The sequence below is a fragment of the Mesorhizobium sp. L103C119B0 genome (assembly GCF_000502235.1).
Lineage (GTDB): Bacteria > Pseudomonadota > Alphaproteobacteria > Rhizobiales > Rhizobiaceae > Mesorhizobium.
Window position 1 is genome coordinate 169903 of the sequence record NZ_AYXE01000002.1, and the last position, 56745, is coordinate 226647.

A 56745-nucleotide genomic window follows, 5' to 3' on the forward strand; every position below is an offset into this window, starting at 1 on the left:
TGCCGTTCGGCTTGGCGCTCGAGGGCTACGAAATCCATCTCGGCCGCACCACCGGGCCGGACATGGCGCGGCCGTCGGCTGTGATCAACGGCATCGACGACGGTGCCATTTCCGCCGATGGCAAGGTTTTTGGCAGCTATCTGCACGGCCTGTTTTCCGCCGACGCTTTCCGGGCGAGATTCCTGGAAAGCCTCGGCGTGAAAGGCGGCGGCGTCGACTATCGGGCGGACGTGGAAAACGCTCTGGACGAGATCGCAGCCGAACTGGAGCGCCATCTCGATTGCGATGCGATTTTTGGGTTAGCGAGGTAGGGCCGCCCATCGTTTCGTCATCCTCGGGTCTGCGCGTCCGCTTTGCTTCATGGTCATCCTTCCGCGCGGAAGAGCCTAACAGACCATGCATCCAAAGCAAAAGCGCCCGGCTTTGACCGGGCGCTTCGAATGCAGAAGTCGCGGGTGCCTAGGCGCCGCGCATCAGGCAGGCGGCGGCAAGCACGATGTATGCGATGAGGACAATCCACACCGCAGCCAGAGGAATGAACGCAAGAACGCCAAGCGCGGCGAGCACGCCGATGATGGCGATAACTAGGGATATGATGAAAACAAGCTGAGTGGGTGCACTAAGATTCATGTGTGGTCCCTCCAACATGATTCGTACAACGGCACTCTATCAGGCGTGAGGCTTATACACCAATCAGCTGGCGCAATGGGTTCGCCGGGTCGGCCAGCAGCTTCACCGCCAGCGACAGGCAGATGATCACCAGCAGCGGCTTGATCAGCCGGGCGCCGATGCGGATGGCAAGGCTGGCGCCGAGCCGGGCGCCGAGGAACTGGGCGACGCCCATCATCAGCCCGATCTTCCAGTAGACGACGCCGGCGACGGCAAAGACGATGAAGCCGCCAATGTTGGAGGCGAAATTGAGCAGCTTGGTGTGTGCCGTCGCCTTGAGCACGCCGAAGCCGGCAAGGCTGACGAAGGCCAGCATATAGAAGGAGCCGGCTCCCGGCCCGAACAGCCCGTCATAGAAGCCGACCAAAGGGGCGATGACCAGCCCGAACAGGAAGTGCGACAGGCGCTCGGCGCGGTCGACATCGTTCATGTTGGGTTTCACGGCGAAGTAGATCGCGATGGCGATCAAAAGCAGCGGCAGCAGCGCTCGCAGGAGATCACCCGGCACGAATGCCGCCAGCAAGGCGCCGACGGCACTGCCGGCAAGGGCCAGAAGCGCCGATGGCAGCTGTCGGCGCAGATCGACATGGCCATTCATGGCGTAGTGGATGGTCGCCGAAGCGGTGCCGAAAATGCCCTGCAGCTTGTTGGTTCCAAGTGCTGCGACCGGCGGGAAGCCGGCAAGCAGCAGGGCCGGGATGGTGATCAGCCCGCCGCCGCCGGCTATCGAATCGACAATGCCGGCTGCAAAAGCGGCCAAGGCAAGCATGATGACGGTCTGGGTGGCGAGGTCGAGCATCGGGATTTTCTGAACATTCCGGCGGGAAAGGTGGTGCCGCGCCTTCTCATGGCCATCCGGTTTGCGCAAGGCCGATTCCGCGCTACGTCCATCCAAGCGCGTTGCGCTTGGATTTCCTGTGGTGCATGTCATTATCTCAGTACCGCTGCGCAGTTTTGGGTCATGTGCGCTGGGCGGGCTCGGGAAAGGGACACTGTTGGCGATGGCATTGCTCGACCAGATACGCTCGATCTTCGATGGTGACCCCGGCGTGCGCAAGGTTGCCGACGACCCTGTGCTGTCGGCGGAGCTCTTGATGCTGTTTCGCATGATCCTGGCCGACGGCTCGGTTTCGGAGAGCGAGATGGTCGCCTTCCGGCGCATCTGCAAGGACGCCTTCGGCATCCCGGAAACCAGCATCGACGCGGTCATCGAATATCTCAATGATTTCGGCTACGAGACCAACGGTTCGCAAGCCATTGCGCTGTTCCGCGATCTCGATGTCGAACGGCGCAAGTTGCTGGCGCTCCACATGGCGGAGATCGCCAAAGCCGATTCCAAACTGGCCGAGAGCGAAGTGCGGCTGTTGCGCCGCACGCTCGATTTGCTCGACATCAGCCCGGTCGATGTGGTGAAGCCGGAGGAGTGAGGCAGACCAGGGGCAACGGCCGCCCGGCCGGGTCCCCGCTGCTTCGCAGCGTCCCAGCGTTCGTGACCTTTCATCGTGCCACTGGCACGATGAATTCGCTGCGCGAACCGGTCACTCACCCCTGTTCCTGCATACGGTGAGCGATCGCCCGATGCAGATCGGGCGCAGCCGCGACCAGCGCCCTGGCCGCCTCCGACTGCGGATGATCGAGCACGTCGCCGGTCTTGCCGCGCTCGACGATCCTGCCGTCATGCATGACCAGCACCTCATCGGTGATGGCGCGGGCGACGGTCAAATCGTGAGTGATGAAGAGATAGCCGATGCCGAGCTTCTGGTTGAGCTCTGCGAACAGATCGAGGATCTGGGCGCGGATCGACACGTCGAGCGCCGAGACCGGCTCGTCGGCGACGACCAGCTTCGGCCTTGTGATGATGGCGCGGGCGATCGACAGGCGCTGGCGCTGGCCGCCGGAAAACTCATGCGGATATTTGTCCATGTCGCTGACGCCGAGGCCGACCTCGTGCAGCGCATGCGCCACCATCTCGCGTCGCTCGGCCGGTGTCGGCTTCTTTTCCAGTACATGCAGCGGCTCGGCGACCAGTTTCTCGACCTTCTGGCGCGGGTCGAAAGAGCCGTAGGGATCCTGGAACACCACCTGCATGTCGCGCCGCGCGGCTTTGAGCTCCGCCTCGCTTTTGCCGGTGATGGTCTCGCCGCGAAAGCGGATCGTTCCCGATGTCGATTTGTCGAGCGCCAGGATCATGCGGGCAAGCGTTGACTTGCCGCAGCCGGAGCGGCCGACCAGCGCCACCGATTGGCCCGGCGCCAGCGACAAGGACACGTCGTCGACGGCGCGGATTGGAGCCGCTGACTTGAACAGGGAGGTGCGCCGGCCCGGATAGTCCCGTGTCACGCCTTCGACCTCAAGCAGCGGTTTGCCCTGGCCGGTGGCGTGAACCTTGGCGCGCGCGGGCACGTGCATGGAGGCCAGCGCCAGCTGGCGCGTGTAGGGATGCAGCTGTTCCGACAGCGTGCGTGCGGTGTCGCCGGCTTCCATCACCTCGCCATGGCGCAGAATGGTGATGCGGTCGGCCATTTCGGTGACGACAGCGAGGTCGTGCGAGATCAGAAGCAGGCCCATGCGGTTTTCGCTGACAAGGCCGCGCAAGAGGTCGAGGATCTGCGCCTGCAGCACCACGTCGAGCGCCGTGGTCGGTTCGTCGGCGATGAGCAGCTTGGGTTTCAATGCGCAGGCAATGGCGATGACGACGCGCTGGCGCTGGCCGCCCGACAATTCGTGCGGATAGCGCGACAGCGGGAATTTCGCCTCCGGCAGGCCAACCCGGTCGAGCATTTTGCGCGCCCGGTCTTCGGCTTCCGCGCGGCTGGCTTTGGTGTGCCAGCGTATGCCTTCGGCGACTTGTTCGCCGATGGTCTTGACCGGGTTCAGCGCCGTCATGGGCTCCTGGAACACCATGCCGATGTCATCGCCGCGCAACGCGCACATCTGGTCCTCTGTGGCCGCGAGGATGTCGATGCCCTCGAAGGTCACGCAGCCGGTGGCGCGCGCAGCATGCGGCAGAAGCCGCATGATGGTCAGCGCCGTCATCGATTTGCCCGAGCCGGATTCGCCGACCAGCCCCATCACCTCGCCGGGCGCGACGGAGAGGTCGACCCCTTTCAGGATCGACGTGTCGCCGATGGCCAGCGACAGGTTCTCCATCTGCAGCAGGCTCATCGCTGCCGCCGCGATTTCGGGTCGAGTATGTCGGCGATGCCGTCGCCGAGCAGATTGAGCCCAAGCACGGTGACGACAATGGCCATGCCGGGGAAGATGGCCATCCACGGCGCCACCACCATGCGCGTCTGAGCGTCGAACAGCATGCGGCCCCAGCTCGGCATTGGCGGCTGGGCGCCGAGGCCGACATAGGAGAGACCGGCTTCGGCCAAAATGCCGAGCGCGAACTGGATGGTGCCTTGCACCAGAAGCAGCGTGGCGATGTTGGGCAGCACGTGCTCGATTGTAATCTGCGTCTTGCTCTTGCCGGCGGCGAGCGCGGCGAGAATGAACTCGCGTGGCCAGATCGCCAGCGCGCCGGCGCGGGCGACGCGCGCAAACACCGGGATGTTGAAGATGCCGATGGCGATGATGGCGTTGATGGCGCCCGGTCCGAAGATGGCGGTGATCATGATCGCCGACAAAAGCGCCGGGAAGGCGAAGACAAGGTCGTTCAGCCGCATCAGCGCCTCGTCGACAAACCCGCCGCGCGCCGCGGCGAAGGCGCCGAGCGGCACGCCGACGCCCATGCCGATGCTGACCGCGACCAGCGCCACGGCGATCGAGTTGCGGGCGCCGACCATGATCATCGACAGGATGTCGCGGCCGAAATGATCGGTGCCGAACCAGTGCGCCGAAGAAGGCGCCAGCGTCTTGTCCGAGATCACCAGTTTGGTCACGTCGTAGGGCGTCCAGACGTAGGAGATGACCGCGATTGCAGCCACCAGCACCGTGATGGCGAAGCCGATGAGGAAGGAGCGGTTGCGGAAGGCCTTGGCCAGAATGCTGCCCAACGTCTCCTGCGGGATGTCGATGTGCAGCGTCATTGCCGGCCTCGAAGGCGCGGATCGACGATGGCGTAGGAGACGTCGACGACGAGGTTAACGGCAATGACGGCGACGACCAGCAGCATGACGATGCTTTCGACGACGATCAGGTCGCGCTGAGTGATCGCCTGGAACACCAGCCGTCCGAGGCCGGGGAGATAAAAGACGTTCTCGATGATGATGGTGCCGGCGAGCAGGAAGGCGAATTGCAGGCCCAGAATGGTCAGAACCGGGATCATCGCGTTGCGCAGCGCGTGCCGCCATAGTACGGCACGATAGGGCAGGCCCTTGGCGCGGGCGGTGCGGATATAATCCTCGTTCAGCACCTCGAGCAGCGCGGAGCGGGCAACGCGCGCCAGGATCGCCGCCTGCGGCAGCGCAAGGGCGATGGCCGGCAGCAGCAGCGATTTCAGCGCCGGCCAGACACCGGCGCTCCAGCCGGGAAAGCCGCCGGCCGGCACCAGCCGCAGCCAGACGGCAAAGAGGTAGATCAACATCAGCGCGAACCAGAAGTTCGGGATGGCAACGCCAAGCTGGGCGGCGCCCATGGCGATCGTATCGCCGGCCCGGCCGCGCCGGCTGGCGGAAAAGAGCCCGACGGGAATGGCAATGATGGTGGACAGCGCCAGCGCGATCAGCGCCAGCGGCAGGGAAACCGCCATGCGTTCGCGGACAAGGTCGATGACCGGCACCGAATAGGTGTAGGAGCGGCCGAAATCGAGGCTGAGCAGACCGCCGACCCAGTGGAGGTAGCGCAGGAGAAGCGGCGCGTTGAGGCCCATCTGGTTGCGCAGGAGTTCGACCTGCTCGGCGCTGGCGTTGAGGCCAAGCATCAGCCGCGCCGGATCGCCGGGCAGGATTTCGAGCACGGTGAAGACGACCATCGAGGCCAGGATCAAGGTGGCGATGGCAATGGCGAGGCGTTGGAGGAGGTAGGCGGTCATGGTGGAGGGAATGGTGCGTTGCCAAGTGCGATGACTGAGCAAAGGCAGCGTTCTGTCACACCCCCCTCTGTCCTGCCGGACCCGGCCCTTCGCTGTCGCTTCGGGCGTTCCTTGTTCGGAAAGCCAAGCAGTTGGCTTTCCGTCCGCTGCGCGGACCACTCCTCACCCCCCGCAAGGGGGGAGATCAGCAGTTTCCGTGTCGTCGACCAGCGTTCAACGTTCGCGATAGGCGAAAGCGGAGATGAGAGCCCAATCTCCCCCCTTGCGGGGGAGATGCCCGGCAGGGCAGAGGGGGGTGTGAAGGAATGCACACTGTTGCCTGTCGGGCGCCGCCTCAATCCGTCCACTTCACCTTGGTCAGATCATTCGCCTGGATCGGCGCATTCTCCCACAGGCCCTGCAGCTTGGCGTCCCAGACGCCGACCTTCGGCAGTTCATAGAGGAACCCCACCACGGCGTCGTCGGCCAGGATCTTCTGTGCTTCGCCGAGCAGCGTGTTGCGCTTGGCGTCGTCGGAGGTGAGGTTCAGCTCGGCGATGATCTTGTCGAAGGCGGGGTTGTCGTAGTTGAAGTAGTAGTCCTTGCGCGAATAGATATCGATGTCGTTGGGCTCGGTGTGGGAGACGATGGTCAGGTCGTAATCCTTCTTGGTGAACACCTGATCCAGCCACTGCGCCCATTCGACCGGAATGATTTCCAGGTCGATGCCGACATCGCGCAGCTGCGAAGCGATGATCTCGCCGCCAAGCCGCGCATAGGAAGGCGGCGGCAGTTTCAGCATCGCCTTGAAGCCGTTCTCCAGGCCGGCTTGCTTCAGCAGCTCCTTGGCCTTGTCGACATTGTGCGGGTACAGGCCGGTGAGGTCGACATAGGCTTTGCTGGCGGGCGACATGTGCGAGCCGATCGGCACGCCGAGGCCGGCCGAGGCGCCGTCGATGATCGCCTTGCGGTCGAGCGCGAAGGCAATCGCCTGCCGCACCTCGAGCTTGTCGAAAGGCGGCTTCTTGTTGTTGATCGCCAAAATGGTCTCGCCCTCGGTCGAGCCGATCACCACCTTGAAGCGCGGATCGTCCTTGACCTGCGCGACGCTGTCGGGATCGAAGAAAGGGAAAGCCTGGATGTCGCCCGAGAGCAGCGCCGGCACGGCGGCGGCGGCGTCGGGAACGATGCGGAACTCGGCTTTGTCGAGGAACACCGGGGCGCCCCAGTAAGTGTCCGATTTCACCAGCGTGATCGACGAGCCCTTAGCCCAGCTCTGGAATTTGAACGGGCCGGTGCCGATGGGCTTTTCCTTGTTGGTGTCGGCGCTCTCCGGCGCCACGATCACGGCGTCGCCCCAGCCCAGATTGTAAAGGAACGACCCTTGCGGGTTCTTCAGCGTCACCTTGACCGTTGCCGGATCGACGACTTCGACCGTATCGATGGCGGCGAACAGGGCCTTTTGCGCGTTTACGGAATTGTCGGCGCGGGCGCGGTCGAGCGAGAACTTCACGTCGCCGGCGTCGAAGTCGCTGCCGTCATGGAATTTGACGCCGGTGTGCAGCTTGAAGGTGTAGACCTTGCCATCGTCGGAAATGGCCCAGCTCTCGGCAAGGTCGGGCAGCACTTCGCCATTCGGGCCGATGCGGGTCAGGCCCTCGAAGACGTTCGCGTAGAGCACTTCGTCGATCGCCGCGGCAGCACCGGCGGTCGGATCGAGATGCGGCGGCTCGAGCGGAATGCCGATCACCAGGTCGGTGCGTGCGGCAAATGCCTGACTGCCGGCCAGTGCCAGCACCGCGGCGGCAAGAATGGTTTTCCACAATTTCATCGTGCAACTCCCAAATGCTCGAACCCTTGTGCGATAGAAGCGTGATTTCGAGGTGGAGTAAATTGCGTTTCGTGCTCTGCAGCGACCCGGGGAGGAATGTTTTTTCAGCGAAGTCGATGGTTTAGCCCGCGGCCGTGCCCCTGAGCAGCACATTGAGCCCGATCGCCATCACCTTGGCCGACTCCACCATATCAGAGATACCGACCCATTCGTCGGGCCGGTGGGCGAGGTCCAAAATGCCCGGGCCATAGGCGATGCAATCATAGATGTGGCCGATGCGGGCGATGTGCTTCTGGTCGTAAGTGCCTGGTGAAATGACATAATCCGGCTCGCGGGCGAAGATCGCCATGATGCCTTGCGCCACCGCCTTGACCACCGGCGCATCGCGCTCGGTCATCAGCGGCAGCACCTCCATCAGGTCGCGAATCTCGTAATCGAACTTTTTGCGCTCGCGCTTCAGCCGGTCGAGGATATCGGTCACCTCGCTCTTGACCGTGGCAAGGTCCTCCTCGAGCAGGAAGCGGCGGTCGATGGTCAGCCGGCAGGCGTCGGGCACGTTGGGTGAGGGCAGGCCGGGGCGGAAATCCTCGGTCTGGCCGCCATGGATCGAGTTGATGTTCATGGTCGAGCGCTTTGCGCCTTCGGGCACGACAGGCATGCGCGTCACCTTGCGGTCGAGCGCCGGAAACAGTTTGTCCTCGAAGGCCTGCAGCACGGCGCCCATATGGCGCACCGCATTGTCGCCGAGGAACGGCATCGAGCCATGCGCGATCTCGCCCTTGGTCTCGATCTCCGCCCACCAGACGCCGCGATGGCCAAGACAGATGCGGTCCTTGTTCAGCGGCTCGGGGATGATGACGTGGTCGACCTTGGGTTTCGAGAAATAGCCGAGCCTGGCCAAATGGGCGACGCCGCCGAAGCCGCCGGACTCTTCATCGACGGTGCCGGAGATTTCGATGGCGCCGGGAAAGTCGGGGAAAACCTCCATGAAGGCTTCCGCCGCGATGATCGAGGCGGCCATGCCCCCTTTCATGTCGCAGGCGCCGCGGCCGTAGACCTTGCCGTCCTTCACCACCCCGGCAAAGGGATCGACGCTCCAGCCTTCGCCGGCTTCGACCACATCGATGTGCGAGTTGAAATGGACGCAGGCCCCAGGCGAGCGGCCGTCGAAGCGGGCGACGACATTGACGCGGGGATAGCGGTCGGTGTCGCCGGGCGTGCCTTCGGCGCGGATGAATTCGGTTTCGAAGCCAAGCCTGCCTAGGCGCGCACCGATATATTCGGCGCAGGGGCGATAGGCTTCGCCGGGCGGGTTGATGGTCGGGAAGCGGATCAGGTCGGCGGTCAATGCGACCAGGTCATCAACACGGGCGTCTATCGCTTTGAAGAGTCGTTCGCTCATTCCCGGATTTGAGCAGGCAAGGGGGTGGTTTTGCAAGCATCGCGCCACTGGCGCCGAAACTTCGTGTCGCAGCGGCAACTATGGCGGGAAAATCGTTCAAATTCGCTGCTTTAGATTGGCGAATTTATCAAGGAGTGTGTGCTAGGTCACTCACCTGTCGTTAAAAAGATGAAAAACCGCGTGATGACAGGGCAGGCAAGGGGCATCAAAGGGGTTTGATCTCATGACAAAAATCGTTCTCATGGCAGCTGCTTTTGCTGCGATGCTGTTCGGCACGTCCATCGAAAGCAGGGCTGCCTCGCTGGTGGCCAGCATCGACGTCTCGTCGCAGACCATGACCGTCAGCCGATACGGCCAGGTGCTTTATCGCTGGAGCGTGTCGACCGCGCGCAGCGGCTATTTCACGCCGCGTGGCACCTATCGGCCGCAACGCACGGCGCGGATGTGGTATTCGAAGAAATACCACATGTCGCCAATGCCTTACTCGGTGTTCTTCCATGGCGGCTACGCCATCCACGGCACCGGCGCGGTCAGGCAGCTAGGGCGTCCGGCATCGCATGGCTGCGTGCGGCTGCACACCGCCAATGCCGCGATGTTCTATGCGATGGTGCGCGAAGTCGGCTTCGGCAATACGCGGATCGTTGTTACGAACTGAGCCTATCGACGACTTAAGATTGACGCTGCCGCTGGCCGGTGGCGTTGGCCTGTCCACGCCGGCGGCGACGCCGGCCTGAGATTTCCCACCTTTTGTGGAACCACATCCACTGTCCCGGATCCTCGCGCACCCAGCGCTCGACCACGTCGGCGAGCAGTTGGGTGGTGGCCGCGACATCGACGCTGCCGCTTTCATTGCGCGGCAAGGTCAGCTTGTCCTCGATCTCGAGGCGGAAGCGGTTGCCAGGCAGCCGCACACATCGCGCCGGATAGACGTCGCAATCATAGTGACGGGCGAGCATGCCCAGAACCGGATTGCTCTGGCATGGGCGGTTAAAGAAGATCGTCTCCAGCCCGCTGGAGAATTTCTGGTCGACTAAAACGCCGATATTGCCGCCTTTCTCCAGAATCGACGCCAGCGCGAAGGAGGCGCCGGTCGAAGACGGCAGCAAGGCGCCCATGCTCGAACGCCGCGTCGAATGGATATAGTCGGCGAGGTAAGGATTGTTCGGGGGACGAAACAGCGCCGTGATCTTCATGCCGAACGTCGCGGCCGCGACCGGCAGCAATTCAAAATTGCCGAGATGGCCGGTGAACAGGATATGCGGTTTGTCCTCGCCGGCAATCTGATGGAAATGATCGGCGCCGCCAACTTCGACGCGGCCGGGCGTCGCTGCGTTCGGATCATAGTCGAAGAGGGCGTCAAGAAAGATGTATTCGGCGGCGAGCCGGGCCATGTTGCCCCACATGTCGGAGGCGATGGCCTCGATCTCGACATCGCTCTTCTCGGGATAGGCAAGGCGCAGATTGTTGATGGCGACACGGTGGCGCCCGACCCACGGACCGATGCGCCGGGCCGCCCGGTCCGCGAAATTGAGCGCCCTGTCCGCGGGTAAGAGGCGCAGCAGCGAGATGATCGTCATCGCCACGCGCGCCACCAGCCAGTGCTCCATCTGGCGCAGTCTTCGGCCATAGCGGAACATGAAGTCCCGGCGGGCTTTCTTGAACACCTTGCCGACCATAGTCCTAGGAAACGCGCAGGATGATCTTGCCGAACACGTCGCGGCCTTCCATGCGCTTCAACGCGGCGTCGATGCCGTCGAAGCCGACTTCGGTGTCGATGACAGGTGCGACCTGTCCCGCCGCCATCTTCTGCATGGCGTTGGCCATGTTCTCCATGCGGCAGCCGAAGGACCCAAGCAGCTTCAGCTGCTGCTGGAACAGCTGCATCAGATTGATCTGCGTCGACACGCCGGAGGTCGAGCCGCAGGTGACCAGGCGGCCGCCGCGCTTGAGGCACAGCATCGAGGCGGCAAAGGTGTCGGCGCCGACATGTTCGAAGACGACGTCGACGCCCTTCTTCCTGGTGAGCTTGCGCACGACCCCTTCGAAACGATCGTCGCGGTAGTTGATGACATGCTCGGCGCCGAGCGCCTTGGCCTTGTCGATCTTGTCGTTGGAACCGACCGTGGTGATGATGGTGCAACCCATGCGCTTGGCCAGCTGGATCGCCGCCGAGCCGATGCCGGAGCCGCCGGCATGGATGAGGATGGTCTCGCCGGGCTGCAGCTTGGCATTGTCGAACAGCATGTGCTCGACGGTGCCGAAGGTAACGGGTGCGACAGCCGCGCCGACATCGGTCACGCCGGGAGGGGCAGGGACCAGCAGGCGCGCCGGCAGGTTGATCTTCTCCTGGGCAAAGCCATCGAGATGGAAGCCGTGGACGCCCGAGACATGTTCGCAGAGATTGTCGCGGCCTTCGCGGCAGGCGCGGCAAAGGCCGCAGGTGCGCGCGCCATAGATTGATACCAATTGTCCGGGCAGCAGGCTGGAGACGCCGGGGCCGACAGCTTCGACCTCGCCGGAGGCTTCGGCGCCGACGACCAGCGGCAGCTTACGCTTGGCGAAGGCCATGCCACGCCAGCCCCAGACGTCGATATGGTTCAGCGCCACCGCCTTGATGCGCAGCGTGACTTCGCCCAATGCGGGGGGCGGCGGGGGCGGCAGGTCCACCGTTTCAAGACGGCGGTCCTCGATAAGTTGCAGTGCGCGCATGGGGCCTGTCAGTTCAGTCTGGCTGAAAAAGGTCGCTTAGACCGGTTCCCGCGCCATGACAAGGCAAGTGTTCTGGCCGCCGAAGCCGAACGAGTTCGAGAGCACGGTGCCGACTTCGGCATTGCGCTTCTTGTTGGGCACCACGTCGAGCACGATTGCCGGGTCGGGATTGTCGTAGTTGATGGTCGGCGGAATCACGCTTTCGCGCATGGTCATCAGCGAAAACGCCGCTTCGACGGCGCCGGCCGCCGACAGCGTGTGGCCGATCATCGACTTGTTGGACGAGACCGGCATCGAGCCGATGCGATCGCCGAACACGGTCGACAGCGACAGATGCTCCATCTTGTCGTTTTCCGGCGTCGAGGTGCCGTGAGCGTTGACGTAGTCGATCTCGTCCTTGCTCAGGCCGGCATCCGCAAGGGCGGCGCGGACTGCTGCGATCGCCGGCGAACCGTCGGGCTTGGAACGGGTGCGATGGAAATCATCGGCCTTTTCACCGCAGCCGCGCAGGATGCCGAGAACGCTGGCGCCGCGGGCAAGGGCTGCCTCAAGCGATTCCAGCACCAGAGCGCCGGAGCCTTCCGCCAGCACAAAGCCGTCGCGGTCCTTGGAGAAGGGTTTTGACGCCTTTTCAGGGATGTCATTGTGGGTCGACAGCGCCGAGAGCAGCGAAAAGCGGATCAGCGCCTCGGCGGTTGCCGAACCGTCGGCGCCGATCGACAGCGCCCGGTCGCATTCGCCGCGGCGGATCGCTTCGACGCCGAGCTGGATGGCGGTGGCGCCCGAAGCGCAGGCCGTCGACAGCGTGATCGGCAGGCCGCGCGTGCCAAAGCGGTCGGCCAGCCGGTCGGCGATCGCGCCGAACTGCGTGCTTGCGAACGTATCTGTTTCCTTCAGCCCGCGCGCCACCCTGAGCAGCCTTTCGGCGCCGGCGCCTTTGCCGTCGGAATTGTAGAGCGCGAAGCGATCCTGCCAGTCGAGTTCGACCGGCGGCGAGGCGAGGAACAGAGGCCCGCCAAAATCAGAGGAATCGAGGCCGGATTCGGCCACCGCCTCATTCGCGGCGGTTTCGGCCAGTTCGTAGGTCAGCAGGCTGGCGCCTTTCGAGCTTGAGTCGAGGAAATCGACCATGCCGGAGATGCGGGTGTTGAGGTGGTCGACGGGAAAGCGGGTGATCGGGTGGATGCCCGATTTGCCGGAGGTCAGTGCCGCCCAGTTATCGGCCTTGCCGATGCCGAGCGAGGTTACCACGCCGATGCCGGTGACGGCGACGATCGGCCTGCCCATGTGATCTCTGAGATTGGCCATCCGGAACCTCTTAACTTTGCAGCATGATCGCGCAGCGCTGCTTCAAGCAGCGTTGACCAGCGCCATGCCCTCGAATTGGTGATAGCCGATCGCCGTTGCGAGCACGGTTTCGGGAATGCCTTCGAACGGCTTCTCGGCCGCGGCGTCGAAAACGGGGTAGGCGGCCTTCCGGTCGACGGCCAGGGCGGCGAGGGCGACCGCGAATGGAAACTGCGCTTCCTTCATATGCCCGGTCAGCGTCGCGAAGCCGCGCGCCGATATCGCCGGATTGGCATCCAGCGCTGACTTTTCGGCTGACGTTGCGGTATGCGCCCCGGATGCGCCCGACAGGGCAAGCAGCTTGCCGCTGGGGAGAGTTGCCTGTTTGAGCAGTGTCGCGATCTCGGCGTCAAGCTCGCCGCGCGAGCGCCGGGCGCGGCCTGAGACGACCGGTCCGAGCTCGGCATAGATTTTCCGCCCACGCCTTTGCGCGTGTTCGCGCTGCTCCAGCACCAGGAAGGCGCCACCGGAGCCGGAGACCAGGCCGCCGCCCTCGGCGCCCTGTCTCTGCCAGACCGGCTTCCATGGGCCGCGATGCAGATAACCGGCCAGCTCATAACCGAGCAGCATGTCGGAATGTTCGGTCTGGAAGGCGCCGCCGACCAGTATGTGCGTCGACTGTCCGGAGCGGATGCGCGCGGCGGCGGTCTCGACGGCGGCGACGCCGGCACCTTCCTCGCCCATGAAGGTCCTCGACGATCCCGTCACCTTGTGGACGATGGAGATGTTGCCGGCGAGCAAATTGGAGAGCTGGGCCAGGAAAAGGGTCGGCCGCAATTCGGTGGTCAGTTTCTCGTTGAGCAGCACGTCGCGGTCGTTGCGGCTCTCGGACGCTGCGAGGATGGCGGCATCGACCGCCTCGTCCCGCTCGCCGCCGCCGGCGGCTACCACCATGTCCATCGTCGTGCAGAGATCGTCATTGCCCTTGATGCCGGCGTCATCCAGCGCCATGCCGGCGGCATAGGTGCCCAGCCTCTGCCAGGTTTCCATCTGCCGCTGGTCGCCGCGCTTGGCGATCTGCAGGTTCCAGTCGATCTCCGGCAGGGGATGCACGGTGTAGGGCGCAAAGCGCGCGGATTCGAGCACCGGCTGCAGGCCCGGCTGCGCCAGCTTCTGCCAGTGGGTATCCGGACCCTCTCCCAGCGAGGAGACAAGGCCGATACCGGTGATGACGACGTCGCGAGGGCTGCTCATGAGCGGCTTTGTGGGTCAGGCGGCGCAGCCCGTCAAGGCCGCGCGCCAGCCGATATCAGGCGGTCTTGGCGGCGACCAGCGCGTCGATCTTGGCGCACAGGTTCTTCATGACGAAGTAATCGTCGGTCGAAGCCTTGCCGTCATTGACTTCCTGGGTCCACTTTTCCAGCGGCACCTTGATGCCGAATTCCTTGTCGATGGCAAAGACGATATCGAGGAAATCGAGACTGTCGATGCCGAGATCGTCGATCGTGTGGCTCTCGGGAGTGATGGTGTCGATATCGATCTCGCTGGTGTCGGCAATGATCTTGGCGACTTTGTCGAACGTGGTGGACAAGGGCTCTTCCTTCGGTTGCGGGCGGAATCTGTCCGCATCTGGTTTGGGCGCTGTCTAATCGGTTTTTCCCGGCAGGAAAAGGCCTGATGCGCGGGGCGCAGATGGGATGGCCCTCCCGTGAAGACAAGAAGGGCCGCCCGACAAGCCGGTGGCCCTTCCAGTTGACGTTACGTCAGCTTAGTTTTCACGGAGCTTGACCACTGGCTCTCTCAGAACGTGACGCGGCCGAGCACGCGCAAGCCATCGCCCTGCGGCTCGACCACCACCGCTTCGCCCTCGCGCGGCGAGACGCCGGTCAGCGCGACGATGTTTTCGAGATGCGTGACCATGACCAGATTGTCGGAACCGGTGTAGGCGCGGATTTCCTTCATCACCGCGTCGAGCTGCGCGGCCTTCTCGGTCGGATCGCTCCTCAGGAGGTCTAGCGGCGCAAAGAGCTCCGGCTCCGCTTCGAAGGCGATGCGGGCGGTGTCAAGGCAGCGGCAATAGCGGCTGGACAGCACCCGCTCGATGGGGGCGGCGCGGGCGCCGAACAAGGCGCCGATCTTGCTCGCCTGCTGCTTGCCGCGCGCCGATAGGTTGACCTGGGTGGCGCAGTTGTCGATGACGAAATTGGCGGGGTCGGTGGTGCCGGTGACCAGTGCGTGGCGAAGCAGCACGACATGGCCGCCGTCACGCAGCAGCGCCCAGCCGGCGTCGGTCGCGTGGGCGACGGCGGGAACAGCAAGCAGGAACAGCGCCAGCACAAATCGAATCATCGAAACCTTTCCGGGAGCCGGATGCCGCTCCGGTCATTCTGATATAGGGATCGGAAAGCCGGCACAAAGACAAGCGAAAGGCGAACCCTCGGTTCGCTTCACATTTTCGCCATTTGCTTCTTCGCCAGCTCGATCTTCTGATCGGTGAGCGGGATAGGGATCGTGTAGCCGGCTTCGGTGAAGCCCTGCTTGGCGTTCTCGAAGAATTCGATCGCCTTGAGATATTCCGGCTTGCCCGCGCCATAGCTGGCGCGGTTCCAGTGGACGTCGCCGATATTGTTCTGCTCGAAGGCCCACTGCAGCGGCTGACTTTCGCGCGTAAACACCTTCAGCGCCGCCGTGAACGCCGCTTCGGCGTCGTTGAGATATTTGTCGGTCCGCTGGAGATTGCCGAGGTTGAGCAGGCTCATACCGATGCCATTTTGAGCGTTGGCCCAGTCGACCGGCGCGGCCTCGATGGTGAGTATTTCGAGCGCGGCTCGCCGCGCCGCAATCGAATCCTGCAGGGTCTTGGCATCGCCATTGCTCATGCTCAACCAGTGCAGCGTCGAGCCCAGGCCGGCCTGGGCCATTGCCCATTGCCGCGGGTTCGTCTCGCGCTTGTACTCGCGCAACGCATTGCCGTAGGCGTCGACCGCCTCGCTGTAATGCTCGGGCTTGTCGGTGACGCCGCCGAGAAGCTGCAGCGTGTTGCCGAGATTGTAGTAGCTCATCGCCCAGTCCTGCGGGAACTTCCGCCTGACATAGACCTGCCGTGCCGCCTGGAAGGCTGCCGCCGACTGTTCCAGCTTGGCCGCATCACGCGTGCGCTGGCCCAGCGTCTGATAGATCGAGCCGAGATTGTTCTGGGCTGACGCCCAGTCCATCGGGAAGCGCTTGCGGGTAAACACCGTCAGAGCGTCGTCATAGGCAGCTGCAGCTTCTTCGAGCGTAGCCGTGCCCATATCGAAGCGGGCGATACCGCTCAGCGCATTGCCCAGGTTGAGGCGGCTGGTCGCCCAGGACACCGGGAAAGTTTCGCGGGTTCGCACTTCCAGCGCGGCGCGAAACGCGTCGGCCGCCTCGTTGATCTTCGCCTTGTCGTTGAGCTGGATGCCAAGCGTTACAAGCGTGTTGCCGAGATTGTTCTCGACCATCGCCCATTCCACGGGTGCTTTCTCGCGTGTGTATTCCTCAAGCGCCAGCCGGTAGGCTGCTTCGGCCTGGGTGAGATGCTCGCCGGCAGGCTCACGCTCGGAGAGTGCATAGAGCGCGAGGCCTAGATTGTTCTGCGAACCGGCCCAGTCCAACGGCAGCTTGTCGCGCGGACGCTTCTCAAGGGTGGCGCGCGTCGCCGCCACCGCTTCATTGAGACGCTTCGGGTCGCTCTCGCGTTCGCCGATCTTCAGAAGCACGTTGGCCAGGTTGTTCTGCGCCGCGGCCCAGTTGCGGTCGTCCTTCTCGCGCTCGAACACCACCAGCGAATCGCGGAAAATCACCGCCGCTTCTTCGAGATGCGCAGTCTCGGTTTCGCGCTCTCCAATGGTCTGCAGCACCACCGCCATGTTGTTGCGGGTGATTGCCCAGTCGCGATTCTGTTCGCCGTTGGGGATGAAGTTCAAGATGGTGCGATAGGCCTCGATGGAGTGCTGCAGCGCATCGAGGTCGCCGGTGGCGTAGCCATGAGCGTTCAACGCCTCGGCCTCCTGGTTCTTGTAGTTCCAGCGCAGCTTTTCGTCCCACTTCTCGACCAGCGAATACGCCTTGGCATAGTCGTTGGCGGCGGATTTGTAGTCGAAGACCAGCGCGGCGGCGTCGGCGCGTTTGGCATAGATGGCGGCGTCGGCGATGCGCTTTTGCCGGAGCAGGTCCTCGGCCTCGTCGACCGCACCGCTGTTTTCCTCGATCCGGCCGACCGCGTCGTCGAGGAATTTGCGCGCCGTCACCATCGCGCCCTGGCCTATGGCCTTGTCGGCGGATGCGACCAGGCGACTGATCTCGGGATCGTCGGTGCGCAACGCGGCGCGCTCGGCCATCATCTTCTTCAGACGCTCAGCCTGGCTGTCCAGCACCTTCTGCAGGTCGTTGGGATCCTCAGGGATCTTTTCCGTGCCGAGCGCCTTGAGCACGCCGTAGAGCGCGTCAAGGGGCACGCCGTCCTGCAGAGAAGCCAACTCCACCTGAGCCCGCTTGGGATCGGGCAGGTCGGAAATGGTCAGCAGCAATTGCCGCCGCTCACCGGTGATCAGCCCGTCGTCGCCGGTCGGTTCCGCCGGCGCGACGCCGAAATAGAGCAGGCGACGCAGGCTCTCGCTGACCCAGGGGCGCTGCTTTGCCTTGGTGTCGAGATAGACTTCCTCGGTGACCATGCGCATGACCGAGCCGAACTCGGTGCCTTTCATCGCCGTGAGGTGGCGCAGCAGGGCGGCGGCGTAGGGGCTGTTTTGGCCGGCGGCGCCATCGAGCGCCGGTCGGCCCGGCTCGGCGGCGAAGCCGACCACGGTTCCCAGGCTAGCATCATCCACTGAGGCACTGGCAAGCGCCTTGGCGCCGCGCACCGGTTCCAGCCCGCCGGCGCCGACAGGCTCGGCGGAAGCCGTCGGCCCGCGGCGCACGACCGCGTCCGGCGGAAACGGGTTGGTGCGGCAGGCGTCAAGCAGCACGATCGTCACCGGCACGGTCTTTTTCAGCTCGTCCATGACGGCTGAAATCGGCACCAGCGCCTCACCGGCATTTTTCAACGACGAGACGTCGGCATCGACCGGCACCAGATAATTCTCGCCGCCCGCCTCGATGCCGTGGCCGGAATAATAGATGAAGGCGACATCGGCGCCTTCGGCGTCCTCGACAAACCGATCGAGATCGCGCTTCAGCTTGGCGGCATCGCGATCGGTGACGTTGCGGGCGTCGAAGCCGAGGTCGGTCAGCATCTTGGACATGTCGCGGGCGTCGTTGGCCGGGTTGGCAAGGGCTGCGATGTGCTCGTATTTCGACTGGCCGATGATCAGCGCCACGCCCTTGAGGCTCTTGGTCTCCGCAACCGCAAGCACCGTCGCGGCAAGGCAAAACAGCCCGGCGACGAAAGCCGTCAGCCACGCCTGTCTGAAATGACGCTGTTTCGGCGTCGCAACCATTCGCTGTGTGTCCGCCCTGATGATCCCAAGCCTGTATAGCGCTGCCACCCGACCATGATCAAATTCAGGCGCCGGGCGGATCGAGGATCAGTTTCTGAAGATCATGGCGATTGCGCTGGAATCCGGGCTCGCCTATCCCTGAAAAATGTCTCCGCTCACCGAAACCGTTCTTTTCGTCTTCAGCCTCGTCGCGCTCGGCTATGTCACCGGGCTCACCGGCTATCTGAAACCGGCCAGCGGGGACGGCATCTCCGAATTCGCCATCAACGTCGCGATGCCGCTGCTGCTGTTTCGGACGATGGTGAATTCGGATTTCCACGGCGTGGCGCCCTGGTCGCTGTGGGGTGCTTATTTCGCGGCGGTTGCAATGACATGGGCCGCCGGCCATCTGGTGACGACACGGATCTTTGGGCGGGACGCGCGCGCCGGCATCGTCGGTGGAGTGTCGTCATCCTTCTCGAATGTGGTGTTGCTGGGCATTCCCTTCGTTCTCGGCGTATTCGGGTCCAGCGGATTCGAAGTGCTGTCGCTGCTCGTTTCCGTGCATCTGCCGACCATGATGATGGCTTCGATCATCATGTTCGAGATATTTGGCCGCGGCGGCAGCGAGCCCGTACACCCGCTGCGCATCATCCAGAGCTTTCTGAGAAGACTGTTCACCAATCCGTTGATCATCGGCATCCTGGCCGGGCTGGCATGGCGCCTCACCGGCGCGCCGCTGCCGAACCTTGCCATGCGACTGGCCGANCATCGGCATCCTGGCCGGGCTGGCATGGCGCCTCACCGGCGCGCCGCTGCCGAACCTTGCCATGCGACTGGCCGATGCGCTGGCTAACACCGCCGGGCCGGTGGCGCTGTTCGCCATGGGGCTCAGCCTGCGCCGTTTCGGCATTTCCGGTAACATCCGACCGGCGCTGGCGCTGTCGACGCTGAAACTGTTCCTGATGCCGGCGCTGGTGCTCGGCCTGGTCTGGCTGTTTGGCCTGCCGCCCTTGACGGCCAAAGTGGCGGTCGTGGTGGCGGCGCTGCCGTCCGGCATCAATTCCTATCTCATCGCCGTGCAGTTCAACACCGGCCAGGCGCTGGCGTCGAACCAGATGACCATCGCCACGGCAAGCGCGGTTGTTACAACCGCCTTTTGGCTGACGGTGGTGGTGCATGTCTTTGGGTAGGCTTGGTCTTCTGTAAGGCTGGTCTTTGGCAAGGCTGGTCTTTGGCAAGGCTGCGGCCCAAACTAATTTACATGTGAATTTTCTCTGGCGTTGGGCTGGCCCAAAGCCTATATGCCATCTTGCAATTGCTTGCCGGGCTTGCCCTAGGTAAAGAGCAGTGGCTTCAGCGTGTCGGCTCCGCCGCCATTGTGCACGCTCGTTCAAGAGATCCAGGAAACCGGCCCGTCAGTGCGCCGAACGGAGGCTAGACCATGCTGCAGAAAACCAGCCATTTCATGCGCCAGGCCAATCTCATCAATGGCGAATGGGTGCAGGCCGACAGCGGCCAAACGGTCGACGTCAACAACCCGGCCACCGGTCTCAAGATCGGCACCGTGCCGAAGTCGGGCAAGGCGGAAACCCGCCGCGCCATCGAAGCCGCAAGCGAAGCCTTCAAGACCTGGCGCAAGACGACCGCGCTGGAGCGCTCGAAGCTGTTGCGCAAGCTGCATGACGCGATGATGGATAATCAGGATGTGCTGGCCGAACTGCTCACCATCGAGCAGGGCAAGTCGCTCGCCGAATCCAAGGGCGAGATCGGTTCGGCTGCCGCCTACATCATGTGGTTTGCCGAGGAAGGCCGCCGCACCTATGGCGATGTCGTGCCATCGCCATGGGGCGATCGCCGCATCCTGGTGACCAAGGAGCCGGTCGGCGTCATTGCCGCCATCACGCCGTGGAATTTCCCCTCCTCGATGCTTGCCCGCAAGCTTGGCCCCGCGCTTGCCGCCGGCTGCACCGCCGTGGTCAAGCCGGCCTCGCAGACGCCGTATTCCGGCCTTGCATGGGGCGCGCTCGCCGAGGAAGTAGGCTTCCCAAAGGGCGTCATCAACATCCTGACGGGTGCTGCCGGCGAAATCGGCGACGAGATCTGCGCCAATCCGCTGGTGTCGAAGATCACCTTCACCGGCTCGACCGAGATCGGCAAGCTGCTGATTCAGAAGTCGTCCGTCACCGTCAAGAAGGTCTCGATGGAACTCGGCGGCAATGCGCCGTTCGTGGTCTTCGACGATGCCGACCTCGATCGCGCCGTCGCCGGCGCCATCACCGCCAAATACCGCAATTCAGGCCAGACCTGCGTGTGCACCAACCGCTTCCTGGTGCAGGCCGGCATCTACGACAAGTTTGTCGAGAAGCTGGCCGCTGCCAGCAATGCGCTGAAAGTTGGCTCGGGCCTGGAAGAGGGCGTGCAGCAGGGACCGCTGATCGACGTGAAGGCGGTCGAGAAGGTCGAGGAATTCATCGCCGACGCCACGTCGAAGGGTGGCAAGGTCGTTGCCGGCGGCAAGCGCCACGCGCTTGGCGGCTCATTCTTCCAGCCGACCGTCATCGCCGATGCGAAGCCTGACATGCGCTTCATGAAGGAAGAGATTTTTGGCCCGATCGCCCCGGTGTTCAAGTTCGAGACCGAAGAGGAAGCCATTGCGCTTGCCAACGACACCGAGTTCGGCCTGGCCGCCTATTTCTACACCGGCGATCTCGGCCGCGCCTTCCGGGTCATGGAAGGCCTGAAATACGGCATGGTCGGCGTCAATGAAGGCCTGATCACCACGCCGGAAGCGCCGTTCGGCGGCGTCAAGGAATCGGGCCTCGGCAAGGAAGGCGGACATCAGGGCATCGAGGACTATCTCGACACCAAATATGTCTGCATCGGGGGTCTCGGCCTCTAAATCATTGACGGGCAGGGCAGGCCGCGGGCCGGCCCTTGCCAGACGACATTCAGCCGGACTGGAGCGGTTCAGCGTTTCACGGAAACGCCGAACCGCTCCAGTTCTTTGTTTTTTGCAGTTCCGGACGGAAAACCGTTTCACACTTTTCCTGGAATTGCTCTAAGTCGATAGATCGACGAATTAGCATTTGGACATAGCGATGAAGGACGGCGAAGTCTTCGGCACGACGCAGGCAGGCGAACCCGTTCGCCGTTTCACCATCCGGGGCGGCGGCGTCAGCGCCAACATCATCGGGCTCGGCGCAATCATCCAGGATCTGCGGCTCGCCGGTCACGACGCGCCGCTGGTGCTGGGCTACGATCGCTTCGAGCCTTACGAGACCGACCGGGCCTTCTTCGGCGCGGTAGTCGGCCGCTATGCCAACCGCATCCGCGACGGCCGCTTCACCATTGCCGGCCAGCGCTACCAGACTGAGCGCAATTTCCTCGGCAAGCACACGCTGCATGGCGGCTCGGAGGGCTTCTTCCACCGGCCGTGGACGGTTTCGCTGCACGGCCGGGATTTTGTCACGCTGACCCTGCACGATCCCGAGGGCACGATGGGCTTTCCCGGCGCGCTCGACGTCACCTGCACCTACCGGCTGAAGATCCCCGGCACGCTCTCGATGGAACTGACCGCCACTTGCGAGGAGCCGACGCTGTGCAATCTGGCGCAGCATTCCTATTTCAATCTCGACGATGGCGGTGCCGGCGACATTCTCGACCACCGGCTGATGCTGAACGCCGGCGCCTATACGCCTGTCGATGGCGAGATGATCCCGACCGGCGTCGTCAAACCTGTCGACGGCACGCCCTTCGACTTCCGCCAGGCGCGGCCGCTGCGCATGGAAACGGAAGGCGAGCAGCTTCCCTACGACGTCAATTTCTGCCTGGCGTCAGCCCGGGGCCCGCTTCACCAGGTGGCGTGGGCGCAAGGCGCCAATTCCGGCGTCGAGATGGAAGTCTGGACCACCGAGCCGGGCCTGCAGCTTTACACCGGCCAGTATGTCGCGCCGACCTCGGGCGGCCTGGACGGACGGCGCTACAAGGCGTTTTCCGGCTTTTGCCTGGAAGCGCAGACCTGGCCCGACGCGCCGAACCGGCCCTATTTCCCACAGGCCACGCTGTGGCCGGGCCAGATCTATCATCAGGTGACGGAATATCGTTTCAGGCTTCCCTAAGGTCTTAGCCCTCGAAAGCGGTTCTTAGAACCTCGAACGGCGCCAGCGCGCCTCGCACCTGGACGACTGTGGCGGCGACGCGATGCGCGCGCTGCACGGCATCCGCCGGGGCATGGCCGGCCAGCCGGGCGGCGAGATAGCCGCCATTGAAGGAATCGCCGGCGCCGGTGGTGTCGACCGGGGTGGCGACATGCTGGGCCGGAACCGGCTGCAGGGCTCCGCCAGTGGCGATCAGCGCGGGTTCCTCGCCATTCTTGACGACGACTTCGCCGACCAGTTTTCCGAACCGCTCGGCGGTCGCTTGCGGTGCCGAGTCGCCAAACAGCATCTGCTCGTCGGGAAAGGTCGGTAGCGCGATGTCGGCGACGGCAAGCGCGTCGAGGATCGCGGCTTGCGCCTCCTCGCGGCTCTGCCACAGGCGCGGCCGGTAGTTGGGGTCGAAGGCGACGCGAGAACCGGCAGCGCGCGCTTTGGCCACTTCTGCCAGCAACGTCTTGCGCGCGGCGGCATCCAGAATTGCCAAAGTGATTCCGGAAAAATACACAAGAGCCTGGTTTTCAAGGCTTCTTGCCAAGGCGGCCGGGTCCGAGGCAAGCCGCCTGGCCGCCGCGTCGCTGCGCCAATAGGTGAAGGCGCGTTCGGCGCCGGTCAAGGTGATGGCGTAGAGGCCGGGCCGCGCGCCTGGGATGACCGGGCTGGCGCCGATGTCGATGCCGTTTTCGGCGAAGAACGAAATCTGGCCCTGCGAGAAGGGATCGTCGCCGAAGGCCGAGACATAGGTCGCCGGCCGCTCGCCGCTCAGCGCATGCAGCGCCCACAGCGTGTTGAACGTGTCGCCGGCAAAGCCCATGCGCCAGTTCGGCCCGGCCTGGCCGGACAGTTCGAGCATGCATTCACCGATCGAAGCGACGCCGTCTGCTGCCATGTATCTGTCTCCGGATCAGTTCGCTGCTGTAGCTTTTTGCGGCCGGCAGCGCCATGCTTGGCGGCGGCGGTTTTTTGCGCCAGAAGCGTTTTCCCACAGAAGCGGCGGGACGCGAATTGCTTCCCGAGACGTTATGCCCAGAAGAGGAACCGGTTTGGCATCGATATGGCGTTATCTTCTTGCGGGCGTTGGTCTGGCCGCCTTGCTGGCTGGCATATTGGCGATCGTCTATCTGACCGCGCCGCAGTCGGCGCCAGGCCCCGATGTCTCGCGCTCGAAGAAGACGGCGAACGGCTTGTTTGTCGCCACCATTCAGCCGGAACGCGGCGTTATCCGGCAAGGCGAACTGCAATCCTGGTTGCTGACCCTGAAGACGGTCAAGGGCGATTCCGTGGAAGGTGCGGCGATCTCGGTGTCCGGCGGCATGCCGCAGCACAATCACGGCTTGCCGACCAGTCCGCAGGCGACCGACTATCTTGGCGAGGGACGCTACCGGATCGAGGGGCTGAAATTCACCATGAGCGGCGTGTGGCAGTTGCGGTTCGCCATTTCGGCGGCGGCCGGTTCCGACACGGTCGTCTTCAACGTGGTGCTGTGAGCGGATGAACCGCCTGTTGCGCCTTCTGGCCTTGGCTGCGGTTTTGCTCGTTGCCGGCTGCGGCAAGCCGGACTTTTCCGATGCCGAGAAGAAGACCATCGCTTCGCTGGCGCTGAACACCTTGCCGGCGCTCAAACCCGACACCACCAACCGCTTCGCCGACGTGCCGGCCGCCGCCGCCCTGGGCTCCACTCTGTTCTTCGACCAGGGGATGAGCCGTGACGGGAACGTATCCTGCTCGACCTGCCACAAGATCGACCGGCAGTTCCAGGATGACCTGCCGCAATCCGTCGGCGTTGGCCGAACCAACAGGCGCTCGATGCCGCTGGCCGGCATTGCCCGCAATCCGTGGTTCTTCTGGGATGGACGGCGCGACAGCCTGTGGGCGCAGGCGCTGACGCCGCTGGAAAACCGGCTTGAGCAGGCGGGGAACCGCGCGGCCTTCGCGCATTACATCCAGAAGCGGTTCGGCGAGCGCTACGAGCGCATCTTCGGGCCACTGCCGGATCTTTCCGCCGTGCCGGCCAACGCCAGCCCGCTCGGCAATGAGGCCGAGCAGGCGGCATGGAAGGCAATGACCGCGGCCCAAATGGACGACGTCAACCGCGTCTTTTCCAACATCGGCAAGGCGATCGCCGCCTTCGAACGGTCGATCGAACCGGCACAGACGCGCTTTGACCGCTTTGCCATCGATCTTGCGTCAGGCGCCAAGCCGAAAGCCGACGATGCCTTTTCGCAGGAGGAGATGCTCGGGCTGAAACTGTTCATCGGCAAGGCCAATTGCGTCACCTGCCATAACGGCCCGCGCTTCACCGACAACGCTTTCCACAACACCGGCGTGCGGCCGGTCAGGGATTTGCCATTGGATCGCGGCCGTTTCGATGCGGTGGCCCAGGTTCAGGCCGACCCATTCAACTGCTTCGGCGCCTTCCGCGATGGCGACGCCGGCGCCTGCGGAGAACTGCGCTTCATCGTCAAGGCAGCACCCGAACTGATGCGTGCCTACAAGACGCCGTCGCTGCGGGGCGCGGCGACACGGCCGCCCTATATGCATGCCGGACAGTTCTCCACGCTGGAGGAGGTGGTGGCGCACTACGCGAAGGCGGAGGCGGCCGTTGAAGGCACCTCCGAAGTGCACCCGTTGCAACTGTCGGACCGCGAACGCGCGGCGCTGGTGGCGTTTTTGAAGACGCTGTCGGAGTGAGCTAGCGATCCTTCACCGTCTCCATGGCCACGAAGGTCGAGGTCTGCGCAACATGCGGCAGTGCCGAGATGCGCTCGCCGAGCACGCGGCGATAGGCGGCGATGTCGGTGGTACGGACTTTCAGGAGATAATCGAAGCTCGACGCCATCATGTGGCACTGCTCGATCTCCGGCACGGCCTGCACCGCACGGTTGAAAGCATCGAGCGCGGCCGAGCGCGTGTCCGACAGTTTGACCTGGACGAAGGCGACATGGCCTTCGCCCATGCGCTCGCGATCGATGATCGCCTGATAGCCCCTGATATAGCCGTCCTTCTCCAGGCGCTTCACCCGCGCCTGCACCGGCGTCTTCGACAGGCCGACCTTGCCGGCCAGTTCCGACATGGACAGCCGCCCGTCGCGCGCCAGCGCCGACAGGATGTTTCTGTCGATGCGGTCCAATTGGTCTTCTGTCACGGATATCACAGCCCATCTGATAACAATTGAGCCGCAATGATAGATCATCCGGACTGCCATGTCGATTTCTTTGGACCGGCCGAAAATGCGGCTCTGTGCTAGCTTGCGCCATTCGGTCCGGCGACCGCCGGCCCGCTCCCAGATGCTTGCTCCGCAGGACCGCCATGCCGCTCGACACCATCCGCCAGCAGATCCGCGCCAACTACCTGCCCGACGAAGACGCGGCTGTGAAGCGCTTGGCTGCCGCGACAGAACTTTCGGCCGATGACCGCAAAGCCGTCTCGGCCCGTGCCGCGGATCTGGTGCGCGCGGTGCGCGGCTCGTCCGACCCGCGGCTGATGGAGGTTTTTCTCTCGGCCTACGGCCTCTCCACCAAGGAAGGAGTGGCGCTGATGTGCCTGGCCGAGGCACTGCTGCGCGTGCCTGACACCGAGACTATGGACGACCTGATCGCCGACAAGATCGCACCGCATGACTGGTCGGCGCATTCGGGCGGTTCGAGCTCGATCTTCGTCAACGCCTCGACCTGGGCGCTGATGCTGACCGGCCGTGTGCTCGACGAAGGCGAGGGCGGCATTGAAGGCACGCTGCGCTCGATGGTTCGCCGACTGGGCGAACCGGTGATCCGCAAGGCGGTCGCCGCCGCCATGCGCGAAATGGGCGAGCAGTTCGTGCTCGGCCGCACCATTGCGGAAGCCGTCAAGCGCGGCAAGTCGATGATCCAGAAAGGTTATCTCTATTCCTTCGACATGCTGGGCGAGGCGGCCCGCACCGAGGCCGACGCGCTGCGCTACCTCAAGGCCTATGCCGATGCGATCTCATCGCTCGATTCAGGCTCCAACGGTCCCGATATCCGCCAGAACCACGGCATCTCGGTCAAACTGTCGGCGCTGCATCCGCGCTACGAAGAGGCACAGAAGGAAAAGATGCTGCCGGTGATGGCCGAGCGGCTGCTGTCGCTGGCGCTGGCCGCACGCCATTCGCGCATGGGCCTCAACATCGACGCCGAGGAGGCCGACCGGCTCGACCTGTCGCTCGACATCATCGAGCGTGTGTTGTCCGAGCCGGAGCTTGCCGGCTGGAATGGCTTTGGCGTCGTCGTCCAGGCCTACGGCCCGCGCGCGGCCTTCACCATCGACTGGCTCTATGCGCTGGCGGAAAAGTACGACCGCAACATCATGGTGCGGCTGGTCAAGGGCGCCTATTGGGACACCGAGATCAAGCGGGCACAGACGCTCGGGCTTTCCGGCTACCCCGTCTTCACCCGCAAGGCCAACACCGATGTTTCCTACATGGCCTGCGCCAGGAAGTTGCTGTCGATGACCGACCGCATCTATCCGCAATTCGCCACGCACAATGCCCATACCGTCGCCGCCATCCTGTCGATGGCTGACAACCGTGACGCTTTCGAATTCCAGCGCCTGCACGGCATGGGCGAAGCGCTGCATGAGACGGTGCGCCGGGCCGAAGGCACGCGCTGCCGCATCTATGCGCCGGTCGGCGCGCACTCCGACCTCTTGGCTTATCTGGTGCGACGTCTGCTGGAAAACGGCGCCAACTCTTCCTTCGTCCATCAGCTCACCGATGAGGATGTCGAGCCGGAGGATATTGCGCGCGATCCGCTCGAGACGGTCGAGAGCCAGGGCACCGCCGCCAATCCGGCAATCGCTCGCCCCGCGGCGATATTCGGCACTGGGCGGCGCAATTCGAAGGGGTTCGACATTACCGATCCGGTGACGCTGGCGGCGATCGACAATGCCAAGGCGGCCTTTGCCGGACCCGAGCGCTGGCATGCCAAGCCGATCACGCGCGCCGCCGGCTACGGCAAGCAGCGCCCGGTGGTCAATCCGGCAAAGCCTGCCGAGATCGTCGGCATGGTCGCCGAAGCCGCTGCCAAGCAAGTCGCGACCGCGGTGCGCTTTGCGGTGGAGGCGCAGCCGGCCTGGGCAAAGCGCCCCGTCGCCGAGCGCGCCGCCATCCTCAACCGCGCCGCCGACCTCTATGAGGCCAATGCGGTCGAGTTTTTCGCGCTGGCTACAAGGGAAGCCGGCAAGTCGCTGGCCGACGGCGTGGCTGAAGTGCGCGAAGCCGTCGACTTCCTGCGCTACTACGCTGCCGAAGCGGCCAACAACGAAGCGGGCAGCGAGGCGCGCGGCGCGATCGTGTGCATTTCGCCGTGGAATTTCCCGCTCGCCATCTTCACCGGCCAGATCGCGGCAGCGCTCGTCACCGGCAATTCGGTCATCGCCAAGCCAGCCGAACAGACGCCGCTGATCGCCTTCCGCGCCGTCGAGCTGCTGCGCGAGGCCGGCGTTCCGGAAGATGTCATCCAGCTTCTGCCGGGCGACGGTCCGGCGGTCGGCGGACCGCTAACTGCGGATCCGCGCATTGCCGGCGTCTGCTTCACCGGCTCGACCGAGGTTGCAAAGCTGATCGAGAAGCAACTGGCCGAGACGGCCGCGCCGGACGCCATGCTGATCGCCGAGACCGGCGGTCTCAATGCCATGATCGTCGATTCCACAGCACTGCCCGAACAGGCGGTGCGCGACATACTGGCATCGGCTTTCCAGAGTGCAGGCCAGCGCTGTTCGGCGCTTCGCGTGCTCTACATGCAAAAGGATGTCGAGAAGAAGATGCTGGAGATGCTGAAGGGCGCCATGGAAGCGCTCACCATCGGCGATCCCTGGCAGATTTCGACCGATGTCGGGCCGGTCATCGATGACGAGGCGCAGGAATCGATCCGCGAGTATTGCACCAAGATGGGGCTGCAGGGCCGGTTGATTGCCAAGCTCGAAGCACCGAAGGACGGCCGCTTCGTTGCGCCGCATGTGTTCCGGGTCAAGGGCATCGAGGAGATGGAGCGCGAAGTGTTCGGTCCGGTGCTGCATGTCGCCAGCTTCGACGCCGACGGGATCGACGCCGTCATCGCCGCCATCAACCGCAAGGGCTATGGCCTGACCTTCGGCCTGCACACCCGCATAGAAGGCCGCGTCCAGCATTTCGTCGACGGCATCCATGCCGGCAACATCTATGTCAACCGCAACCAGATCGGCGCCGTCGTCGGCTCGCAGCCCTTTGGCGGCGAGGGGCTTTCGGGCACCGGGCCGAAGGCCGGCGGGCCGCATTATCTCCGGCGGTTCCGCAAGGGGCCGGAGGCGGGCACGGAGATTGCCGAGGGCCACAAGGTGACGGCGACCGAACTGGCCGACAATCTGCCCGATCCGACGCTTGGCGGCTGGTCGACGCGGCCGGACCGCATCGCCATCTTGAGAAAGCATCTGCGCGGCAAGGGCGCTGCAGCGATCGGCGCTGCAGCCGCCATCGATTTCGGCCAGGTCGACCTGCCCGGACCGACCGGCGAGGCCAACACGCTGTCGCTGTCGCCGCGCGGCCGGGTGCTGTGCCTCGGTCCGGACGCCGAAACGCTGCTTGCCCAGACGATCCAGGCGCTGGCCGCCGGCAATGCGGTGCTGGCCGTGGCGCCGGGCGCGCCGGCAGCACTGTCGGCGCTGACCGGCAAGGGGTTGCCGCTGGCGGCCATAGACGGTCGGCCAGACCCAGTCGAAGCGCGTTCGCTGCGCGTCGATGTCGTCGCCTTCTCGGGCAGGCCCGAGGCGGCGCGGATCGTGCGCAAGGTCATTGCCGACCGCAGCGGGCCGATCGTGCCGCTGGTCAGCGAGGTGCTCAACCCGGCGGCCTATGCGCATGAACGCGCTGTCTGCGTCGACACCACGGCTGCCGGCGGCAATGCCAGCCTGCTCGCGGCGGCCTAGGGGGCTTTTCGCGGCTCGCTTGCCTGCGTCGGGTTGCAAGGGTATGCGCAAGGGACAGAGAGCAACTCGAGCGGGGCAGCCGAACAGATGGAAGACACGTCCCGACCGTTTGAGCTGCCGCGCGTGGCGGTGGTCATCACCTGCTTCAACTATCGGCCGTACGTCGAACAGGCGATCCGCTCGGTGCTTGCGCAGACCTACCGGAATTGGGCATGCGTCATCGTCGACGATGCCTCGACGGACGGCTCGGCCGGCTTTGTCCGACAGCTTCTAAGGGATATAGAAGACCCGCGCCTGCGCCTGTTGGCGCGCAAGGAGAATGGCGGGCAGACCGCGGGATTCCGCGACGGCTTTGCCGCAACCGACGCGCCCTTCGTCGCGTTTCTCGACGCCGATGACGTGTGGCTGCCGGATTTTCTCCTCGCGCATCTGTCCGCCCACCTCAACACAACGCATTCGGCCGCACTGTCGAGTTCCGATGTGTTCCTTGTCGATGGCGACGGCACCTTGCTGGGCGGTACCTTCCTTGCCTTGCGCAAACCGCGGTCCGGAGCGGATCGCAGTGGCGTCGCCATCGCGCCCGGTGGCCGGCTTGCCGGCATGGCGCCCGGGATCGCCTACGCATCGGAGCATCCGGTAACCTATTTCGCACCTGCGGTGACGGGCTGGCTGTGGTCGCAATGCTCGGCGATCATGTACCGGCGTGGCGCGCTGGAACCGGTATTGTCCTTCCCGTTCAAGGCCAAGGTCGGGACGGATTATCTGACGGCGACACTCGCGCACCAAGCCGGCGGCAGCCTCATCCTGTCAGAAGGTCTCGGCCTCTATCGCCTGCATGGCTCCAACCTGTCCACCGGAACTGCCTTTGCCGGCGGCAATGTGCGGCAAACGCCTGCATACAGGAGCTACAGGAGCGTGTTGGCGGCGGATGCCGCAGACTGTTTGCTGGCGAATTCTGCCTGGCTCAGCGATCTCAACGGGCGCAATTTCATAGCTGCATTCCTGACGCAGCATGTGCGCCAATTCCCGGAGCTGGCCGGTGATCCGCGGTTGGCGCGCTACCTGACACGCGGACAGCCCTGGCGGCGGCTGCGCCTGCACATTGCCCAGTGGCTTCAGCGACTGGGCGGCCGGAATTCAACCGGAACATGACGGCATCTGCCCGTCGTCAGATCTCGTCGACGGGTGAAATCTCAATCAGGCGCCTTCGACGACCGAAAAGCCTTCGAACTGCGGATGGCCGAGATAGTGCACCTTCGACGTGCCGGTGTTGCGGTGGGCGGCGCGAAAATTCTCGGATTTGGTCCAGGCGACGAAATCCTCATGGCTTGCCCACACCGTGTGCGAGGCAAACAGCGTGTAACCCTCGGCCTCGTTGACCGGGCCGCGCAGCAAGTGGAATTCCCTGAAGCCTTTCATCTCCGAGAGGCTCGAATCGCGGTTCTTCCAGACATCCTCGAAAGCGGTCTCCGAGCCGTTCTGGACCTTGAAGCGGTTCATGGCGATGTACATTGGGCTTCCTCTTGAATTGATGGACGATTTGGCGAAGGTCTGCGAGCTGGTTAAAACGGACCGATCCGCGCCCTGAACACCCAACTTGATAATCCGGTCTCGGGTGGAATGGGCGGGAACGGGGCTTGCTGGCGCACCAGTTTCAAAGCGAATTGGTCTAGTTCGGCAGACCCTGAACTTTCGACAAGCTGCAAGTCGCTGACGCTGCCGTCAGCCATGACGACGAAATAGACCCTGGCATTGTTGCGAGCCTTGGCTTGAATTTCCTTCGAAACGCGCCGGTTAGCGCGGGCAAGCTTCTTTTGAATTTCACCGCCGTAACGAGATTGCATCGCATTGCCAGCCGCGTCCTGGTTTTTACCCTTGCTGGCAACCGCCGGTGCGTCGCGTTCTTCGCCATCTGCCGCACCGCGGGTATCTCCAGATCCGGCTGGAGGGGTCGGCCGCGGGCTCGGGACTGGTGGTTTGGCAGCAGGCAAATCAACGGCGGGCTCGTCGGCGGGCGGTGCCTCTGAACTTTGCGTTTGAACCCCTGGCGGAGTCGACGTCTCAGCGCTTGGGGCGACAGTTTGATCATTCGGGATGGCGGCCGTCAGTGTATCTGGCGCGGCGGTCGCCTGTTCGGCGGCTTCCGGCGCAGGCTTGGGCGCCGCCGGCTCCTTTACCGGTTGAGGCGCCTCGGTCGGCGGCACGGGTCGAACGGCCTCGGGCTTGGCCGGCTGCGGATCGGTTACCAGGGTAACATCGACCGCGTCGGGAGCCTGGCTGTCCAAGGCGCTGCCGACCACCTCGGCGCCCGATTGGTCGGTGCCTTCGGATTGTATCGCGTTACTGGAATCGAATGTCCCTGCGGGTCCGATGAAGAACGCCGCTGCGGCAGCGGCATGGAGCAGGCAGGACGCGACGATCGCCACAGTCCGTTTGCGGTCCGCGGCTGCCGGCTGTGCGAGCTCGTCCATCGTAATCGCCGGTTCGTTGCCGGCGTCGGGGAGGGGGGTGATGTCCTGCATGGTTCGCGGCGAGACCTGCCGCGAGCGGGGTGGGATTGTCAAATCAAGATCGGTTGCCGGCCATGACGGCGGAGCTGCGACGGGTCGTGTCGCATTGTCGTGCAGGAAGGCGGGATGCAGGCCCACCTCAGACGCCGAATGCGATACCGGTCTTGGTCTGCGTCTTCAGGCCGCGCATGCAGGCGCCCGGTTCGACGCCGGCGCATTCGGTGGCGCTGTTGATCAGCACGCGGCTGAGTTTGGTGCAGTCGGTGCCGGCGAGGTCGAAGCGGGTCACCTTGGTCTTGCCGGCCGGCAGGTCCTTGAAGTCGAGCACGCTCAGGCGGTCGACAATGCCGGCCTCGTTGAACAGCGCGATTTCGAATGCCGCCTTGGAAAGATCGGCGCCGAGCGCATTGTTGACGACGAAGGTCAGCCGGCAACCCTTTTCGGAGGGCTGCGCGGCATTGAGCTCGAGGCTGAGTTGCGGAGCCGACGCGGACTGAGCCCACGCCGGCATCAAGCCAAGCGACATCGCCAGCGTCGAGGTCAGGAGGCGAAGCGATGCCGTCAAACTTGTCATGGGTGTCAGCCTCCAAAGCGCATGGTTGCGGCCAGCTTCAGCGTGATGCCGGGTTCATAGATGACGGCGGTGGTGCCGCCGTTCAGCGGGTTGGTATATTTGACGTCGAACAAATTGTCGGCGCGGAAGTCCACCTTCAGATTGTCGGTGGCCTGGTAACTGGCGAAGGCGTTGACCAGAGTATAATCCTTGGCCACGGGGTTGCCCTTCGGCTTGCCGTTGTACTGCACCTCGCCGCCGACGGTCAGCTTGTCCTGAAGGAAGCGGAAGCCGAGCTGCCCGGTGACCTGCGAGGACGGGATGGTGGCAAGGTCGGCCCGCTCGCCTTCATCGGAGATGGTGTGGCCGTTGATGATCGAGGCTGAGAGGCCAGCATAGCCCCAGCCGGCATCGTAGACGCTTTCCAGTTCGAAGCCGTTGATCTTGGCCTGGGCGACGTTCTGGTATTGGAAGCAGATCGGGATGCCGGGGCCGAACGGGCAACCGCTGGTCGGGTCGAATGCCGACAACGTGACGCCTTCGATGTAGTCGTCGACATCGTTGTGGAAGTAGCCGGCCTTGAGCCGGAACGCGTCGCCGGCCTCGATAAGGTCGTTCAGCTTGTAGTTGACGCCGATTCAGTGGTCTTGCCGGTTTCTGGCCGCAGGTTCGGATTGGGCAGGAACGGGAAGGTGACGCCCGCCGGATGGTTGCCGCTGATCAGCGTTTCGGTCAGCGACGGCGAGCGGTAGCCTTCCGCGTAGGTGCCATAGAACTGCAGGCCCGCCAGGCTGGCGCTTTCGAAGGGCGTGACACCAACGGTGATGCGCGGCGACAGACGATCACCTGACGTTTCGTGGGTGCTGTCTTCGAGGCTGTAATTGTCGTAACGCAGCCCGGCAATGACCTCGAGCCAGTCCCAGGTGAGCTTGTCCTGGATGTAGGCGCCCGAAACACTACGCTTGCCCGATGGGGTGTAGAAGCTGTCGCCGCCGGCGGTGCCGCCGGTCTCGACATCGTCACCCACCCAGTCGCCGCCATAGGTCAATTCGTGCGCAACACCGGCTGTTTCGAAGCGCGACGTGTTCCAGATGTCGACGCCGGCCGTGCCAACGTCGAAGGTCGAGGTCGAACCGACGGGCAGCAGCACGGGAAGGCCGGTCGACGGATCGAAGCGGTTCTGCGGGACCAGCGTGGTGAGGTCGAGATTGGTCTTGTTGTAGGAGGCGTTGATGTGGAGATCGAGCCAGCTCCTGGCGTCGTCAGTGATGTTGTAGCGGGCGGTGAAGGTGTTCGACTTCAGGTCGACGTCGTTGGCCGGCACGCCGCCGCTGGTTTCCGTCCAGCCGTCGCTCGAGCCGACCCAGCCGAGCTTCAATTCGCTGTCTTCGCTGGGGCGGATTGTGGTCTTGAGCAGGCCGCTCAGCAGGTCGAAGCCGGTGCCGGCGACGGTGTCGCCGCTGCCATTCTTGTAGTCGCCGTAGTCGCGGTAGACGATGTTGCCCAGCACATCCAAATCGTCGTTGAATTTGTAGGCGCCGCTGGCACTGGCGGTCCAGCCCTTGCCGTTGCTTTCATAGCGCCCGGTGACGGAGCCGGCCCAGGTTTCGCCCGGTCTGAGGAAATCCACCGCATCCTTGGTGTCGAAGAAGACGACGCCGCCAATGGCGCCGGAGCCGTAGGTGTTGGCGGTCGGTCCGCGAATGACGTCAACGGATTTGATGAGCTCGGGATCGACATAGAAGGTCGACTGCGTGCCGTGGTCTGAGCGCTGGAAATTCTGCCTGGCACCGTCGATGATGACGGCGACGCGACCGAAATCCTGCAGGCCGCGGATGTTGATGCTGGAGCTGACGCGTCGCGCATCGGCCTGCACGGCGACACCAGGCACACCGAGCAGCATTTCGTTCGGCGTCGTCGCCATGCGGCGGTCGAGCTGTTCCTGGTCGACATGGCTGGCTGAGGCCAGCGATTCGATTGCCGTCTTGCCGGTGCGGCTGATGACGAGGATCTTGTCCAGCAGGGTCGCGCCGGCGGGCGCCGGCTTGGTGTCCACGGTTTTCCTGGTCTGGTCGGCCTGGTCAGCGGCCGGCTGAGCGCTGGCCGGCGATGTCAGCAGCGCGATCGTCGCTGCCCCCGCAAGCAAGGCTGCCATTGCCTTTGCCATAGGCCGATGCACCGGATCGGCGTTCGCCAGACCCAGTCGTCCACAATTTCCCAAGCCCATGCCCCAACTCCAAAATTCCAGGTTCGATGCTGGCTGGCTTGGTGCTCGCTGGCATTTTTCATTCTGTCCGGCGTCTTAAATGTTGACTCATTTGGTCCGGTACTGCACTGACTAATAAACATGATTATTCGAGTCAAGAAATGAATCGGCATTTTTGCAACGCCTAGCCAGTTGCCCGGCACAGGAAAGGGATCGAAAGAGATGAACACCCACAATCCCAACGACTTCCGTTACCGCGTCCGCCGTTCCGAGGAGACGCCGACCCGCTTCGACCGGGTGCCGCTGGCGGTGCGGACGCTGTCCTCCAACACGCTGTTCCAGGGCGAGCACGAGATCGGCATCGAGCACCATGGCGCGCTCTATCGGCTGAAGATCACCCGCCAGGGCAAGCTCATCCTCAACAAGTGACGAAACGACCAAACACGGCAGACAGGTAAGCAGGACATGGACCAGCGCGCAAAACCCGCCCCGCATGAAATCCGGCGGGCGCGGGCAGACAATCCGAAAGCGCGCGAGCGCGATCTTGCCGCCGAGCTCGGTATTTCCGAGGCCGAGCTGGTGGCCGCGCATTGCGGCGACGGCGTCGTGCGCGTCGAGCCCAGGGTCAACGATCTTCTGACAGGCCTCGATGCCGTTGGCGAAGTGATGGCACTGACCCGCAACGAAAGCGCGGTGCACGAGAAGATCGGCGTCTACGACAAGGTTGTCACAGGCGCGCACAATGCCATGGTGCTGGGCGAAAACATCGACCTGCGTATCTTTCCAAAGGTCTGGGCGCATGGCTTTGCCGTCGAGAAGCGCGACGGCGGCGACATCCGCCGCAGCCTGCAATTCTTCGACGCGGCCGGCGATGCGGTGCACAAGGTGCATCTGCGGCCGGCGTCCAATCTCTATGCCTACCAGAAGCTCGTGGCCGCACTCGAATCGCCGAACCAGGAGGCGACCGTGTCTATCGCAGGCCTGGCCGACGACGACGCGGAGACGTCGGGCATTGCCGCAGACATCGATGATCTGCGCGACCGCTGGAGCCGGCTGACCGACGTGCATCAGTTCTTTGGCATGTTGAAAACGCTGAAGCTCACCCGCCGCCAGGCCGTGCGCATGGTCGGCCAGGACTATGCCTGGCTGCTCGACAATGACGCCATCGGCGCCATGTTCCACCATGCCGCCGCCGACGGCATGCCGATCATGTGTTTTGTCGGAAACCGAGGCTGCATCCAGATCCATTCCGGCCCGGTCAAGTCGATCAAGCCGATGGGGCCGTGGATCAACGTCATGGACGAGACCTTCCATTTGCATCTGCGCACCGACCACATCCAGGAGGTGTGGGCGGTGCGCAAACCGACCAAGGACGGTCATGTCACCTCGCTCGAAGCCTATGGCGCCGACGGCAAGATGATCATCCAGTTCTTCGGCAAGCGCCGTGAAGGCGAGGGCGAGCGCGACGACTGGCGGTTCCTTGCCGAGAACCTGCCGCGCATTCCAAGCCCGACCGCAGCCTGAGGAAACGACGATGATTTCACTGTTCAGGACGCTTGCCGCGGCCATGGGCCTGTCGCTGTTTATTGCCGCCCCAGTGCCGGCCAGCGAGAACGTGGCCGTGTTGGCCGACACGTCGCGGATCGTGGCGATCGGCGGTTCGATCACCGAGATCGTCTACGCGCTTGGCGAGGAAGGTCATCTCGTCGCCCGCGATTCGACCAGCCGCTACCCCGCCGCCGCGGTCGCGCTGCCCGACGTCGGCTATATGCGCCAGCTGTCGCCGGAAGGCGTGTTGTCGGTCAATCCTTCGGGCATTCTGGCGCTGCATGGCAGTGGGCCGAAGGAAGCGGTCGATGTGCTGAAAAAGTCGAGCGTTCCGTTCATCGACGTGCCCGAGCATTACAGCCATGACGGCATCCTGGAAAAGATCCGCATCGTCGGCAAGGCGCTTGGCGTCGACGCCAAGGCCGAGACGCTGGTGGCTGAGACCGACGCCAAGCTGAAGGCGGCCGAGAAGCAGACGGCGTCGATCAAGCAGCGCAAGCGCATCCTGTTCGTGCTGTCGATCCAGGGCGGCAAGATCCTGGCCGCCGGCACCGACACCGCCGGTGACGGCATCATCAAGCTCGCCGGTGCCGTCAATGCGGTCGAAGGTTTTTCCGGCTACAAGCAGATGTCCGACGAGGCGATCGTCACTGCCAGGCCGGACGTGATCCTGGCCATGAAGAATGCCGGCCCGCCGATTGCGGAGGCCGAGCTGTTCGCCATCCCGTCGATCACCTCGACGCCGGCGGGCGAAGGCCGCAAGCTGACCCTGATGGATGGCAGCTATCTCCTCGGCTTCGGGCCGCGCACGGCCGATGCCATCCACGATCTGGCCGCCTCGCTCTATGGCAGCCAGGTCACGGACTGAGCCGATGGTGGATCAGTCGATCGCCGGCGCGGCGGGCAAGGTGGCCGAGGGCGATCGTTCCGGGCGCGCTCGCCTGGTTATTGTGCTCCTGTGTGTGGCGCTTGCCCTTTCGATGTTCCTGTCGCTGAGGTCGGGCGCTTCCGATGCATCGGCCGTCGGTGTCATTCGTGACTGGCTAACCGGCGCCGTGCCGGCCGACGCCGCGCTTGGCGCCCGCGACCGGCTGATCGTCTACGACATCCGCATGCCGCGCGTGCTGCTCGGCGTGCTCATCGGGGCGGCACTGGCCGTATCGGGTGCGGTCATGCAAGGCCTGTTTCGCAACCCGCTCGCCGATCCCGGCCTGATCGGCGTTTCCGCCGGGTCGAGCCTCGGCGCGGTCGCCGTCATCGTGCTCGGCACGACGTGGCTGGNCGGGCTGGCCTTGCCGCTCGCCGCTTTCTGCGGCGGCCTTGCGGTCACGCTGGTGCTCTACCGCGTCGCCACGCGGCAGGGGCGCACATCGGTCGCTACCATGCTGCTTGCCGGCATTGCGCTCGCAGCCCTTGCCATGGCGCTGACCGGTATCCTGATTTTCATGGCCGACGACCGGCAGTTGCGCGACCTGACCTTCTGGCAACTGGGCTCGCTGGGCGGCGCGACCTGGCCGAAGATCGCTTCCGTCGGTCCGATCATCATCCTGGCGCTTGCGGCAATGCCGTTCCTGGCCAAAGGCCTCAACGCCCTGGCGCTCGGCGAGGCGACGGCCGGACATCTCGGCATCCCGGTACAGCGGCTGAAATACACCGGGATCGTCGGCGTCTCGGCAGCGGTCGGCGCCTCTGTCGCAGTCAGCGGAGGCATCGGTTTTGTCGGCATCGTCGTGCCGCATCTGCTGCGGCTGCTGATCGGTCCGGACAATCGCTATCTCTTGCCGGCATCGGCGCTGCTCGGCGCCTCGATGCTGCTGCTTGCCGACGCAGTTGCCCGCGTCATCGTGGCGCCGGCCGAATTGCCGATCGGCATCGTCACGGCGATCGCCGGCGCGCCGTTCTTCCTCTGGATCCTGCTGCGCAAGCGCGGCGTAATCGACTTGTGAGGCGGCATGATCGAAGCACGCGATGTCTCGGTGGCGATGGGCGGCAAACGCATCGTCGCTAATGTCGATTTTGTCGCACGGCCGGGCGAGATCGCCGCCATCGTAGGACCGAACGGCTCGGGCAAGACGACTTTCTTGAAGGCGTTGTCGGGCGATCTGGCGTTTACGGGGACAGTGGCCGTCAACGGGCGCGACCTCTCCGAGATGAAGCCGGTGGAGGCCGCGACCGTGCGTGCCGTGCTGCCGCAGACCGCGACGCTGTCCTTTCCCTTCACCGTGCACGAAGTGGTCAGGCTCGGCCTTATCGGCGGCCGTTCCGGCGTTCTGCCGGGCGAAGATGATCGTCTGCCCGAGCGGGCGCTGGCGCGGGTCGACCTCGACGGCTTTGCCGGCCGCTTCTATCAGGAGCTTTCGGGCGGCGAACAACAGCGTGTGCAGCTGGCGCGCGTGCTGTGCCAGGTCTGGGCGCCGGTGCTGGACGGCAAGCCGCGCTATCTCTATCTCGACGAGCCGGTCTCCAGCCTCGATATCAAGCACCAGCTGATCATCATGAACATCGCCCGCGATTTCGCCCGGCGCGGCGGCGGTGTGATCGCCATCCTGCACGACCTCAATCTGACGGCCATGTATGCCGACCGGATTTTCGTGATGCATCGCGGCCGGCTCGCCGCCGACGGTTCACCGCAGGAGGTGCTGAGCGACGATCTGATCGAAAAGGTGTTCGATTGTCGGCTAAGGGTCGGTGTGTTGCCGGCGGCGAACATGCCGTTCGTCTTGCCGCAGTCAGCCGCCTAAAAGCGCGTCGCGTTTGAACGGACTCAGGCGACGCGCTTTAGGTCTTTGTTTTTATGCATGTCGTTGTCTCAAAACCGGGGCCACTTTTGAGCGACATGCACTAGAAAACTCAGGCGGCCGGAGCTCGCTGGACCAGCATGTCGATGCCGAGCAAATGACGCACATTCGGGCGCGCCGCCACCATATCGGCGATAGTGTAGCGGGAGAGTACGGCAAAGAAGGCGTTGAGCGCCTCGCGCAGCGCCGAATTCAGCTGGCAGCTGTCGACCAGCGGGCATTCGGCGGCGTCGTTTTCGAAGCACTCGGCCATGGCGAAGCTCTCTTCGGTCACCCGTACGACGTCGAACAGGCTGATCTGCTCGGCGGGGCGGCCGATTCTCACGCCGCCATTCCTGCCGCGCACCGTCTCGACCAGGCCATGCTCGACCAGCGGCTGCAGGATCTTGAACAGGAAAAGCTCCGACACCGAATAGGCGGCCGCAATCTCGGGGATGCGGCTCAGGCGATCGTTGTTGGCGGCGCAATACATCAGGATGCGCATGGCGTAGTTGGTCTGGCGCGTCAGCCGCATTTCATTCCTCACCCGAGTCCTGGCGCGTTGGAACTGCACCAGATTTTAGTTTGTGCTGGTGCGGCTTTCTCACCCGGAGTTTCGGATTCGCCCACACTGGCCTGATCGGAATATGGCCTATACCTTGGAACAATTCCAGACTGGCATTGCATGATAGATGAACATTCTTGTCAACTTTGCGTGCGAAACCGACAATTCCCGGACGAAATCGGCCCATCCGATCATGCTACGGGCCCAAACACCCCCTAAATAGCCCATGCCAGATAGCCAAGAGATCGATGAGGAGCGGCGTATCATGTCCCAATCGGCTTCGTCCCTGGCGCCTGGCGGTTTTGATGCCGAGACGGGCGCCAAGCTTTTCGCGTTGCGGCGGACAAAGTTCCTCGCCACGGCTGCGCTGGTGCTTTGCGTCGTGGTTTTTGCCGTGGCCAAATCGTTCGAGGCCAAGTATCCGTGGCTGGGCTTCGTGGCGGCCTTCGCCGAGGCGGCGACCATTGGCGGCCTGGCCGACTGGTACGCGGTGGTGGCGCTGTTCAAGCGGCCGCTGGGCCTGCCGATCCCGCACACCGCCATCATCCCAGCGAACCAGAACCGCATCGCCGATAATCTGGGCCGCTTCATCGAGGTCAATTTTCTGGCGCCGGAGCCGGTGCGGGAAAAGCTGGCCGAGGTCGATTTTGCAGCACTCGTCGCCGACTGGCTGACTGACGCCGAACGCTCTGCCGGCCTGTCACGCTTCGTCGTACGGCTGGTCCCGCAGACGCTTGCGGCGATCGAGCAATCCGGCCTGCGCGGCTTCGTCACCAGCCGCATGCTGGAGCAGATCGACAAGGTGCCGCTGGCGCCGCTCGCGGCCGAATTGCTGTCGGCACTGACCGACGACCGCCGCCACCAGAAACTCTTCGACGAATTCACCAGGGTGATCGGCCGGTTCCTGAACGATGAAGAGGCGCTGGCGACCATGCGCGAGAAAATCCGCGAGGAATTGCCGTCGCTGTTCAACCTGTTCAGAGCCGACGCCTATCTGCTGAAAAAGATCGTCGCTTCCGCCGGTTCGCTGCTTGACGAGGTGCGGGCCGACCCCGACCATCCGATGCGCGCCGAATTCGACCGTTTCGCGCACAGCTTCATCGAGCGGCTCAGAACCTCGAAGCAATACGCCAAACGGGCCGAGAAGCTGAAGCGCGATTTCCTGGCGCGGCCGGAAGTGAAGTCGCTCGCCGGCGACATGTGGCAGAGCCTCAGCGTGTTCATCGAACAGGACGCCAAGGCGGAGAATTCGATTGTTCGCGCGCATCTCGCCAACATGTTCGTCGAGGTCGGCCGCCATCTCTCAGGCGATCCGCAGATCAGGGCCGACATGAACCGGGGCTTTGTCGTGGCGCTGTCGTCGTTCGTGGAGAGCCAGAAGAGCGGTGTGTCGACATTCATCGCCGACCAGGTCAAGCGCTGGGACCTCGCCCAGCTGACGAGGCTGATCGAGATGAACATCGGCAAGGACCTGCAATATATCCGCTTCAACGGCATGATTATCGGCGGATTGGCGGGTATCGTGCTCTACACGGCGGAGAGGCTGTTTCTCGCTGGCTGATGCTGCATTTGCCGCTGAATTGCTTGGGCGTGCGAATGGACACACGGCGCGCGAGTGCTATTGTCCAGAACAGGGTTCAGCATTTGCGACAACTGGGGAGCACGAGCAATGGCCAAACAACCCGACTCCGATTCGTTCCTGGACATGTTCAGCCGGTTCGGCCGTGACCTGAAGGTGCCGAATGTCGAGGCGATCCTCGCGCATCACCGCAAGAACCTCGAGGCGCTGGAAAGATCCGCGCGGGCGGGAGCTGCCGGCGCGACCTCATTGTTGTCCAGACAGCGCGAGATGCTGCAGGACACGCTGCGTGAAGTCAGCGACATGGCGCAGAGCTACAAGGCGCCGGGCAATCCCCAGGAACTGATGACAAAACAGGCGGAGTTCGCCAGGAAATCCTTCGAAGCCGCCCTGAAAAATGCCGGCGAAGTGGCCGAGCTGGTCAAGAAATCCGGCACCGAATCGATCGAAATCCTGCGCAGCCGCATCAAGGAAGCGATGGAGGAAATCCGCTCGGGCTATGACAAGAAGTGACTCTCAACGCAACCATGAGAGGAGTGGCCGGTTGCGGCGCATGAGCATGGACGAGGGACGCTGTTTGGCGGAAAATGGCGGAACGGAATCGCAACGGGCGAATTGACAGGAGCCGTCCGTTCGTGGTCCGAGGCACTGGGAGCCACCGGGAAAGCAGGAATGACGGAACTACGGCCGAAAACGCCGCCGACCTTCGAGCAGTTAAGGGCGATGGCCGGGCAGGAGCTCGGCGTGTCGGAATGGACGACCGTCGACCAGAACCGCATCAACCAGTTTGCCGAATGCACAGGCGACCATCAGTGGATCCACGTCGATCCGGAGCGGGCGAAGCGGCAGAGCCCATTTCGCACCACGATCGCGCATGGCTATCTGACGCTGTCGATCATCGGCGCGCTGGCGCTGGGCATGGGCATCGTCCCCGAAAACACGCAAGCCGCCTTCAATTACGGCTTCGACAAGGTGCGGTTCCTGGCGCCCGTCAGGGTCGGCGCACGCATCCGGCTGCGCACGACGCTGTTGTCGGTGGAGGACAAGGGGCCGGGCCAGTATCTGATGAAGGCCGCCAATACGGTCGAGATCGAGGGCGAACAGAGGCCGGCGCTGACCGCCGAAACGCTGGTCATGCTTTATGAGCGGCGCAAGCGGGCGGGAGCGTAAGCTCCCTATCTTCGGTCATGATGGCTGTTGCCGCACCGACAGCCTGCCGCCGGCGCGGGTCGAGAGCAGTGCCAGCAACAGCGCAGCCACCGCCAGGACCGTTGCCGTCTGAAAGGTAACCTGCATGCCGCGCGCGGCTGCCGCTGAGGTCAGCATGTCCTGGCTTTGCCGTTCTCCCGTCGAGGCAGCCGCAAAAATGGCGCCCATAAGCGATGCGCCGGTGATCAGGCCGAGATTGCGCGACAGATTGAGCAGGCCGGACACCACGCCGCGCTCGCCGGCAGCGACACCGCTCATGACGGCGGCATTGTTGGATGTCTGGAACAGGGCGTACCCGAAGCAGGTGACGGCGATCGGCACCATATAGCTGGCAATGCCGAGTTTTGTTGCGGCGAGCGACAACAATGAGGTTCCGACGGCAAGACTGAACAGTCCGACGACCATCATCCTGTGCGCGCCGAAGCGATCGGTGAGGCGGCCGGCGACGAGCGCCGAGAGCGCGGAGACCAGCGGACCTGTCGACAGGACCACGCCGACCATCGCAGCGTCGAGCCCCAGCGCTCGCGACAGATAGAATGGAGCGACCACCAGGGTCGCCATCATCACTGTGGCGACAACGAGGTTCGTGGCGAGGCTGGCGCTGAGCCGGATGTCGTACAACCGGGCAAGCCGGATCAAGGGATTCTTCGCCCTCTTCTGCGCGACGCCGAACAGAACGACGCCGATGCCGGCGGCAACCAGCAGGCCGGTGTTGAGGGCGCCGAAATGGCCGCGGCCGAGCGTCATGGCCAATGCATAGGCGGCCAGCGTCAGGGCCAGCAAGACCGTCCCGATCGCATCGAAGCTGTTTTGAGCTGCTTCCGCAGTCTTGTCGCGGGCAGGCAGGGCCAGCGAGGCGAGGGCAAAGGTCAGGAGGCCGAGCGGCACATTGACGAGGAAGATCGCCCGCCAGCCGAAGCCGGCGATCAGCAAGCCGCCGAGCGAGGGTCCGAGCGTCGTGCCGATCGCCGACATGGCGCCGAGCAGGCCCATGGCGCTGCCGGTTCTCTCCTTGGTCACGGTCTCCGCGACAAAGGCCAGCGTCAACGCCATCATCAGCGCGGCACCCAGTCCTTGTACGGCGCGCGCCGCAATCAGCAGCCAGAGCGTCGGCGCCAGGCCGCAGAGCACCGAAGCCAGTGTGAACAGCGCGATGCCGCCGAGCAGCAACGGCCGGCGGCCGAGCATATCGGCCAGCCGACCGGCGCTGACGATCAGGGCCGTGATGGCGAGCAGATAGGCGAGAACCACCCATTGCACGGACTGGAACGGCGCACCGAACGCCTGCATGAGGGAAGGCAGTCCGACGCTGGCAATGCTGGTTCCAAGCGACGACAGCAGCGTGGCGAGCGACAGGCTGGCCAATGCCAAGACAGGAGAGTGGGCCAGGCCTGCGGACCGGGTGTTGTGCGGCGCCGATGCGCACTCGTTCTGCTCAGCAATTGCCATGGCGATTTCCTCCTTGTCAGTCCCGCAACCGGACCTGTCGGAGATCTAGTCGTCAGGATGGAATGGCGGAAGGCGCATCATTTGCATCTTATTCGTGCACCAAACGCCATGGCATGTGCTACAATCCGCCGATGGCATCGCCAGATCTCAATCTGCTGTTCGCTCTCGACGTCCTGCTGACCGAAGGTAGCGTGGCTCGCGCGGCAACCCGGCTGCGGCTCAGCCCTTCGGCGATGAGCCGCACGCTGGCGCGGCTGCGGGAAGCGACCGGCGATCCGCTGCTGGTCCGCGCCGGCCGCGGCCTGGTCCCGACGCCGCGCGCGGAGGCATTGCGGCAGCAGGCCGGCCGTGTCGTCCACGATGCGGAAACGCTATTGCGTCCCGCCAGGCTGCTCGATCTGGCAAAGCTGAACCAGATCTTCACGCTGCGCACCAATGAAGGGTTCGTCGAGGAATTCGGGCCGCGTCTTGTCGCCCGCATCCAGGCCGAGGCGCCGGGCGCGCGGCTGCGCTTTAGGCCCAAATCCGACAAGGATGTCGCCTCGCTGCGCGACGCGGACATCGACCTCGAAATCGGCGTTGCCGGCGAGGCCGGACCTGAAGTGCTGATACAGGCGCTGTTTCGCGACCGCTTCGTCGGTGCTGTGCGAGCCGGCCACCCTTTGAGTGAAGGCGCGGTAACGCCTGAACGCTACGCGGCCGGCCGCCACATCAGCGTTTCACGGCGGGGTCGGGAAAGAGGGCCGATCGATCAGACTTTGGCGCTGCTCGGCCTGCAGCGAACCGTGGCGTGCATGGTCTCCGGCTTTTCGGCTGCACTCTCCATGGCGCGCGCTTCGGACCTTATTGCCAGCGTGCCCGAACGGCACACGCAAGGCGCACGCGCCGGCATGGTCAGCTTTCTGCTGCCGGTCGCCACGGTGGAGGTCACCATCTCGATGCTCTGGCATCCACGGCTCGATGCCGATCCGGCGCAACGCTGGCTGCGAGATTGCGTTCGGGAGGTCTGCGCGGCCTCCCGCTGAGCCCTCAGCGCGCCATTGCCCCCTTGAGCACCCTGAAAATCCGCTCGTCCTGGCACTGGGCAACGTTGAAGCGCAGGAAGCGGCTGGCGGTTCCCGACAGGCTGAATGCGTTGCCGGGCGCCAATACGATGTTGTCGGCCAGCGCGCGGCGGGCGATTTCGGCTGCGTCCACGCCATCGGGCAGGCCGCACCACAGGAACAGTCCGGCGGGCTGGTCGATCCAGGGCGCGATGCCGATCGCCTTCAGGCGCGCGCTCGTCTCGCCCATGGCGCGGGAAAGGCGCGCGCGCAGCAGATCCATGTGCTTGCGGTAGCTGCCATCCCTAAGCAGCGTCAGCACCAGTTCGGCCGCCAGCCTGCCCCCGCCGAAGGTGGTGGCGATCTTGAGGTCGGTGAGCTGTTCGATCCAGTCGCGGGGTGCGGCGATAAAGCCGCAGCGCACCGAGGCCGACAGCGTCTTGGAGAAGCTGCCGATATGGACGACGCGGTTGAGGCCGTCGAACGCCGCCAGCCGAGGCGCTGGGCTGTGCTCGAAATCGGCGAAGATATCGTCCTCGATGATGGTCAGGTCCGACTGGTCGGCGAGTTTCAGCAGCCGGTGCGCAGTGACCGGCGACAGGATCGCGCCGGTCGGGTTGTGGATGGCGGAATTGGTGATGTAGAGGCGCGGCCTGTGCTCGGCGAGCGCCTGCGCGAACATCTCGATGTCCGGCCCCGATGGCGTGTAGGGCACGCTGACGACCTTGGCGCGGTGGGCGCGCAGCAGTGCGTGGAAATTGAAATAGCAGGGGTCGTCGACCAGCACGGTATCGCCGGGTTCGATCAGGAAGCGGCACAGAAGATCGATGGCCTGCGTGCCCGATTCGGTCAGCATGATCTGTTCGGGCGAGACCTCGATGCCGTGGCCGGCCATGCGCCGCGCGAGCACTTGCCTGAGCGGCGGCAGGCCGAGCGGCGTGCCGTAATCGGCTAGGTCGACATCGTCGGCGCGCGCCACGGTGCGCAGCGCCCGGCGCAAGGCCGATTGCGGCATCCACGAGGCCGGCATCCAGCCGCAGCCTGGTTTCAGCATCTCGTCGCCGGCTTCCAGCGACTGGCGCGAGACCCACAGCGGATCGATGGCGCGATCGAGCCGGGGTCCAATCTCGGCCAGCGACAGTGGCGCCAGCGATCCGGCGGCATAAAAACCCGAACCCGGCCGGGAGCGAATCGCGCCTTCGGCGGCAAGCCGTTCATAAGCTTCGACGACGGTGGATTTCGACACCTGCATGGCCTTGGCGAAGGCGCGGATCGAGGGCAGCCGCGCGCCCGGCGTCAGGCTGCGCGCCGATATCCGCTGGCGGATGGTCGCCATCACAGTTTCGACCAGAGTGGTCGCGAGAACGGTGGGCGCGCCGTCCGCTTCCAAAGCGAGTTCCTTCATCCGTACTGCTCGACCTGCCATTACAGTTTTGCGGAATTGTACTGCATTGTCTCTGGCTGCACCATAGGCACTTGCCCGATAGAGGTCGAAAGCAATGGAGCCTGGAATGGACAAGACCGCGAGCGGCTGGCTGAACGGATTCGTCGGCGTGCTGATCTTCTCAGGCTCGCTGCCGGCGACGCGCGTCGCCGTGGCGGAGTTCGATCCGACGTTCCTGACCTCGGCCCGCGCCGCGATTGCCGGGCTGCTTGGTCTCGCGATGCTCGTCCTGTTCCAGCAGAAGCGCCCGGCGCGCAGCGATTTTCTGTCGCTGGTGATCGTCGCCCTTGGGGTGGTTGTCGGCTTTCCCTTGCTCACCGCTCTGGCGCTCAAGCACGTCACCTCTGCCCACTCCATCATCTTCGTCGGCCTGCTGCCGCTGGCCACCGCGATCTTCGGCGTGCTGCGCGGTGGCGAGCGTCCGCGCCCGGCCTTCTGGCTGTTTTCCTGCATCGGCAGCGCGCTGGTCGCCGGTTTTGCCCTGATGCAAGGCGTGACGGCCTCACCTGTCGGCGACGGCCTGATGCTGGCCGCCATCATCGTCTGCGGCCTGGGCTATGCCGAGGGGGCGGCATTGTCGCGCAGGCTGGGCGGCTGGCAGGTGATCTGCTGGGCGCTGGCGATCTCGCTGCCGATCATGCTGGTTCTGACGTTCGCGACGCTGCCGTCGTCCTTCGCCGGCGTCGGCTCCGGCGCCTGGATGGGTCTCGCCTATGTCTCGCTGTTCAGCATGCTGATCGGCTTCGTGTTCTGGTACCGCGGCCTCGCCCAAGGCGGCATCGCTGCCGTCGGGCAGTTGCAGCTACTGCAGCCCTTTTTCGGCCTGGCGCTGGCAGCGTCGCTGCTGCACGAGCAGGTCAGTCCGCTGATGATTGTTGTCACGCTCGGCGTGGTGGCCTGCGTGTTCGGGGCGAAGAAATTTGCACGCTAGGAGTTTGGTGGTGGAGGGCGACTCCGCCCTAGAACTTCGTCACCACCCCAATGCCAATCCCCTCGAACCCGCCCATCGCCATCAGCGCCGCAGGCGCCTCATCAAGGCTGATCTTCTTGCCGACCAGCAGTTCGGGCTTGAGCTTGCCGGTGCGGATCATCTCCATCATGGCGGGGTAGCGGTAGGCCTGCATGCCGTGGCTGCCGAGGATTTCGAGCTCGAAGGCGATCACCTTGTCCATCGGCACTTGCGGGCGGGCATGTTCGCCCAGCATCAGGCCGACCTGCACGTGGCGGCCGCGCCGGCGCAGATTGGCAATCGAGTTGAACGATGTCGTGGGGTGGCCGAGCGCGTCCATCGACATATGCGCGCCGCCATTGGTGATCTGCTTGACCGCCTTGACCACGTTCGGCGTGGTCGCGGCGTTGATGGTCGCCACGGCGCCGATCTTTTTGGCGAAGTCCAGTTTCTCGTCGGTGAGGTCAATGGCGATGACATTGGCGCCCATGGAACTGGCGATCATGATCGCCGACAGGCCGACGCCGCCGCAGCCATGCACCGCCACCCATTCCCCCGGCGTCACCCGGCCCTGGTCGACAATGGCGCGAAACGAGGTGACGAAGCGGCAGCCGAGGCTGGCGGCGGTGGCGAACTCCATCTCCTCGGGCAGGCGTACGAGATTGGTGTCGGCATGCTCGATAGCGACATATTCGGCAAACGATCCCCAGGCGGTGAATCCCGGCTGCGTCTGGTGTTCGCAGACCTGATGATTGCCCGAATTGCATTCGAAGCAGCGGCCGCAGCCGACGCAGAACGGCACGGTGACGCGCTCGCCGGCCTTCCAGCGGGTGACCTGCTTGCCGACGGCGACGACGATGCCGGCCAGTTCATGGCCCGGCACATGCGGCAGTGTGATGCCATCGTCATGGCCCATCCAGCCATGCCAGTCGCTGCGGCAGAGCCCGGTCGCCTCGACCTTGATGACGACGCCGTCGGCGGCCGGTTTAGGATCCGGCACGGTCTGGATTCTCGGCGCTTCGCCGAATTTTTCGAAGACGACGGCTTTCATCGGCAACTCTCCGTGCTCTGCTCCGGCATTGTGAGCCTATTCGGCATCTATCTGATTCTCCGGCGCTGCCTTCTGAAAGGCCGGCAGCGCCATGCAGGCGGCGTGGATGCGCGAGATCTCGGNCTGATTCTCCGGCGCTGCCTTCTGAAAGGCCGGCAGCGCCATGCAGGCGGCGTGGATGCGCGAGATCTCGGGGTAGGGTGTCAGGTCGACTCCGAAGCGGGCGTTGCTGGCGATCTGGGCGACCAGGCAGATGTCGGCGAGGCCCGGTGCGTCGCCATGGCAAAATGTGCCGGTCTCATCCGATGAAGCCAGAATCTTTTCAAGCGGCTGGAACCCTTCGTTCACCCAGTGGCGAAACCAGTGGATGACATCCTGGTCGCCGGCGCCGAACAAAGTGCGCAGCGAGGTCAGCACGCGCAGATTGTTCACCGGGTGGATGTCGCAGGCGATCATCTGCGCCAGCATTCGCACGCGCGCCCGGCCGAGCGCGTCCTTCGGCAACAGCGGCGGTTCGGGATGGGTCTCGTCGAGATATTCGATGATCGCCAGCGACTGCGTCAAAAGCGTGCCGTCGCCCAGGATCAGCGCCGGCACCAGCCCCTGCGGATTGACCGCTAGGTAAGCCGGCTCCAGATGGTCGCCATGACGCAGATGATGCGGCACGTAATCGTAGGTCAGGCCCTTCATCTCGAGCGCAATGCGTGCGCGATAGGAGGTGGAGGAGCGGTAGTAGTTATGGAGGACCAGATCGCTCATCGGATCACGGCTTGCCCATCGAATCTTGGCCGATGGTGATCTCGATGGTGCCGATGCCGTCGACACCGCCGGTCATCGTCTGACCCGGCGCTACCGCGCCGACGCCGGCCGGCGTGCCGGTGAAGATCAGGTCGCCCGGTTGTAGTGCAACCGCACTGCTGCAGATCGAAACGATATCGGCAATCGGCCAGATCAGTTCGGCGAGGTCCCCATCCTGCTTCACCGCGCCGTCGACGGCGAGCCAGATGCGGCCCTTTTGCAGGTGGCCGGATTTGGCGGCTGATACCAACGGGCCGCAGGGCGCCGAGCGGTCGAAGGCCTTCGACCAGTCCCACGGCCGGGCTGCTTTCTTGGCCTCGTCCTGCAGGTCGCGGCGGGTGAGGTCGATACCGACGCCGTAGCCCCAGACATGGTCGAGCGCCTGCGCGCGAGGAATGCGGAAGCCGGCCTTGCCGATCGCAGCGACCAGCTCGATCTCATGGTGCAGGTTTTTGGTCAAAGGCGGGTAGGGGACCGTGGTGCCGGAATCGACCACCGCATCGGCCGGCTTGGTGAAGAAGAAGGGCGGGTCGCGCTCGTCATTGCCGAGTTCGCGGGCATGCGCGGCGTAGTTGCGGCCGACGCAGAAGATGCGGCGCACCGGAAAACGCTCGGCAGAGCCGGCGACGGCCACCGACGGGGTTGCGGGCAGGGGAAGGACGAAGTCTGTCATGCGCGGGTCTCTGCTTCAACTGAGGGCACATTTGACCGATTTGGACCGCCGGGCAAGGCATCAGCGCTGGCAAAAGCGTCGGCTGCGCTCCGTGGACCAAGATGGCGATAGACTATTTGCCAATAAGCTGGCCATACCAGCGGGAGTATCGTGCCCACGGAGAACTGAAACGAACACCATGACCGCAATCAACGATCGCGCCCGGTTTCTGATCATCGACGACCATCCGCTGTTTCGCGAGGCGCTGCACAGCGCCGTGCAGATGGCCTATCCGGAAGTCGACACCGTGGAGGCGCGCTCGATCGCCGAGGCGCTCGATCTCCTGGGTGGGATAAAACCGTTCGATCTGGCGCTGCTCGATCTCAACATGCCTGATGTCCATGGCTTCGATGGACTGCTGCAACTCAGGACCCGCCATCCGCGGCTGCCGGTGGTCGTCGTCTCGGGCTATGAGGAGCCGAAGATCATCTCCGAGGCGTTGTCCTATGGCGCTGCCGGCTTCATCCCGAAATCGGCGCGCAAGAGCGATCTTGCGGCCGCAATCCGCTCGGTGATGGAGGGCGCGATCTATGTGCCGGAGACATATGAGGGACAGCCGCCCGACGCCGACAGCGCCGACCGCGCCGATATGGTGCAGCGGCTGGCCAAACTGACGCCGCAGCAGCTGCGCGTGCTGCAGATGCTGCGCCAGGGCCTGCTGAACAAGCAGATCGCCTACGAGCTGCAGGTCGGCGAGACCACGGTCAAGGCGCATGTCTCGGAGATCCTGCGCAAGCTCAACGTCTACAGCCGCACGCAAGCGGTGATTGAGGTGTCGAAGCTGGACAATGCGGAGCTGTTTCGCGATCAGGCCGGGTTTTGATCTTTACCCTCCCCCTTGTGGGGAGGGTCGATCCGCGAAGCGGAGCGGGGTGGGGGAGCTTGGCGCTGCACCCCGCCCCGGCGCTGCGCGCCGACCCTCCCCATCGAGGGGAGGGTATGGGGCTCAAGCCAGCAGATGCGCCAGCAGCGCCCTTAGCTGCGCCGGCTTTAGCGGCTTCCGCATCAGCTCTATGCCTGCGGCGCGGGCTGCCTTGGCGACGGCCTCCGATCCGTCGGCGGTGACGATCAGCGCCGGCACGGCGCGGCCGAGATAATCGCGGACTTCGGCGATGGTGGCGGTGCCGAGGTCGCCGTCGTCGAGATGCTGGTCGGCAATGACGATGTCGGGCACCCAGTCGGTGTCGCCAAGCAGGCTGATCGCAGCCTCGGTCGAAGTCGCGGCGCGCACCAGGCACTGCCAGCGCTCGAGCAGGAAGGTCATCGCCTGCAACACGTCGGCGTCATTTTCGACCAGCAGGACCTTGGTGCCGAACAGGCCGTAGCCGCGCGGCCGCTCCATCTCGGCAAGGCTGGCGATGGCGTCGGCGCTGGCGCCGATGCCGACCGGCACGTCGATGTGGAAGATGGTGCCGCGCCCAACCCTCGAGGAGAACGTCACGGGATGACCGAGCGCGGCGGCCATGCGCCGCACGATGGCAAGGCCCAGGCCCAGCCCGCCGCCGGAGATCCCGGTATCGGCTGGAATGGCGGAGCCGCGATGGAACTCCTCGAAAACCGCCTCGCGCTGATCCTCGGGAATGCCGCAGCCGGTGTCGGCGACATCGATGCGGATGGTGTCGCCGCGATGCCTGGTGCCGACCAGCACGCCGCCGAAGCGGGTGTAGCGCAGAGCGTTGGACAGGATATTCTGCAGGATGCGGCGCAAGAGCGTGCGGTCCGAACGCACCACGGCGCTGACCGGGCGGAACTTCAGCGCCAGCCCCTTCATCTCGGCCACGGGCAGGAAATCCGACCGCAGCGAGGAAAACAGCGTCTCCAGATTGACATCGCCGATGTCGGGCTGGACCACGCCGGCATCGAGCTTGGAAATGTCGAGCAGCGTGCGCAACAGGTCTTCCATGGTCTCCAGCGAGCGCTCGACCTGGCGGACCAGCTTCTTGCCCTCGTCGCTGGTCTGCACTTCGGCCAGCGCCGAGACGGAGAGGTGGGCGGCGTTCAGCGGCTGCAGCACGTCATGGCTGGCGGCGGCCAGGAACCTGGTCTTGGACAGGTTTGCCAGCTCGGCGTTTTCCTTGGCGGCGCTGAGGTCGATGTTCGACTGTTCCAGCCGGCGCAAGGTCGAGTGCAGTTCCTCGGTGCGCATACGCACGCGGTTTTCAAGTGAAATCGCGGTCTGGAACAGCGAGAAGGCATTGCCTTGCTGGTCCATCGAGCGCTCGACGCGGCTGACCAGAGCGGCGTTGATCTTCTTCAGCCTGTCGACGTCGTCGATGTCCCTGAGCGGCATGGGCTATTCCGCCGCCTGGCGTTCGCCGAAGGCGATGCCGGTGAAGGTTTGGTTCAGATGCATCGAGCGGTACTGTTCGCCATAGGTGCCGAAGCCGATGACATTGTTGACCCGGTAGAGCTCCGAAATGTCGCGGAACACCTGGCGGTTGCGCGCATCGAGCCGGCGCAGCACGCAATCGAAGCCGAGGATCATGTCGATGCCGCCGAGCCGTTGCTCGACGTCGCGCAGTGCGGCGCGCGTGGATTCCACCATGTCCTTGGGCTGGGCGATGGACAGCACGACGCCGTCGTCTATGGCGCAGAAGAATGACAGCGAGCCGTCGGGATGCATCTTCTGGATCGAGCGGCAGTAAAATTCGCCACCCACTTTCACCACCACCGGGTGCGAAGCGAAGCTCATCGGCGTCAGGTTCTGCGCAACGATGCCGACGGAGGCTGCATACTCCTCAGCCGCATTGGTGGCGTTGAATTCGCGCACGGTGCGGTGGTCCGGATCGGATGCCGTCACCACCAGCTTCTCGTCGGTGGGGATGAAATTGTCGGTCTTGAAGACATGGAACGGAATCTCGGTGGCGATCAGCACAATGATGGCGCTGTCGGACGCTACCTTGCCGTTCGAAATCAGCCTGGTGGTTTCGAATTTCAAATCGTCGCCCGCCGAACCGCCGATCAGCGGGATGTCGTCCAGCCCCCAATGGATGGCCGAGGTCACCGCTTCCTCTGCAAAGGACAGGCCGTCGATGAAGCAGAGCGCGAAGGTGCTTTTGGCATGGCAACTGCCGGTGCGTCCGCGCAGCAACCGCCGCAAGGCCTCGACTTCATCAGTGATCCTGTCCATGCCCGACGAGGAGAGATTGTCGACCATGGTGCTGACCGCCGAAAACGACGCGGAGGGAAAGAGCATGGCGAGCACATGACCTTCCTCCAGGCCTTGCGGGGTGATCTCGCCGGCGGTCGAGCAGGCGGCGTAGGCCAGCGTCGGCGCTTGGGTCTTCAGCGCTTGCGAAAGGACGCTCGCATCAAGCAGGCTCTGGGAAAAGAACAGCAGGGCAAAGCCGGCATCGATGGCTGCGGCCTCGGCGGCGACCGCTCGGGCGAATGCATCGGCGTCGGGCTCGTCGGTGGTGAGCGCCGACAGACCGGATGCATAGCTCGTCCGTGAACTGGCCAGAGGCTTCCTCCCGATATCCTCCGACGCTTCCTGCGCGCGCCCGTTTTATGTCTCTCGGCGCGCTGGCGTCGAGGGCATTGTTGCCCCCTATTCGCTCTTTGGCAATGGGGCGGACAGGCCCATGATTTTCGTTTTGTCCATGACCGAAAGTACAATGAGCGCCGTGTGTTTTTTGCGCTTTGTGCAGTGTACCAATAGCGCATGGCCGAGCGCCAAAGCCGCATCGGCAGCATGACTACCAAGGTCATACCCAGGGAGGATGCATGTCGGACGTTTCGTTTGTCGTGAACGGAAAACGGATCAGCGGCGCTGCCGAGGACCGAACGCTTCTGGTTCATTTCCTGCGCGAAAATCTTGGTCTCACCGGAACGCATGTCGGTTGTGACACCTCTCAATGCGGCGCCTGCGTCGTGCATGTCGACGGCATGGCGGTGAAGTCCTGTTCGATGCTGGCCGTGCAGGCCTCCGGGTCGACCGTGGTGACGATCGAAGGGCTTGCCAATGGCGGCGACCTGCATCCGATGCAGGCCGCGTTCAAGGAACATCATGGGCTGCAATGCGGCTTCTGCACGCCGGGCATGATCATGACCGCGACCGACATGATCGCGCGCCATCCCGAAGGCCTTGATGAGGCGACGGTGCGCGCCGAACTCGAAGGCAACATCTGCCGCTGCACCGGCTACCACAACATCGTCAAGGCGATCCTCGCCGCATCGCAGACTATGGCGAAGGTGCCGAAGGGCAGGGCGAAACAGGCAGCGTAAGAAAGAAGCGAGTAGCGAATAGGGAGTAGCGAGTAGTCGGTTTAGCCGAACCGCTCCGAGCACAATTCCTACTCACTAATCACTATTCGCCACTCACTATTCGCTATTCCGGAGGAATTCCTATGGGCATTGAAGGTATCGGCGCTCGGGTCGTGCGCAAGGAAGACAAACGGTTCATCACCGGCGCCGGCCGCTATGTCGACGACATGGTGGTTCCCGGCATGAAGCATGCCGCTTTCGTGCGCAGCCCGCACGCGCATGCTCAGATCAAGAAGATCGACGTCAGACGAGCGCAGGCGATGCCCGGCGTCATCGGCGTCTTGACCGGCAAGGAGCTCAAGGCCGACGGCATCGGCAACCTGATCTGCGGCTGGATGATCCATTCCAAGGACGGCTCGCCGATGAAGATGGGCGCGTGGTCGCCGCTGGCCGTCGACAAGGTGCGCTATGTCGGCGACGCGGTCGTCATCGTGGTGGCGGAAACCAAGGGCCAGGCCCGCGACGCGGCCGAAGCGGTCGAGATCACCTACAAGGAATTGAAGGCGGCGGTCGATGCCACCAAGGCGCTGCAAAAAGGTGCGCCGCAGGTCCATGCCGAAGCCGAGGACAATCTTATCTTCGACTGGGAGATCGGCGATGCCAAGGCGACCGACGCGGCGATCCAGGCGGCGGCCCATGTCACCCGCATGAAGATCGTCAACAACCGGCTGGTTCCCAACGCCATGGAGCCGCGCGCGGCCCTTGGCCATTACGACAAGGCCGAGGACCATTTTACCTGCTGGACGACGTCGCAGAACCCGCATGTCGCGCGGCTAGTGATGAGCGCCTTCTACAATGTCGCGCCGGAAAACAAGCTGCGCGTCATTGCGCCCGATGTCGGCGGCGGCTTCGGCTCGAAGATCTACATCTATCCCGAAGAGATCGTCTGCCTGTGGGCGTCCAAGAAAACCGGCGTCCCGGTCAAATGGGTCGCCGACCGCACCGAAAGCTTCCTCACCGACGCACATGGCCGCGACCATGTCTCGACGGTCGAAATGGCGTTCGACAAGAACAACAAGATCACCGGCTTCAAAGTCGACACCATCGCCAATCTCGGCGCCTACATGTCGCTGTTCTCGTCTTGCGTGCCGACCTATCTCTACGCGACGCTGCTGTCGGGCCAGTACAACATCCCGACGATCCACGCCAATGTGCGCACCGTCTACACCAACACGGCACCCGTCGACGCCTATCGCGGGGCAGGGCGGCCGGAAGCCACGTATCTGCTCGAACGGACAATGGAGACGGCCGCACGTGAACTTGGGGTCTCGCCGGCGGAGTTGCGGCGCATCAATTTCATCACCGAGTTTCCGCACCAGACGCCGGTCATCATGAATTATGACGCCGGCGATTACGGCGCTTCGCTCGATGCGGCGACACAGGCGTCCGACTATGCCGGCTTTGCCAAGCGCAAAGCGGCGGCCGCCAGCCAGGGCAGACTGCGCGGCATCGGCATGAGCTGTTACATCGAGGCCTGCGGCATCGCGCCGTCGGCGGCGGTCGGCTCGCTCGGCGCCGGCGTCGGCCTGTGGGAATCGGCCGAAGTGCGGGTCAATGCCGTCGGCACGATCGAGGTGCTGACCGGCTCGCACAGTCATGGCCAGGGCCATGAGACGACCTTCGCGCAACTCGTCAACCAGCGTTTTGGCGTGCCACTGGACTCGGTCTCGATCGTCCATGGCGACACCGACAAGGTGCAGATGGGTATGGGGACCTACGGTTCGCGCTCGGGCGCGGTCGGCATGTCGGCAATCGCCAAGGCGCTCGACAAGGTCGAGGCCAAGGCCAAGAAAATCGCCGCCCATCTGCTCGAAGCCGACGAGGGCGACATCGTCATCGAGAATGGCGAGGTCAAGGTCGCCGGCACCGACAAGAGCCTGCCCTGGTTCCAGGTGGCTCTTGCCGCCTACACCGCTCACAATCTGCCGGCAGGCATGGAGCCGGGACTGAAGGAAACCGCCTTCTACGATCCGGCGAACTTCACTTTCCCGGCCGGCTGCTACATCTGCGAGGTCGAGATCGATCCGGAAACCGGCACGACCGAGATCGTCCAGTTCGTCGCCGCGGACGATTTCGGCAACATCATCAACCCGATGATCGTCGAGGGCCAGGTGCATGGCGGCATCGCCCAGGGCATCGGCCAGGCGCTGCTGGAAGGCGCTCACTATGACGATAGCGGGCAGCTTTTGACGGCGAGCTATATGGACTACACCATGCCCCGCGCGGACGACCTGCCGTCATTCAAGGTGTCGACCTCGAACACGCCGTGTCCGAGCAATCCGCTCGGCATCAAGGGCTGTGGCGAGGCCGGCGCCATCGGCTCGCCGCCGGCGGTCATCAACGCCATCACCGACGCTTTGGGGATTGTGGACATCGCCATGCCGGCCTCGCCGTCGACGGTGTGGGCGGCGATTAGGGCGAAGAAATGAGTAAGTAGGGAGTAGTGAGTAGGGAATGGGCATTACCGGAGATGACAGCGTCCCTATTCCCTACTCCATACTCACTACTGCCTAACCACTTCAGGGGAGGATCCCATGTACGCAGTCAACTACCACCGCGCCGCCTCGGTCGCCGACGCCGCCAAGCTGGTGAAGAGCGGCGACGCCAGGCTTTTGTCAGGCGGCATGACGCTGATCCCGGCGATGAAGACGCGGCTCGCCGCACCCTCCGACCTGATCGACCTGTCGCGGATCAAGGAACTGCAAGGCGTCAAGGTGT

General features: G+C 64.1%; 52 protein-coding genes and 1 pseudogene (2 of these 53 cut by a window edge). 24 read left to right on the top strand and 29 right to left on the bottom strand.

Features of this window, described 5'->3' with window-relative positions; all coding sequences use genetic code 11:
* Nucleotides 1-311 carry the 3' end of a cobyric acid synthase gene (locus X728_RS162835; protein WP_031194743.1) on the top strand. 1150 nt of this gene lie to the left of the window's left edge, so 311 of the gene's 1461 nt are visible here — the last part of the coding sequence; its start codon lies beyond the left edge, outside the window; its stop codon occupies nt 309-311.
* Nucleotides 312-459: 148 nt separating this feature from the next.
* Here the strand turns inward: X728_RS162835 and X728_RS26160 are convergent, their stop codons facing one another.
* Both X728_RS26160 and X728_RS162830 read right to left on the bottom strand, forming a co-directional pair.
* Entirely contained in the window at nt 460-630 is a 171-nt protein-coding gene (locus X728_RS26160) for a hypothetical protein (protein ID WP_023670429.1), read from the bottom strand.
* A gap of 52 nt (nt 631-682) precedes the next feature.
* Nucleotides 683-1468, bottom strand: coding sequence for a TSUP family transporter (locus X728_RS162830; protein ID WP_023830562.1), 786 nt, complete (start codon nt 1466-1468; stop codon nt 683-685).
* Between the two features lie 196 nt (nt 1469-1664).
* Here X728_RS162830 and X728_RS162825 point away from each other — a divergent pair, with 196 nt between their 5' ends.
* On the top strand, nt 1665-2096 hold the full coding sequence (locus X728_RS162825) for a TerB family tellurite resistance protein (RefSeq protein WP_023688142.1): 432 nt from the start codon (nt 1665-1667) through the stop codon (nt 2094-2096).
* Between the two features lie 115 nt (nt 2097-2211).
* On the opposite strand, the gene X728_RS162820 is transcribed toward X728_RS162825, so the two are convergent.
* From X728_RS162820 to X728_RS162800, 5 genes are all read right to left on the bottom strand, one after another.
* A complete protein-coding gene (locus X728_RS162820) occupies nt 2212-3834 on the bottom strand; it encodes a dipeptide ABC transporter ATP-binding protein (protein ID WP_023830563.1) in 1623 nt (540 codons plus the stop codon).
* Nucleotides 3831-4700, bottom strand: coding sequence for an ABC transporter permease (locus X728_RS162815; protein ID WP_023830564.1), 870 nt, complete (start codon nt 4698-4700; stop codon nt 3831-3833). Before X728_RS162815 ends, X728_RS162820 begins: the two co-directional genes overlap by 4 nt.
* On the bottom strand, nt 4697-5644 hold the full coding sequence (locus X728_RS162810) for an ABC transporter permease (RefSeq protein WP_023830565.1): 948 nt from the start codon (nt 5642-5644) through the stop codon (nt 4697-4699). The genes X728_RS162815 and X728_RS162810 overlap by 4 nt, the downstream gene beginning before the upstream one ends.
* Nucleotides 5645-5978: 334 nt before the next feature.
* Entirely contained in the window at nt 5979-7454 is a 1476-nt protein-coding gene (locus X728_RS162805) for an ABC transporter substrate-binding protein (RefSeq protein ID WP_023830566.1), read from the bottom strand.
* Between the two features lie 121 nt (nt 7455-7575).
* Nucleotides 7576-8856 carry an acetylornithine deacetylase/succinyl-diaminopimelate desuccinylase family protein gene (locus X728_RS162800; RefSeq protein WP_023830567.1) on the bottom strand — a complete coding sequence of 427 codons (1281 nt, stop codon included), beginning with the start codon at nt 8854-8856 and terminating at the stop codon, nt 7576-7578.
* 223 nt (nt 8857-9079) lie between these two features.
* Between X728_RS162800 and X728_RS162795 the strand changes: the two genes are divergently transcribed.
* Nucleotides 9080-9511: a L,D-transpeptidase gene (locus tag X728_RS162795; RefSeq protein ID WP_023830568.1), complete on the top strand. Its 432-nt coding sequence runs from the start codon at nt 9080-9082 to the stop codon at nt 9509-9511.
* A gap of 13 nt (nt 9512-9524) precedes the next feature.
* Here the strand turns inward: X728_RS162795 and X728_RS162790 are convergent, their stop codons facing one another.
* The 7 genes from X728_RS162790 to X728_RS162760 all read right to left on the bottom strand — a co-directional run bounded on the left by X728_RS162790 (nt 9525) and on the right by X728_RS162760 (nt 18314).
* Complete coding sequence (locus tag X728_RS162790; RefSeq protein WP_031194745.1) at nt 9525-10532, bottom strand: lipid A biosynthesis lauroyl acyltransferase; 1008 nt, start codon at nt 10530-10532, stop codon at nt 9525-9527.
* A 4-nt stretch (nt 10533-10536) separates the two neighbouring features.
* Nucleotides 10537-11565 (bottom strand): zinc-binding dehydrogenase, encoded by a 1029-nt coding sequence (locus X728_RS162785; RefSeq protein WP_023691042.1) that lies wholly within the window; start codon nt 11563-11565, stop codon nt 10537-10539.
* 36 nt (nt 11566-11601) lie between these two features.
* Nucleotides 11602-12873 carry a beta-ketoacyl-ACP synthase gene (locus X728_RS162780; protein ID WP_023696480.1) on the bottom strand — a complete coding sequence of 424 codons (1272 nt, stop codon included), beginning with the start codon at nt 12871-12873 and terminating at the stop codon, nt 11602-11604.
* A gap of 42 nt (nt 12874-12915) precedes the next feature.
* A complete protein-coding gene (locus X728_RS162775) occupies nt 12916-14106 on the bottom strand; it encodes a beta-ketoacyl-ACP synthase (RefSeq protein WP_023830570.1) in 1191 nt (396 codons plus the stop codon).
* Nucleotides 14107-14161: 55 nt separating this feature from the next.
* Entirely contained in the window at nt 14162-14443 is a 282-nt protein-coding gene (locus X728_RS162770) for an acyl carrier protein (protein ID WP_010909964.1), read from the bottom strand.
* 209 nt (nt 14444-14652) lie between these two features.
* Nucleotides 14653-15201, bottom strand: coding sequence for a histidine phosphatase family protein (locus tag X728_RS162765; protein WP_023730712.1), 549 nt, complete (start codon nt 15199-15201; stop codon nt 14653-14655).
* Between the two features lie 98 nt (nt 15202-15299).
* Nucleotides 15300-18314, bottom strand: a complete 3015-nt coding sequence (locus X728_RS162760) for a caspase domain-containing protein (RefSeq protein WP_023830571.1) — start codon at nt 18312-18314, stop codon at nt 15300-15302.
* A gap of 145 nt (nt 18315-18459) precedes the next feature.
* On the opposite strand from X728_RS162760, the pseudogene X728_RS01000000166150 reads away from it, so the two are divergent.
* The 3 genes and pseudogenes from X728_RS01000000166150 (at nt 18460) to X728_RS162750 (ending at nt 22414) form a co-directional block, all read left to right on the top strand.
* Nucleotides 18460-19486: pseudogene (locus tag X728_RS01000000166150) on the top strand (AEC family transporter).
* Between the two features lie 251 nt (nt 19487-19737).
* Nucleotides 19738-21195, top strand: a complete 1458-nt coding sequence (locus X728_RS162755) for an NAD-dependent succinate-semialdehyde dehydrogenase (RefSeq protein ID WP_023753404.1) — start codon at nt 19738-19740, stop codon at nt 21193-21195.
* 193 nt (nt 21196-21388) lie between these two features.
* On the top strand, nt 21389-22414 hold the full coding sequence (locus X728_RS162750; protein WP_023681740.1) for an aldose epimerase family protein: 1026 nt from the start codon (nt 21389-21391) through the stop codon (nt 22412-22414).
* Nucleotides 22415-22418: 4 nt separating this feature from the next.
* On the opposite strand, the gene X728_RS162745 is transcribed toward X728_RS162750, so the two are convergent.
* Nucleotides 22419-23339, bottom strand: a complete 921-nt coding sequence (locus X728_RS162745; protein WP_023830572.1) for a sugar kinase — start codon at nt 23337-23339, stop codon at nt 22419-22421.
* Between the two features lie 154 nt (nt 23340-23493).
* On the opposite strand from X728_RS162745, the gene X728_RS162740 reads away from it, so the two are divergent.
* Both X728_RS162740 and X728_RS162735 read left to right on the top strand, forming a co-directional pair.
* Complete coding sequence (locus tag X728_RS162740; protein ID WP_023830573.1) at nt 23494-23937, top strand: FixH family protein; 444 nt, start codon at nt 23494-23496, stop codon at nt 23935-23937.
* Nucleotides 23938-23941: 4 nt separating this feature from the next.
* Nucleotides 23942-25141, top strand: a complete 1200-nt coding sequence (locus X728_RS162735) for a cytochrome c peroxidase (RefSeq protein ID WP_023823053.1) — start codon at nt 23942-23944, stop codon at nt 25139-25141.
* Between the two features lies 1 nt (nt 25142).
* Here X728_RS162735 and X728_RS162730 read toward each other — a convergent pair whose 3' ends face one another.
* Nucleotides 25143-25595 carry an Lrp/AsnC ligand binding domain-containing protein gene (locus X728_RS162730; protein WP_023681737.1) on the bottom strand — a complete coding sequence of 151 codons (453 nt, stop codon included), beginning with the start codon at nt 25593-25595 and terminating at the stop codon, nt 25143-25145.
* Nucleotides 25596-25759: 164 nt separating this feature from the next.
* Here X728_RS162730 and putA point away from each other — a divergent pair, with 164 nt between their 5' ends.
* Both putA and X728_RS162720 read left to right on the top strand, forming a co-directional pair.
* Nucleotides 25760-29368 carry a bifunctional proline dehydrogenase/L-glutamate gamma-semialdehyde dehydrogenase PutA gene (gene putA / locus X728_RS162725; RefSeq protein WP_023830574.1) on the top strand — a complete coding sequence of 1203 codons (3609 nt, stop codon included), beginning with the start codon at nt 25760-25762 and terminating at the stop codon, nt 29366-29368.
* Nucleotides 29369-29455: 87 nt separating this feature from the next.
* Nucleotides 29456-30520 (top strand): glycosyltransferase, encoded by a 1065-nt coding sequence (locus X728_RS162720; RefSeq protein WP_023830575.1) that lies wholly within the window; start codon nt 29456-29458, stop codon nt 30518-30520.
* 45 nt (nt 30521-30565) lie between these two features.
* Here X728_RS162720 and X728_RS162715 read toward each other — a convergent pair whose 3' ends face one another.
* The 5 genes from X728_RS162715 to X728_RS01000000166155 all read right to left on the bottom strand — a co-directional run bounded on the left by X728_RS162715 (nt 30566) and on the right by X728_RS01000000166155 (nt 34586).
* Nucleotides 30566-30880, bottom strand: coding sequence for an antibiotic biosynthesis monooxygenase (locus X728_RS162715; protein WP_023681734.1), 315 nt, complete (start codon nt 30878-30880; stop codon nt 30566-30568).
* A gap of 50 nt (nt 30881-30930) precedes the next feature.
* A complete protein-coding gene (locus X728_RS162710; RefSeq protein WP_023830576.1) occupies nt 30931-31890 on the bottom strand; it encodes an energy transducer TonB in 960 nt (319 codons plus the stop codon).
* A 127-nt stretch (nt 31891-32017) separates the two neighbouring features.
* Nucleotides 32018-32452: a hypothetical protein gene (locus tag X728_RS162705; protein ID WP_023673858.1), complete on the bottom strand. Its 435-nt coding sequence runs from the start codon at nt 32450-32452 to the stop codon at nt 32018-32020.
* A gap of 5 nt (nt 32453-32457) precedes the next feature.
* On the bottom strand, nt 32458-33069 hold the full coding sequence (locus tag X728_RS1000000172020; RefSeq protein WP_348625622.1) for a TonB-dependent receptor: 612 nt from the start codon (nt 33067-33069) through the stop codon (nt 32458-32460).
* A complete protein-coding gene (locus tag X728_RS01000000166155; RefSeq protein WP_280791129.1) occupies nt 33048-34586 on the bottom strand; it encodes a TonB-dependent receptor in 1539 nt (512 codons plus the stop codon). Before X728_RS01000000166155 ends, X728_RS1000000172020 begins: the two co-directional genes overlap by 22 nt.
* A gap of 273 nt (nt 34587-34859) precedes the next feature.
* Here X728_RS01000000166155 and hemP point away from each other — a divergent pair, with 273 nt between their 5' ends.
* The 5 genes from hemP (at nt 34860) to X728_RS162680 (ending at nt 38926) form a co-directional block, all read left to right on the top strand.
* On the top strand, nt 34860-35066 hold the full coding sequence (gene hemP / locus X728_RS162700; protein WP_023673860.1) for a hemin uptake protein HemP: 207 nt from the start codon (nt 34860-34862) through the stop codon (nt 35064-35066).
* Between the two features lie 36 nt (nt 35067-35102).
* Nucleotides 35103-36161, top strand: a complete 1059-nt coding sequence (locus X728_RS162695) for a hemin-degrading factor (protein ID WP_023830577.1) — start codon at nt 35103-35105, stop codon at nt 36159-36161.
* A gap of 10 nt (nt 36162-36171) precedes the next feature.
* A complete protein-coding gene (locus tag X728_RS162690; RefSeq protein ID WP_031194752.1) occupies nt 36172-37053 on the top strand; it encodes a hemin ABC transporter substrate-binding protein in 882 nt (293 codons plus the stop codon).
* Nucleotides 37054-37057: 4 nt separating this feature from the next.
* Nucleotides 37058-38131 carry an iron ABC transporter permease gene (locus tag X728_RS162685; protein WP_023830578.1) on the top strand — a complete coding sequence of 358 codons (1074 nt, stop codon included), beginning with the start codon at nt 37058-37060 and terminating at the stop codon, nt 38129-38131.
* Between the two features lie 6 nt (nt 38132-38137).
* Nucleotides 38138-38926, top strand: a complete 789-nt coding sequence (locus X728_RS162680) for a heme ABC transporter ATP-binding protein (protein WP_023830579.1) — start codon at nt 38138-38140, stop codon at nt 38924-38926.
* A 109-nt stretch (nt 38927-39035) separates the two neighbouring features.
* Here X728_RS162680 and rirA read toward each other — a convergent pair whose 3' ends face one another.
* Nucleotides 39036-39497 (bottom strand): iron-responsive transcriptional regulator RirA, encoded by a 462-nt coding sequence (gene rirA, locus X728_RS162675; RefSeq protein WP_023672640.1) that lies wholly within the window; start codon nt 39495-39497, stop codon nt 39036-39038.
* Nucleotides 39498-39792: 295 nt separating this feature from the next.
* Here rirA and X728_RS162670 point away from each other — a divergent pair, with 295 nt between their 5' ends.
* From X728_RS162670 to X728_RS162660, 3 genes are all read left to right on the top strand, one after another.
* A complete protein-coding gene (locus tag X728_RS162670) occupies nt 39793-41088 on the top strand; it encodes a DUF445 domain-containing protein (RefSeq protein WP_023739062.1) in 1296 nt (431 codons plus the stop codon).
* A 108-nt stretch (nt 41089-41196) separates the two neighbouring features.
* Entirely contained in the window at nt 41197-41619 is a 423-nt protein-coding gene (locus X728_RS162665; RefSeq protein WP_023672638.1) for a phasin family protein, read from the top strand.
* Nucleotides 41620-41778: 159 nt separating this feature from the next.
* Nucleotides 41779-42276 carry a MaoC family dehydratase gene (locus tag X728_RS162660; RefSeq protein ID WP_023681725.1) on the top strand — a complete coding sequence of 166 codons (498 nt, stop codon included), beginning with the start codon at nt 41779-41781 and terminating at the stop codon, nt 42274-42276.
* Nucleotides 42277-42291: 15 nt separating this feature from the next.
* Here the strand turns inward: X728_RS162660 and X728_RS162655 are convergent, their stop codons facing one another.
* Complete coding sequence (locus X728_RS162655; protein ID WP_023830580.1) at nt 42292-43764, bottom strand: MFS transporter; 1473 nt, start codon at nt 43762-43764, stop codon at nt 42292-42294.
* Between the two features lie 131 nt (nt 43765-43895).
* On the opposite strand from X728_RS162655, the gene X728_RS162650 reads away from it, so the two are divergent.
* The gene (locus tag X728_RS162650; RefSeq protein ID WP_023688168.1) at nt 43896-44789 is read left to right on the top strand and encodes a LysR family transcriptional regulator; all 894 of its coding nucleotides are present in this window, start codon (nt 43896-43898) and stop codon (nt 44787-44789) included.
* 4 nt (nt 44790-44793) lie between these two features.
* Here X728_RS162650 and X728_RS162645 read toward each other — a convergent pair whose 3' ends face one another.
* Nucleotides 44794-46212, bottom strand: a complete 1419-nt coding sequence (locus X728_RS162645) for a PLP-dependent aminotransferase family protein (RefSeq protein WP_023830581.1) — start codon at nt 46210-46212, stop codon at nt 44794-44796.
* A gap of 106 nt (nt 46213-46318) precedes the next feature.
* Between X728_RS162645 and X728_RS162640 the strand changes: the two genes are divergently transcribed.
* On the top strand, nt 46319-47182 hold the full coding sequence (locus X728_RS162640) for a DMT family transporter (protein WP_023830582.1): 864 nt from the start codon (nt 46319-46321) through the stop codon (nt 47180-47182).
* 28 nt (nt 47183-47210) lie between these two features.
* Here X728_RS162640 and X728_RS162635 read toward each other — a convergent pair whose 3' ends face one another.
* The 3 genes from X728_RS162635 to X728_RS162625 form a co-directional block, all read right to left on the bottom strand.
* On the bottom strand, nt 47211-48251 hold the full coding sequence (locus X728_RS162635; RefSeq protein ID WP_023688171.1) for a zinc-dependent alcohol dehydrogenase family protein: 1041 nt from the start codon (nt 48249-48251) through the stop codon (nt 47211-47213).
* Nucleotides 48252-48287: 36 nt separating this feature from the next.
* Nucleotides 48288-49010: a maleylacetoacetate isomerase gene (gene maiA / locus X728_RS162630; protein ID WP_023830583.1), complete on the bottom strand. Its 723-nt coding sequence runs from the start codon at nt 49008-49010 to the stop codon at nt 48288-48290.
* A 4-nt stretch (nt 49011-49014) separates the two neighbouring features.
* Nucleotides 49015-49722 (bottom strand): fumarylacetoacetate hydrolase family protein, encoded by a 708-nt coding sequence (locus tag X728_RS162625; RefSeq protein ID WP_023688173.1) that lies wholly within the window; start codon nt 49720-49722, stop codon nt 49015-49017.
* A gap of 178 nt (nt 49723-49900) precedes the next feature.
* Between X728_RS162625 and X728_RS162620 the strand changes: the two genes are divergently transcribed.
* Nucleotides 49901-50584 carry a response regulator transcription factor gene (locus X728_RS162620; RefSeq protein WP_023672627.1) on the top strand — a complete coding sequence of 228 codons (684 nt, stop codon included), beginning with the start codon at nt 49901-49903 and terminating at the stop codon, nt 50582-50584.
* A 123-nt stretch (nt 50585-50707) separates the two neighbouring features.
* Here the strand turns inward: X728_RS162620 and X728_RS162615 are convergent, their stop codons facing one another.
* Together X728_RS162615 and X728_RS162610 are read right to left on the bottom strand one after the other, a co-directional pair.
* Nucleotides 50708-52051 carry a hybrid sensor histidine kinase/response regulator gene (locus X728_RS162615; protein ID WP_023805427.1) on the bottom strand — a complete coding sequence of 448 codons (1344 nt, stop codon included), beginning with the start codon at nt 52049-52051 and terminating at the stop codon, nt 50708-50710.
* Nucleotides 52052-52054: 3 nt separating this feature from the next.
* Nucleotides 52055-53239 (bottom strand): FIST signal transduction protein, encoded by a 1185-nt coding sequence (locus tag X728_RS162610; protein WP_348524292.1) that lies wholly within the window; start codon nt 53237-53239, stop codon nt 52055-52057.
* Nucleotides 53240-53487: 248 nt separating this feature from the next.
* Here X728_RS162610 and X728_RS162605 point away from each other — a divergent pair, with 248 nt between their 5' ends.
* From X728_RS162605 to X728_RS162595, 3 genes are all read left to right on the top strand, one after another.
* The gene (locus X728_RS162605; protein ID WP_023830584.1) at nt 53488-53988 is read left to right on the top strand and encodes a (2Fe-2S)-binding protein; all 501 of its coding nucleotides are present in this window, start codon (nt 53488-53490) and stop codon (nt 53986-53988) included.
* A 122-nt stretch (nt 53989-54110) separates the two neighbouring features.
* Nucleotides 54111-56456: a xanthine dehydrogenase family protein molybdopterin-binding subunit gene (locus tag X728_RS162600; protein WP_023830585.1), complete on the top strand. Its 2346-nt coding sequence runs from the start codon at nt 54111-54113 to the stop codon at nt 56454-56456.
* A 105-nt stretch (nt 56457-56561) separates the two neighbouring features.
* On the top strand, nt 56562-56745 hold the beginning of the coding sequence (locus tag X728_RS162595; RefSeq protein WP_023672622.1) for a xanthine dehydrogenase family protein subunit M. The gene runs 614 nt beyond the window's last position; the window shows 184 of its 798 coding nt (coding positions 1-184); it begins with the start codon at nt 56562-56564; the stop codon falls past the right edge of the window.

What these genes read in the sequence shown, in the direction of transcription:
- X728_RS162690 (WP_031194752.1), top strand. Translation starts at nt 36,172, where the DNA reads ATGATTTCACTGTTCAGGACGCTTGCCGCGGCCATGGGCCTGTCGCTG.
- X728_RS162600 (WP_023830585.1), top strand. Translation starts at nt 54,111, where the DNA reads ATGGGCATTGAAGGTATCGGCGCTCGGGTCGTGCGCAAGGAAGACAAA.
- X728_RS162655 (WP_023830580.1), bottom strand. Translation starts at nt 43,764, where the DNA reads ATGGCAATTGCTGAGCAGAACGAGTGCGCATCGGCGCCGCACAACACC.
- X728_RS162645 (WP_023830581.1), bottom strand. Translation starts at nt 46,212, where the DNA reads ATGAAGGAACTCGCTTTGGAAGCGGACGGCGCGCCCACCGTTCTCGCG.
- hemP (WP_023673860.1), top strand. Translation starts at nt 34,860, where the DNA reads ATGAACACCCACAATCCCAACGACTTCCGTTACCGCGTCCGCCGTTCC.
- X728_RS162605 (WP_023830584.1), top strand. Translation starts at nt 53,488, where the DNA reads ATGTCGGACGTTTCGTTTGTCGTGAACGGAAAACGGATCAGCGGCGCT.
- X728_RS162680 (WP_023830579.1), top strand. Translation starts at nt 38,138, where the DNA reads ATGATCGAAGCACGCGATGTCTCGGTGGCGATGGGCGGCAAACGCATC.
- putA (WP_023830574.1), top strand. Translation starts at nt 25,760, where the DNA reads ATGCCGCTCGACACCATCCGCCAGCAGATCCGCGCCAACTACCTGCCC.
- X728_RS162760 (WP_023830571.1), bottom strand. Translation starts at nt 18,314, where the DNA reads ATGGTTGCGACGCCGAAACAGCGTCATTTCAGACAGGCGTGGCTGACG.
- X728_RS162830 (WP_023830562.1), bottom strand. Translation starts at nt 1,468, where the DNA reads ATGCTCGACCTCGCCACCCAGACCGTCATCATGCTTGCCTTGGCCGCT.
- X728_RS162650 (WP_023688168.1), top strand. Translation starts at nt 43,896, where the DNA reads ATGGCATCGCCAGATCTCAATCTGCTGTTCGCTCTCGACGTCCTGCTG.
- X728_RS162745 (WP_023830572.1), bottom strand. Translation starts at nt 23,339, where the DNA reads ATGGCAGCAGACGGCGTCGCTTCGATCGGTGAATGCATGCTCGAACTG.
- X728_RS26160 (WP_023670429.1), bottom strand. Translation starts at nt 630, where the DNA reads ATGAATCTTAGTGCACCCACTCAGCTTGTTTTCATCATATCCCTAGTT.
- X728_RS162695 (WP_023830577.1), top strand. Translation starts at nt 35,103, where the DNA reads ATGGACCAGCGCGCAAAACCCGCCCCGCATGAAATCCGGCGGGCGCGG.
- X728_RS162620 (WP_023672627.1), top strand. Translation starts at nt 49,901, where the DNA reads ATGACCGCAATCAACGATCGCGCCCGGTTTCTGATCATCGACGACCAT.
- X728_RS162635 (WP_023688171.1), bottom strand. Translation starts at nt 48,251, where the DNA reads ATGAAAGCCGTCGTCTTCGAAAAATTCGGCGAAGCGCCGAGAATCCAG.
- X728_RS162810 (WP_023830565.1), bottom strand. Translation starts at nt 5,644, where the DNA reads ATGACCGCCTACCTCCTCCAACGCCTCGCCATTGCCATCGCCACCTTG.
- X728_RS162720 (WP_023830575.1), top strand. Translation starts at nt 29,456, where the DNA reads ATGGAAGACACGTCCCGACCGTTTGAGCTGCCGCGCGTGGCGGTGGTC.
- X728_RS162780 (WP_023696480.1), bottom strand. Translation starts at nt 12,873, where the DNA reads ATGGCCAATCTCAGAGATCACATGGGCAGGCCGATCGTCGCCGTCACC.
- X728_RS162790 (WP_031194745.1), bottom strand. Translation starts at nt 10,532, where the DNA reads ATGGTCGGCAAGGTGTTCAAGAAAGCCCGCCGGGACTTCATGTTCCGC.
- X728_RS162765 (WP_023730712.1), bottom strand. Translation starts at nt 15,201, where the DNA reads ATGATTCGATTTGTGCTGGCGCTGTTCCTGCTTGCTGTTCCCGCCGTC.
- X728_RS162755 (WP_023753404.1), top strand. Translation starts at nt 19,738, where the DNA reads ATGCTGCAGAAAACCAGCCATTTCATGCGCCAGGCCAATCTCATCAAT.
- X728_RS162815 (WP_023830564.1), bottom strand. Translation starts at nt 4,700, where the DNA reads ATGACGCTGCACATCGACATCCCGCAGGAGACGTTGGGCAGCATTCTG.
- X728_RS162785 (WP_023691042.1), bottom strand. Translation starts at nt 11,565, where the DNA reads ATGCGCGCACTGCAACTTATCGAGGACCGCCGTCTTGAAACGGTGGAC.
- X728_RS162715 (WP_023681734.1), bottom strand. Translation starts at nt 30,880, where the DNA reads ATGTACATCGCCATGAACCGCTTCAAGGTCCAGAACGGCTCGGAGACC.
- X728_RS162820 (WP_023830563.1), bottom strand. Translation starts at nt 3,834, where the DNA reads ATGAGCCTGCTGCAGATGGAGAACCTGTCGCTGGCCATCGGCGACACG.
- X728_RS01000000166155 (WP_280791129.1), bottom strand. Translation starts at nt 34,586, where the DNA reads ATGGCAGCCTTGCTTGCGGGGGCAGCGACGATCGCGCTGCTGACATCG.
- X728_RS162705 (WP_023673858.1), bottom strand. Translation starts at nt 32,452, where the DNA reads ATGACAAGTTTGACGGCATCGCTTCGCCTCCTGACCTCGACGCTGGCG.
- X728_RS162800 (WP_023830567.1), bottom strand. Translation starts at nt 8,856, where the DNA reads ATGAGCGAACGACTCTTCAAAGCGATAGACGCCCGTGTTGATGACCTG.
- X728_RS162615 (WP_023805427.1), bottom strand. Translation starts at nt 52,051, where the DNA reads ATGCCGCTCAGGGACATCGACGACGTCGACAGGCTGAAGAAGATCAAC.
- X728_RS162710 (WP_023830576.1), bottom strand. Translation starts at nt 31,890, where the DNA reads ATGCAGGACATCACCCCCCTCCCCGACGCCGGCAACGAACCGGCGATT.
- X728_RS162775 (WP_023830570.1), bottom strand. Translation starts at nt 14,106, where the DNA reads ATGAGCAGCCCTCGCGACGTCGTCATCACCGGTATCGGCCTTGTCTCC.
- X728_RS162795 (WP_023830568.1), top strand. Translation starts at nt 9,080, where the DNA reads ATGACAAAAATCGTTCTCATGGCAGCTGCTTTTGCTGCGATGCTGTTC.
- X728_RS162625 (WP_023688173.1), bottom strand. Translation starts at nt 49,722, where the DNA reads ATGACAGACTTCGTCCTTCCCCTGCCCGCAACCCCGTCGGTGGCCGTC.
- X728_RS162660 (WP_023681725.1), top strand. Translation starts at nt 41,779, where the DNA reads ATGACGGAACTACGGCCGAAAACGCCGCCGACCTTCGAGCAGTTAAGG.
- X728_RS162670 (WP_023739062.1), top strand. Translation starts at nt 39,793, where the DNA reads ATGTCCCAATCGGCTTCGTCCCTGGCGCCTGGCGGTTTTGATGCCGAG.
- rirA (WP_023672640.1), bottom strand. Translation starts at nt 39,497, where the DNA reads ATGCGGCTGACGCGCCAGACCAACTACGCCATGCGCATCCTGATGTAT.
- X728_RS162735 (WP_023823053.1), top strand. Translation starts at nt 23,942, where the DNA reads ATGAACCGCCTGTTGCGCCTTCTGGCCTTGGCTGCGGTTTTGCTCGTT.
- X728_RS162640 (WP_023830582.1), top strand. Translation starts at nt 46,319, where the DNA reads ATGGACAAGACCGCGAGCGGCTGGCTGAACGGATTCGTCGGCGTGCTG.
- X728_RS162665 (WP_023672638.1), top strand. Translation starts at nt 41,197, where the DNA reads ATGGCCAAACAACCCGACTCCGATTCGTTCCTGGACATGTTCAGCCGG.
- X728_RS162805 (WP_023830566.1), bottom strand. Translation starts at nt 7,454, where the DNA reads ATGAAATTGTGGAAAACCATTCTTGCCGCCGCGGTGCTGGCACTGGCC.